Here is a 56956-nt window from a genome sequence, read left to right on the forward strand (position 1 = left end):
CGCCAGGACCCATTGACGGTGCCAGGAGGCGCCCTCGCCGGGCGTACCGAGGGGGAAGGTGACGCATCCGACCCAATGCCCGGTGACCGTGACCGCCCACGTGCTCAGCGCCCCAGGCACGGTCCCGGTCAGATCGAGCCCGTCAGGGAGCGATCCGCGCGGGGCATCGACCGGGAAGACGCGACGAAGGTCGACCCACACGAGCTTGGGTGGCTCCACCGCGCGCACGTACGGTGCGCCGTCGTCACCAGACCTTGCCGAGTCGGACATGTGTTCGATTATGCATCCCGCGCCCCGGCGGCGAACTCCAGGCTGGTCTACCCGGGGACGACACCCCTGCAAACGCTGACAGGAAGGGGGGTCGTACTGAGCGTCACCAACGCGCATGCTGAAACGAAGCGCCAGCACGTGCTGACGACGAGACCCCTAGGAAACCCGGGAAACCGAACCTCCCGGCCGGGCCGTTTCCGCAGGTAAACGGCCTGCCCGGGAGGTGTCACGGGAGTGCACAAAACCTCGCACAGAACTTCTGTGCGCACACAAAACCTCGGTCGCCGCCTCACGGCCGAACTCGACCAGGCGTCACCGACAGTCACCAGACCGTCCCCGGGCTGAGTCCGACGACGCGGTCTCGGGGGTTCTGTGCGCACACACAAGTTCTGTGCACGGTTTTGTGTACGCGCCCAACTCACACCAGAAACACCCGATGACCTGCGTAGACCCGCCACCCCCGGAGGTTCTGAGGGTTTTGTGGGTTCTGTGCGCACCCCCGCCCAGTAACTCCCGCCATCGAACACACAAAGTCACGCCGTACCGGCCGCCGGACTACCGCTGGCGGGCCGGTTCGGCGTGCCTGAACGAAAGGCCATTTCGATGTCTCGGACACGCGATTCGAAACGCGCTGAGTGGCTCACCATCGCCGAAGTGCTCGACGAGCTAGGCGGCAATCTGGCCCGCTCCACGTTCAACGACTGGCGCGCAAAGAAGGTAGCGCCTAAGTGCATCAGGCTTCCCAACAACCAGATTCGCATTCGGCGTTCCGATTTTGAGAGCTGGATTGAGAGCCGCATCGAGGAGGCCGCATGAGCGAAACCAGTTACGACGTCAAGATCTGGAATATCGAGACGCGGCGTGGGAAGACGAAGACCTCCTATCGCGTGGTGTGGTTCGTCGCCGGGCAACGCTTCGACGAGAAGCTGGACACCTACGCACACGCCGAAAGCGTCCGCTCGGATCTCGTGGCCGCCGCTCGACGCGGTGAAGCGTTCCATTGCACACGAGGTCTGCCCGTGTCGATGCTGCGCAATGAGGCGGACATGCCGTTCTTCGCGTTCGCGTGCAAGTACATCGACATGAAGTGGCCGCGCGCGGCGGCGAAGTCACGTGCGGGTAATGCCGATGCGCTGGCGTCGGCATTACCCGCCATGCTCCGGACCACACGGGGGAAGCCCGATGACAAGGTGCTCCGCCGCGCGCTCACCGGATGGGCGTTCAACGTGAAAAGGCGTGATGACGTCAAGCCACCGGAGATTGAGGACGCGCTCAAGTGGGTGGCCGTGAACACGCTGCCGACGTCACGGCTGAGTGATCTGGCGAAGCTGCGCGAAGTCCTGGACCAAATTTCGTTGAAGCTCGACGGGAAGCAGGCCGCGGCCAAGACTGTGGGCCGGAAACGCGCGGTCATTCACAACATGCTGGAGTACGCGGACGAGTTGAAACTGGTGACGGCGAACCGTCTGTCCGAGGTCAAATGGAAAGCCCCGAAGACCGTGCGGGCGATCGACAAGCGCGTGGTCATCAATCCCGGCCAGGCGCGGAAGCTGCTGGCGGCGGTCGCGGCACAGAAGGTCGACACAGCACCGCGGCGCTCGTCCGGCCCGATGCTCAAGGCGTTCTTCGCGGTCATGTACTACGCGGCGCTCCGGCCGGAAGAGGCCGCCATGCTGTCCAAACAGGATCTCCAGCTTCCAGAGCGCGGATGGGGCGAACTCCTCCTGTCCGAGACGGCGCCGATCGCCGGTGCCGCGTGGACCGACTCCGGTGGCCGGCGTGACCGTCGGCAGCTCAAGCAACGTGCGCGAGGCGAGGTTCGCACCGTGCCGTCACCTCCGCCGCTCACCGCGATCCTCCACGCGCACCTGACGGAGCACGGAGTCGCGGCCGACGGACGGCTGTTCCGGAACCTCGTCGGCGGCGAGCTCGCTGAGTCGACGATCGCGAGGGTCTGGGACAACGCCCGCCGCGCGGTGCTCACCAAGGCCGAATACGCCTCGCCGCTGGGCAGGCGGCCATACGACCTCCGGCACGCCTGCGTCTCCACGTGGCTGGCGGGCGGCGTCCCATCCACCCAGTGCGCCGAATGGGCCGGGCACTCGGTCGCGGTGCTGCACCAGATCTACGCCGCGGTGATCGCCGGGCTGGAATCCGCCGCCCACCAGCGGATCGAGCAAGCCCTGGGCTGGACGGAGGGCATGGACGAGGACCAGTGACGCCGCCTGATGCCGCGTACCGCGAAATTTGGGGGCGTAATGGGGGTGGCCACCCGTAGGACACCGGTTTCAACCGGCCGCAGCCGGACAACACGACACCGGCCCCTCACCTGATTTTGCCTGGTGAGGGGCCGGTTTCCGCTGGTCGCTCTGCGTGCCCCCGGTGAGATTCGAACTCACACTGGACGGGTTTTGAATCCGTTGCCTCTGCCAGTTGGGCTACGGGGGCCGTGCCCGGTGAACTTTACGGGATCACGGGTGCGCGCTTTCCGCCGGGCCCGGGAGTGTGACGACCGTCTGACGTGGTGAACGCCATCTAGCCGTCTGGATCGTTCCCGGTAGGCTTCAGGTTCGCGGACAGACCGCGAGCCGAATGCCCGACGACCTTCAGGAGGACCCCGGTGACCGAGCAGGCTGCCGAGGCCAATGGTGCCGTCGCCGCACCCCAGCGGCGGGTGCTCGTGGCCGAAGACGAGGCCCTCATCCGTCTGGACCTCGTCGAGATGCTCCGCGAAGAGGGCTACGAGGTGGTCGGTGAGGCCGGGGATGGCGAGCAGGCCATCAACCTGGCCACCGAATTGAAGCCCGATCTGGTGATCCTCGACGTCAAGATGCCGAAGCTCGACGGTATCGAGGCCGCTTCCAAGATCACCGGCGACCGGATCGCGCCGGTCGTCATCCTGACCGCATTCAGCCAGCGCGACCTCGTCGAGCGGGCCAGGGACGCGGGCACGATGGCGTATCTGGTCAAGCCGTTCGCCAAGCGCGACCTGGTGCCCGCCATCGAGCTGGCCGTGAGCCGGTTCGCCGAGCTGCAGGCGCTCGAATCCGAGGTCGCGGGCCTCACGGACCGGCTCGAGACGCGCAAGGTCATCGACCGCGCGAAGGGTCTGTTGATGAGCCGTCAGGGGCTTACCGAGCCGGACGCGTTCCGGTGGATACAGCGCACCGCGATGGACCGCCGGACCACGATGAAGGCGGTCGCCGAGGCCGTCGTCGAGAGCATCGGCTGACGAACCCGCGAAAAGGGCCACTCCCGCTTCGACTCAGGGCGGCGTCGGGAGGTCCAGTGCGCGGGCCAGGGCCGCGACAGTCGCGACGGCATGCCGGTGCAGGTTCTTCTCGGCCCAAGCGGCCGCCAGCGCGAGGAAGCCGGCGAGGTCGTGCTCGGCTCCCGCAAGGAGCTGCCGGAGATCGGCGGCAGGCAACTCGATCACCGGGCAGGCGCTTTGTTCGGCGTCGACGGTCAGCCGTACGACATCACCGTGACGTTCGGCGAGGGGATCGGGATCGTGTCCGAAGCCGACCTGGCCATCGCCCTCGATGACCTGGTGCCACTCGCGCCAGTCCTCCAGACCGTTGCAACAACCCGGCATGAACACCACGCCGGTGGAGCTGTCTGTCACGCGAAACCCGCCGGCCGCGAAAAGGGTGTCAAGCATGAGTAGGCCGTGCAGGAACGACCCCAGCGGGTCGGCGGGGCGGACGCCGTCCGCTGGGTCGAGGTCGTTGCAGGCGACGATGTTCATCACCGCTGTACCAACTTCAAGAGGCGTGAGTTCGCCGTTGAGCGGCATATACCCGAACGATTCGGTCTCGGCGACAGGCCAAAGGGCGAAGCCGTTGGTCGCGCGGACCTCCAGAACGGGCTGCATGGTGATCACCCAGGGAGTATCGCGCATGTTCGGCCGGGCTACGCGTCGTCGTCCGGCCGGTCTTCGAGAATCCGATCGTCCTGGTGCGCGCCGTGGAACCGGGTCTGACGCGCCATGACCTCGCGCATCGTGGTCTCCCTCGGGACGCCGTAGACGACCTCCGGGAATTCCAAGGTGCGTTGTCGTTCCCAGAGTTCGTCGTGCCGGTCCGGCGAGAACAGCGACGCGCCTGTCGCCACGAACACCTCGTCCTCGATGGTGGCACCGTTGACATGCGAGTGCGGACCGAACAGCACCGCGGACGGGGTGGGAACCCCGACACCTCCCGTCGAGGCGTGAGTTCCCCGGACCTGGCCCGGCTCGAACGGGCTGCCACCCCCACCATGCGACGGGCAGGACGCACCCTTACCGGGTAGATGCGCCTTGGGCAGGCTCATCGTGATGGTAGGCCGGAGCCACCTGCCGCAGCGACGGATTTTCCCGTGAGCCGAGGGAATCCTCCGCTGCGGTGCGTTCCGCTCGCGAGGCGGATCGGCTATTCTCCGGGGTAGGAGAGCCGGGAAGACTGGTCGGCACATTTTTCGTCGACCGCAAGGAAGTTCCCATGGCCGCTCAACCTTCACTGCCGATGCTCCTGGACCGGCGACGGATGTCCTACCTGGCGACCATGAGTGGGGCCGTGCTTTCCTTTGCCGCCGGCGTCATGCTTCACGTCGTGGTCATGGCGGTCGCGCTCCTCGCGGCCGGGATCGCGTTCGTCATCGCTCTCCGGTACGGCAGCAAAGTCCGCAGGTTCCCGGTCGAAACCTGGCTTCCCACGGAAACGGGCGTTGCACAGGAGCCCGGGCTCGAGGTGCAGCCGCAGCGCTTTCGCACCATGAGCCTCCTCGCCATCCCGCTGTCCGGCTTCTGTGTCGTGACGTTCGGTCTCGTGGTTTGGCTTTCGATGGCGACCCGTTCACCGGCACCAGCGATCATCCTCGGCATCCCGCTCGCCTTCGGGAGCGTGGGCGGTTCGACCGCCTTGGTCGGCTGGAACAGACGAGCCAGATCGGTGCGGAAAACCGGCTGGCACAAAGCGAAAGTCGTCGACATCGAAGTCTTCGAAGGACGTGCGGCGCCACTGCCGGTGATCTCGATCGGCTTCGAAGACGGCAGCACGATCCGCCTCCGTACCATCATGTCGACCTACGGCGCCGCGTATCAGGCGGGCCGCCGCAACGTCGAGGCGTGGGTCGGCGGCGAAGACACCGCCATGGTGGTCTTGTTCGAACACGGCCGCTTCCGAAAAGGCCTCTATCCGGTACCGGTGAAGGCCATCGGTCCGCGTACAACGTCGCAGAGTTCGGCGCCCGTCTTCATGTGAACGAACCACTCCGGGTGGCAGAGCGGGAGTCGATCATCGGGGCGGCGGCGGGGTCGGGGACGGTCCCAGCGGTGGAACGGGGGCGCGTTTCGGAGGCGGTGTGGTGGACGGGACGGAGGCGACGGTGGGCAGGGGCACAGGAGCCGGGGCGGGTGATGCGGGAGCCGGCAGGGCGGGAGCGGAGACAGTGGTCGGGGTGAGTACCGGCAGGGGCGGTTCGGCCGGTTGGCCGGCCGCGCTGAGTGCCACGACGACGGCGATCCCCACCACCGTGGCGGATCCGGCGGCGGTTCGGAACTGGCGGGAAATCCCGGCCGGGTCCGCCATGCTCGCGGCCGAACCGGCGGTGCCGGCCGCCGCTGTGGCGCCGGCGGCGGTGGCGGCCGTAGCCGCCTTGGCGCTCGCCGTCGCGAGGTATCCGAGTGCCGCGCCGCCCAGGACGATCGGTGCGATGATCCCGCGCAGCCCCGTGTTGACGTCGCTGAGTTCGGCCGCGAGAGTGCGGCACGCTTCGCATTCGTCGAGATGATGTTCGACCTGAACGCGGGCTTTCTTGGCCAGCCCGTCACGGGCCCAGGCACCGAGCAAACCGGCCGTGGTCTGGCATGCGGGGGCCAGGTTCTCCTGCAAATGGACCTCGAGAAAAGCCTGGCGCAGCCCTTCGCGCGCCCGGTAGGCCATCGCCGAGACGCCGTTCGGGGTGAGTCCCAGCAGGGGGGCGACCTCGGCGGGAGTCTGTCCCTCGATCTCGATGTGCCACAGCACGTCCTGCCATCGCTCCGGCAGGCGGGCGAACGCCCGGGCGGCGAGTGTGCGTTCGAGTCCGGCGACGGCGGCGTCGGCGAGGGGGACCGCGAGCGTGTCGACGGCGACGGATTCCATGTCTTCGGTAGGCGTGACCCGCCGATTCCGGCGTGTGTGGTCGTAGGCGGTGTGACGCAGAGCAGTCAGCAGATAGGCCCGGAAGGCGGCATCCGGGCCCTTGCCCTGCCGGAGGGTGTCCAGCACCTTCGCGAAGGCGTCGGAGACGAGGTCTTCGGCCTCGGAATCGGACCGCGCGAGCTGGCGGGCGAGGTTGCTCGCCGCGCCGGAATGCCGCTCGTACAGTTGCCCGTAGTCTTCGATTCGCCCGGCGCGGACCGCTTTGATGAGTTCGGTGTCGCTGCGCACGGCGTCCTCCGTCGACATGCGATGCCGACGTCCGTGCGGGCCGGTCATGACGGACTCCGGTCGAGACTTCCCCGATCGGATGCGGCACGACGGCGGCGCACCGCCCGGACGCCCACCAATGCCATCCCGATCCAGGGTGCGATGCCCGCGGCGATCCGCAGCGGCGAAGCCGACTTCGGCACCTGGCCGAACAGCACGACGCAGGCCGCGGTCAGCACGGCGACGAGGCACAGGCCGATGAGCGCCAAGCACCGGATAAGGCGGATGAGCCGGGCCACGCCGTCGTCGGTACTGGCGTCGGCGCCGAAGATCCGCGCGAACACGCTGTCCGCCATCGGCAGTTCCTCCCAAGCACTGCGGAGCCCGAGTCGGCTCCGCTCACCCGAAGAGAGGACTGACCGCCGGAAAAGCGTCATGGTTTATTGACACGATGAACCCGGCGCCGACGTGGCCGTGGCCGTCACCGGCCCTGCCGATGTGGGAGGTCGGCGGCAGCTGGCCGAAGCTGAGGGCGACCGTGACGTGGATGTGGGCGTCGTCGGCCGAGCCCGCCGGCGCGCGGGTACTCGAGACGTTGTTCCACCTCGATGTCCTGAGCGACGCGTTCCACCTGCACCGGTGTGAACAGGTCGCCGAAGAGCGTTCGCTGGGACGCAGCTGGGGAGAGATCACCGAGAGCCTGAACCGGCTCAACTCCAGCGACCTCTGGCCCCGGCTCTCCCGTCAGGCCACCCACCAGTTCTTCCACCACAGTCCGCGGCGCCTTCGGCCGGACGCGGCGTCGGTGCTCTCCGGGCCCTTGCGCGAACAGCTGATCTCCACGTGCGGTTCGTTGTGCATTCCCGGAGCCAGGCAGATCCTGTCGGAGGAGAAGACGATCCTGGTCTCCGAAGCCCGGGTCCGAGGCTGCACCTGGGAGCAGATCGGAGAGGCGCTCGCGTGCACCAGGCAATGCGCTCAGCGGACCTACCGTGATCGACGGCCCGACCCGTTCCTGCTCCGCGCCGACGTCGACACCATCGTCGAGCGCGCGCTGGTCCTTCATCGAGCGGGCTCCGGATTCTCCGGAGAGCCTTCCCGGGCATTGGCGCATTTCGCGAAGCACTTGCTCGAGTAGCCCGACGGCCGGTTCTCCTCGGTCAGCCGAAGCGGACTTCGGGGATCGCCGTCATCAGCCGTTCCCACTCGGGATATTCGGCGAGTTTGCCTTGATAGACGGCGGTGATCTTCGCGGCCAGCTCCGGATCGGGGTCGTCGGAAACGGCGAGCCCGACGTGCAGTTTGGCGTAGTGCGGGAGGATCTCCGGGTCTCCGGCCAGATGGACGGGGTCGTACATGTAGCGCTCGAACGCGCCGAGGTCGGCCAGGCCGAAGGAATAGCCGTGGGTGTAGCCCTCGGCCGGATCGCCGAGAAGCCTGCCGACCGTGGAGAACGCCACCGACTCCACCGCCGCGGTCCGGCGGATCAACGCCAAGGCGCGGGTCTTCTGTTCCTCTGTGCTGTCTTCGCGGAACGCGAAGCGCATGAACTGGACGATCAAGACTGCCTCCCGTAGATTGAACCAATGAGTTCAACGTAGTGAACTGACAGGTTCATGCGCAACGCAGGATGCCGAAGGCCCGGTGGATAGGATCGTGTCGTGACGAAGGCGACGGTCGGCAAACGCCAAGCGATCTTGGACGCGGCCTTCACGGTCTTCGCGCGCCACGGGTACGCCCGGGCATCCGTCCAGGAGATCGCGGACGAGGCGAAGGCCGCGAAACCCACTGTCTACAACCATTTCGGCGACAAGGAAGCGTTGTTCCGCGGTGCCATGGCGGCGACGGCCGACAGCGTCGCCGCCGACACGCTCGACGCCATCGAGCCGCTCCGCGACGCGGGGGCCGATGTTCGCGCGACACTGCGGACCGCGGCTTCCCGGCTGCTGCGGATCTGCTCCGGCGAGCGTTCGCACGCGCTCCGGTCGCTGGCGTACGCCGAGCTCGCCGCGTTTCCCGAGCTGGCGGTCACCATGCAGGAGCGCACGTCGGTGCACCTGACGGAGGCCTTGGCCGACCGGTTCGCCCGCCTCGCCCTTTCCGGCGCTCTTCGCTCCTGCGACCCGGCCAGGGCCGCCGAGCAGTTCCTCGCTCTGCTGATCGGGCCGCTGGAGTCCCGTTCGCGGCTGGGCGCTCGCGCTCTCCCGGCGGCTGAACTCGAAGGTATAGCGGAGTCGGCCGTCGATACCTTCGTGCGCGCGTACGGTCCGTAGCGCCGGGGAGTTTCAGGTGCGGTCCGGGGCGAATCTGCCGTCCTCCCGGTAAAGCCAGTACCGGCGCAGCATGCGCAACACCACGGAGACCTGCAGCGCGGTGATCCCGGGCAAGGGCGCGAGATCCCTGGTGAGGAAGTCGGCCATCTCGTCCTCGTTGCGGAACACGCCCTGGTGGATGACCGAAGCGGTGCCGGCGACGATCGACACGTACCGCGCCGACGGATGCCGCGCCAGTTCCCCGGCCACGGCCTGGATGGCGCCCGGCGTGATGGTCAGCGCGATGACCGCCTCCAGTTCGTAGCCGAGCTGCGCGGGTTCCACCTCGACGCGGGGCCGGACGACGCCGCGCCGCAACGTCGATTGGATCAGCCGGTAGGCGGTGGACTGGCTGAGGCCGAGGCTCCGGCCCGCTTCGGCCGCGGTGATCCGCCCGTTCCCGGCCAGCAGCCCGATGAGCCGTCGCTCGTCCGGGCCCACGTCGCCGGCGTCGAAGCCGTCCGGGACGACCTGTTCGCGGGACAAGATCTTCTGCTGGTCTTCGCTCAGCCGGTGCAGACGCCAGGAGTCGGCCCTCGTCAGTGCCCGCAGCACCAGCTCCGAATGGGTTCCCGCCACGCCCGGCACACCGGGGATGCGCTCGGCGAGCAGTTCGCGCGCCTCGGCCCGGTCCGGAACGTGCACGGCCAGGTAGACGTCCGACCGGCCCGCCGTCTCCGCCGCCAGCTGGACCTCGGGAAACCGGGCGAGCGCCTTCGCCGCCGAACCGGACGCTCCCGGTTCGGTCGTGACCCAGACGTGGCGCGGGTTCCCGCGAGCCCTCGCCGTCCACTCGACCTGGCCGATCACCCGGAGGATCCGCTGTTCCTCGAGGCGGACCAGCCGCCGTCCCACCGTGCTGGCGGAGACGTCGAGCGCCTCGGCGAGCGTGGCGACCGAGGCGCGCGGGGCGATCTGCAGCGCCGCGATCAGGTCGAGGTCGGGTTCGGTCAGCACGTAGTGAATGTATCAGTCACTCAAGCATCATGCGTGACTGATCCGTGCATAATTCGATTCGAGGTTGCACTATTCGTTCGCTTGAGTTTGTAATGGGCCTCCGATCAGGAAGGAGCCGCGCCGGTGAGTTCCAGCCAGGCCAGAACGACCTCACGTCCGATGAATCTCCTGTTGCGCGCGCTCGACGGCGTCGAGCGGCTCGGCAACAAGCTGCCGCATCCGTTCTGGCTCTTCGTCATCTTGAGCGCGGTGCTGGCACTGGCCAGCTGGGCGCTCAGCGCGGCCGGCGTGTCGGCGGTGAACCCGGCGACGGGCAAGACGGTCGAGGCGAAGAACCTGTTGTCCGCCGACGGTGTGCGGATGATGGTGACCGACGCGGTCAAGAGCTACACGTCGTTCCCGCCGCTGGGCACGATCCTCGTGGTGATGCTCGGCGTGGCGGTCGCCGAGCGGTCCGGTCTGCTCGCGGCCGTGCTCCGGTCCGGCGTTTCGAAGGTCTCACCGCGGTGGGTGACCTTCGCGCTGGCGTTCACCGGAATGGTGTCCCACGTCGCGTCCGACGCCGCCTACGTGGTGCTGATCCCGTTGGGGGCCTTGGCTTTCCGTGCGGTGGGGCGGAGCCCGATCCTGGGTATCGTGGTCGCGTTCGTGTCCATCTCCGCCGGGTACGACGCGAGCCCGCTGATCACGCCGACCGACGCCATCCTGTCCGGGCTGACCACGGCGGCGGCGCAGACGATCGATCCGGCCTACTCGGTCACTCCGCTGGCCAACTACTTCTTCTCGCTCGCCTCGTCGGTCGTGCTGGCCGCCGTGATCACGCTCGTGACGGAGAAGGTCCTCGCGCGGCGCGCCGAAGCGATGCCCGTCGACGACGACGCGGAAGAGGACGATCTCGGCTCGCTCCGGCTCAGCCGCCAGGAACGACGGGGCCTGCTCGCCGCGCTCATCGCGCTGGGCGTCTTCGTGGTCGCACTGGTGCTGGCGGTGCTGCCCGCGTCGTCGCCCTTGCGCGGCAAGGGCGGAAGCATCATCGAGTCACCGTTGCTGACGTCCATCTCGATCTTCCTCGCGCTCGGCTTCCTGGCCGCGGGCTGGGCCTACGGCAAGGTCGCCGGGACCGTGACCAGCAGCCGCGACATCCCCGGGTTCATGGCCCACGGCTTCCGTGAGATGGCACCGATCCTGGTGCTGTTCTTCGCCATCTCCCAGTTCCTGGCCTACTTCAAATGGACCGGCATCGGCGAGATCACCGCGATCAACGGCGCCGGCCTGCTCAAAACCGCCGGGGTCTCCGGACCGGTCGTCATGCTGGGCATCCTCGTCGTGGTGACCCTGGTGAACCTGATCGTCACCAGCGGCTCCGCCCAGTGGGCGCTGATCGGCCCGGTGTTCGTGCCGATGCTGATGCTGCTGGACATCCCGCCGGAGACCACGCAGGCGCTGTACCGCATCGCGGATTCGTGCACGAACGCGATCACCCCGATGAGCCCGTACTTCGTGATGGCACTGGGTTTCCTGCAGCGTTACCGGCGTTCGGCGGGGATCGGCACGCTGTTCTCGATGACGGTCCCGCTCTCGTTCGCCCTGCTGGTGGTGTGGACGTTGCTGTTCTTCGTGTTCTGGGTGTTCGGCATCCCGCTCGGCCCCGGCGCCCCCGTTCGCTAGGAAGGGATTCTCTTGTCATATAAGGATTGGTCCCGGCAGGCACTGCCCGCCATGCTCGACGATCTCCGGAGCATCGTCGAACTGGAGACGCACAGCTACGACAAACCGATGCTGGACGAAGGCCTCGACACCATCCGGGCGTGGGTCTTCGACCGTCTCGGCGCACCCGGCACCGAGGCCCGCCACACCGACACGGTCCGGGGCGACGTGCTCGAACTGGGCTATGCGGGGACGGCGCCGGGAACGGTACTGCTGCTGAGTCATTACGACACCGTCTGGCCGACGGGCACGCTCGCCGGATGGCCGTACACCGACGAGGACGGCCGCGTCACCGGGCCGGGCGCGTTCGACATGAAACTCGGCCTGGTGCAATCGGTCTGGGCCCTGCGAGGGCTCCGTGAACTCGGCCTTCCGCATCCGTCGGTCAAGTTCCTCTTCAACGGCGACGAGGAGATCGGCAGCCCCCACTCGCGGCCGTACATCGAAGCGGCCAGTGAAGGCGCGCTGGCCACCCTCGTCTTCGAGGCGTCGCTGGACGGCAAGCTGAAGACCGCGCGCAAGGGGGTCGGCCTGTTCGACGTGACCGCCACCGGCGTCGAAGCGCACGCGGGCCTGGACCCGTACGCGGGAGCGAGCGCGATCCACGCCCTCGCCGGGATCGTCGGACAGCTGGCGTCCGCGGGCTCGCGCGAACTCGGGACCACCGTCAACGTCGGCACCATTTCCGGTGGTACCGGTCGGAACGTCACCGCGGGCGGCGCCGGCTGCGGCGTCGACGTCCGTGTCGCCGAACCGTCCGAAATGGACCGGATCGACAAGGTGTTCGCCGGCCTGGAAGCCGCCGATCCCCGCGTGGGCATCTCGGTCGAAGGGGAGTGGAACCGGCCGCCGATGACCCCGAACGACCCGTCGCGGGCGCTGTTCGCGACCGCGCGGAAGGTGGCCGCCGACGAAGGCTGGGAGCTGGAGGAGACCGCGGTGGGAGGGGCGAGCGACGGCAACTTCGTGTCGGCGCTGGGCCGCCCGGTGCTCGACGGTCTCGGCGCCGTCGGCGGCGGTGCCCACGCACGCGACGAGCACATCCTCGTGAAGCACATCCCGGAGCGGACGGCGCTGGTGATCGGCCTGATCGCGGCACTCGTCTGACGAGCGGGGCGATTCGACGTTTCGACGACCGCCGGACGTGGTAGCCCATCTGGTGTCAAGGCCCGCGCGGTTGGGGAGGGACGCCATGTCGTCCACGGAATCCACAATGGACAAAGGAGCCGTCGTCGCAGGCTATGACGGCTCCGAAGAAGCGCGGAAGGCCGTGCGCTGGGCCGCGGGGGAGGCAGCCGCCCGCGGTCGCGGATTGGTCGTCGCCCATGTCGTCGGATTCCCGCCCGTGCCCGAAGCCGTCCCGGGTGGTGGGGCTTGGCCGCGGCCGGGATTCCTCGAAGCAGGGCAGGAAACAGCGCAGCGGCACGCCGAGGCCATGCTCGGCGACATCGCGCAGGAATGTCGCCGAGCCTGGCCGGAGCTGACCGTTTCGACGCGGTTGCTGTCCGGCCGCGCGCCCGACGAGCTGGCCCACGCCGCGGAGAACGCGGATCTGCTGGTCATCGGTTCGTCGGGGCTCACCGCGCTGCCCAGGCTCCTGGTCGGCTCGACGGCCAACGAACTCCTGCACGACTACCACCGGCCCATCGTGGTCGTGCGCACCGGCGAGGAACCGTCGTCGGAGGGTGACGGGAAGGTCGTGGTGGGCGTCGACGGATCCGAGACCAGCAGGGAAGCCATCGGATTCGCCTACGACTTCGCCGCCCGGCACGGCCGCGCGCTGGTGGCCTTGCACGTGTGGTCCGATCTGCCGCTCGAAGCGATGGCGGTGACTCCCACCGAGCACGACAGGGAGCTCATCGAGGAACGGGGAAAACCCCTGCTCGACGAAGCGCTGGCCGGATATCGGGAACGGTATCCGGACATCCCCGTCCAGCGCGTGATCGCGGTCGACCGGCCCGCCCACGCATTGGCGGAGCAAGCCGAGGGCGCCGCGCTGCTCGTCGTCGGCAGTCATGGACGTGGGCCGTTACGCCGAGCTCTTCTGGGCTCGGTCAGCCGCGCCATGGTGCACCACGCGCCCTGTCCGGTCGCCGTGGTCCGGCACCACAAGGAGCGCGACTACCCGAAGTCTCGCGGTTGAATCCCGCAGGACCGGGTGAACGGCCAAATCCACGCTTCCCGGTGGCAAGGCCCGCGTTACGCTGCCGACCGCGTCGTCCCGTCCACAGAATCGGTCATGAAGTTCCTGCGCCGGCTCGTGATCCTCGCCGTGGCCCTGACACTCGTCTCCTCGCCGCCCGCCTTCGCGATCGGCACGCCGAAGCTGCTCATCGGACAGGATTTCCCGGACCCCGACATCGTCAAGACCGACTCCGGCTTCTTCGCCTTCTCCACGAGCACCGGTGCGGTGAAGGTGCCCTACGCGCACGCTCCGGCGGCGGAAGGGCCCTGGCGGGTGGCCGGTGACGCTCTCGCGGCCGTGCCGAAATGGGCGAAACCCGACGGCGGGTTCTGGGCTCCCGACGTGGCCCGCCTTTCCGACGGCACGTTCGTGCTCTACTTCTCCGCGGCGGTGGCTCCCGGAGGGGAGATGTGCATCGGCGTCGCGACCGCCGCGAAGGCCGAAGGGCCGTACACACCCGCCGGAGACGGGCCACTGATCTGTGTTCCCGGCGACGGCGGTGACATCGACCCGCAGACCTTCGTGGACTCGGACGGCTCGCGATACCTGCTCTACAAGAGCGACGGCGCGGCGGTCGGGCCTCCGGCGGCGATCTGGTCCCAGAAACTGCGCGCCGACGGACGGACACCCGACGGCCCGCGGATCGAGCTCCTGCGCGCCGATCTCGCGTCGGAGAACGCGGTCGTCGAGGCGCCGGCGGTGGTGAAGACGCCGAGCCGGTACCTGTTGTTCTACTCCGCCGACACGTTCCAGAGTTCCGGCTATCACACGGGATACGCCTCCGCGCCCTCGTTGAGCGGGCCGTTCGTGAAGGCGGGTACGCCGTTCCTGTCCACCGATCTGCTCGGCGGCAAGGTCGACGCGCCGGGAGGCGCCGACGTCGTCGACGGCCGCATCCACTTCCACGGCTGGCTCGGAGGCGGCCGCACCGCCCGCGGGATGTACCAGCTGCCCATCGGCTTCCCGGGCGATGTACCCCAGCTCGGCTGACAGGGTTTCGTCGCCGTCGTTCGGGTATCCGGTGGGGAAGACCGACCGAAGGAGTACCGGCGATGACAGCCCAGCCGCCCGACCCGGAACCCGAGAAGACCCGCCGCGAACCAGGTGGTGGCGTCCGGCCGGGTGACACACCGCCCGACTCCGCTCAGACGTCCGGGCTCTCGCATCCGCAGCCGATGCCGTCCAAGGCGATGCCTGTCGCGTGGCTGATCCTCATCGGCGTGATCGTCGTCCTGGCGAGCGGGTTCGTGGTCGCGCTGGCGCTGGGGTGGCTCAAACTGGGCTGATCACTGGGATCAGCGCGCGGCGGCCAACACCAAGTCGAGATAGTTGCGCGAAGCCCGCCGCCACGATTCCAGTTCCAGCTTCTCGTTCGCCGCGTGCATCTCCCCGGGATCGCCAGGGCCCCAGATCACGATCGGCGCGCCGCCCACGGATCCGGCCAAAGCCGACGCGTCCGTGAAGTAAGTGGCCGCGGGCGCGGGCGTCTGGCCGGAGAGAAGCTCCGGCAGCCGCGCCGTCCGGACGGCGGGCAGATCGAGATCCACCTCCGCGGTGATGGCCGGATCGAGCGCGGAAGCCCAAGCGATCGACGGCGCTCCACCGTCCACAGTGCGCACATCCAGCGTCAGAACCGCCGACGCGGGCACGATGTTCGGCGCGGTCCCGCCTTCGAAGGTGCCGACGTTGACGGTTTCCTCGCCCAGGTAGTCGTCGGCGGCCAACGGGAGGGAATCGAGCGTGCCGAGGGCCCGGTCGGCGAGCAACCGGATCGCGTTGCGGCCCAGTTGCGGCGTGGAGCCGTGGGCCGCCTTCCCCCGCGCGGCGAGCCGCAGCCAGGTGGCGCCGCGGTGGCCGAGCGAGACGCGGTTCCGGGTCGCCTCCGGCACCACGACGATCCGCGGCGTCAGCTCCAGCGAAGCCGAGGCCTCGGTCGCGCCCCGGCAGCCGATCTCTTCGTCGCTGGTGATGAGGACCTGCGCGTGGGCACCGGCTTCCGCGGCGTTGCGCAACGCGGCCAGAGCGGCGACCAGCCCGCCCTTCATGTCGACGCTGCCGCGGCCGTGCAGGAACTCCTCGTCGACGTCCGCGGAGAACGGGGCGCGGTCCCACAGCGCGGGGGAGCCGACGGGGACGGTGTCGATATGGCACACGAACAACGGCCCGTCGCCGGATCCGGTGCCGACCAGTACCCACGGCCGCCCGGCGGTCGAGCGTCGCAGCACGCGTACGCCCGGAGCGGCGGTGGCGTAGGAGACGGCCAGTTCCTGCGCGGCGGCCTGTGCGGCGCTGTCGCCGGAGGTGGTGTCCTGGCGCACCAGATCGCGCAGCAACGCGAGGGTTTCGTCGGTCATGCGGGGTACTCCTGGGTCGATTCGCGGACGACGAGCCGCATGGAGAGCACGTGGTCGGCGGGCTCGCGGCCGGCCGCGAGACGGGTGATCTCGTCGACCGCCTTGCGGGCCATCTGCTCCGTCGGCTGCGCGACGGTGGTCAGGCGCGGCGACGTCCATTCGCCGAGGGTGATCCCGTCGCAGCCGATCACCGAAAGGTCTTCCGGCACCGAGACCCCGGCGCGGCGGGCCGCTTCGAGCAGGCCGACCGCGGCGATGTCGCTGGCGGTGAACACGGCCGTCGGCGCCGCGCCGGTCCGCGCCATATGCGCGAAGAAGTTCATGCCGAACGCCGAGCTGAACGCGCCGCGCACGATCATCGCTTCGTCAGCCTCGACCCCGTGCGACTTCAGCGCGGCCCGGTAACCCGCCTCGCGCTGGTCGGCCGTGCGCAGCCCGGCCGGTCCGCCGACATGGGCGATCCGCCGGTGGCCCTGGGAGAGCAGGTGGGTGGTCGCCTGGTAGGCGCCGCCGAAACTGTTCGCGGTGACATGCGCGATCCGCGGACCGGCCGCCTCGACGTACTCGTCGAGGAAGACCACCGGGAAATCGCCTGCCAGGCGGCTGGTGAAGGCTTCGTTGGTGGTGTTCATCCCCAGGTAGATCAGCCCGCCCACGTCCGGCACCCGTATCAGGCGCTCGACGGCGGCGCGTTCCCGTGACGGCGAGGACCCGGTGAGCGCGGTGAGCACGTCGACGCCGTCTGTCGCGGCGGCGTCGACCACCGCGTCCGCCAGCGTGGAGAAGTACGGGTTGTCCAGCGACGGGACCACCAGGCCGAGGCTGAGGCCGGTCACTTGTTTCCGTACGGGCGGATGCCCTTCGGCCGCCAGCGCGGCGTCGATGCGCCGGGCCGTCTCGGAGGCGACGTTGAGCTCCCCCTTGACGTACCTCGACACCGTCGACACGGCCACTCCGGCCTCTCGGGCCACCTTCGCCAGCGACATCCGGCTCCTCCCCGTTGAGCGTTGACGGCGACTGCGAACGCATCTTATATTGACGGCGTTGCGCTACGTTGCGCAAACTACGCTAAGGCTTTTCGCTCGAAGGAGTCGTCGATGGTCAAGGTCCTGCTAGCCGGGGAGTCGTGGGTCAGTGCGACGATCGACCACAAGGGATACGACCCGTTCGCGCACACCCAGGTGGAGATCGGGTGCGAGCGGCTGCTGGCGGCGCTGGCGGCGGAAGGGGTCGAGGTGACTCACCTGCGTTCGCACGACGTGGCCGAGAAATTCCCGCAGACGCTGGAGGAACTCGACGCCTACGACGTCGTCCTGCTCTCCGACATCGGCTCCAACACGCTGCTGCTGCACCCGGACACGTTCACTCGCGGCCGTCCGACGCCCAACCGGCTCAAACTGCTGCGCGAGTGGGTCACGAACGGCGGCGGCCTGATGATGGCCGGCGGTTACCTGAGCTTCCAGGGCTTCGAGGGCAAGGCGAACTACCACCGGACGCCGATCGAGGAGATCCTCCCGGTCGACATCGACCCGTACGACGACCGCGTCGAGACGCCGGAGGGCGTGCGTGCCCAGGTCGTCCAGCCCGGGCACCCGGTGGTCTCCGGTCTCGACCAGGAGTGGCCGATCCTGCTGGGCTACCAGCACACCACGCTGAAGCCGGACGCGGAGCTGCTCGCCACCGTCGAGGGCGACGTCATGCTGGCCGCGCGCCGGGTCGGCCGCGGCCGCACCCTCGCGTTCACCTCGGACATCTCCCCGCACTGGGCTCCCGAGGAGTTCATGAGCTGGGACGGCTACGGCAGGCTCTTCGCGCAGGCGACGACCTGGCTCGCCGGTCGCGAAAACTGAGCCGCGCGCACTCGGGATCAAGGAGGATTCGATGAGTACGTCACCCACCGGCCGCGCGGCTTCGGTCGTCGTCTTGACGATCGCGACCGTCTTCGCCGGAATGCTCGGCCCGTTGCAGTCGCTCGTCAACGGGCATCTCGGCACCGCGCTCGCCGACGGGCACGCCGCCGCGCTGGTGTCCTTCGGCACCGGCCTGGTGCTGATGCTGATCATCGTGCTGGCGCGCACCCGGACGCGTGACGCGTTCTTCCGGCTGCCCGGTCAGCTGGTGCGCGGGGAGATCCCGCGGTGGAACTTCTTCGCCGGTCTGTGCGGCGCGGTGATCGTGCTCTCCGAGGGGGTCACGGTGGGTTTCCTCGGGGTGGCGATCTTCCAGACCTCGCTGATCTCCGGCATGGTCATCTCCGGCGTGGTGTGCGACCGCCTCGGCATCGGCGTGCCGTTCAAACAGGCGATGAGCGCGCCGCGCGTGGCCGGGGCGATCCTCGCCATCTGCGCCACCGTGCTGGTGGTGTCCCCGAACTGGTCGGCCCCGCACATGATCGCGCTGGCGATCATGCCGTTCGTCGGTGGCCTGCTCGCCGGCTGGCAGCCCGCCGGCAACTCCGAGGTCGGCCTGCTGTCCGGCTCGATGTTCGTCTCCATCACCTGGAACTTCCTCATCGGCTTCGTGGCACTGGGCCTCGTGTACGTGGTTCGGATGGCGGTCTCGGGCGCGCACTTCGCGTTGCCGGGCACCTGGTGGATGTACTTCGGCGGACCTCTCGGCCTCCTGTCGATCGCGTTGATGGCCTTGCTGGTGCGCGGTCTCGGGCTCCTGCTGCTGGGGCTGGCCTCCACGGCCGGTCAGCTCATCGGATCCCTGCTGCTCGAACTCGTCGCCCCCGCCGCGGGGTCCAGCCTCCACCTGGTCACCGTCATCGGCGCGTTCGTGGCCCTGGCGGCCGCGGCGATCGCGATGATCCCGTCCCGGCACACGGTCGAACCGGCGGTCCTCGCCCAGCCCGCCGAGGTGCGCCGTGGCTGAGGTGCGCGGCGTTCTCGGGCCGGTCGACGCGGCGGACCTCGGGCTGGTGCTGCCGCACGAGCACCTCTTCAACGACCTGTCCTCCGCGGTCGCCGAACCCTCGTACGCCTCCACGCGGCCGCTCGCCGAGGCGGAAGTGGGGCCGGGATGGCAGTTCCTGCTCCGCCAGGATCCCTACTGCTGCGCCGACAACGTGGCGGCGAAGGACCGGGCGAGTGTCGTGCGCGAGGTGACCGCGTTCGCCGCGGCGGGCGGCGGCACGCTGGTCGACGCGACGGGAAGCGCCGCGATCGGCCGGGATCCGCTCGCCCTGGCGGCGGTGGCCGAGACCACCGGGGTCACCATCGTCATGGGCACCGGTGCGTACCTGGAGAAGTTCGAGGGGGAGCGCATCACCGCGGTCGCCGTCGACGCGCAGACCGAGCGCATCCTCGCCGAGCTGGACGAGGGTGTCGGCGAGACGGGGATCCGGGCCGGTGTCATCGGTGAGGTCGGGGTTTCGCCGTTCTTCACCGACGGGGAGCGGGCTTCCTTGCGGGCGGCGGCGCTCGCGCAGGCGGAGCGGCCCTCCGTGGGGCTGAACATCCACATGCCGGGCTGGCAGCGCCGCGGGCACGAGGTGCTGGACCTCGTGCTGGAGGAATGCGGTGCGCTGCCGGGCAAGGTCGCGCTCGCGCACAGCGATCCGTCCGGGGAAGACCCGGGATATCAACGCGAGCTGCTCGAACGCGGCGTACTGCTGGAGTTCGACATGATCGGCCTCGACATCTCGTTCCCCGGCGAAGGTGTCGCCCCGACGGTCTCCCAGACCGCTCGCGCCGTGGCGAGGTGGGTGCGCGAGGGCTTCGGTGACCAGATCATGCTGTCGCACGATCTGTTCCTGAAGCAGATGTGGACGCACAACGGCGGGAACGGGCTCGTGTTCGTGCCGACGATCTTCGCCGACCTGCTCGAAGCCGAAGGCGTGCCGGCCGAAGCCGTGGCCCGGCTGATGCGTGATGTCCCGGCCCGGTGGCTGACCGCATGAGCCGCGCGATAGCGGTGGTCGCGTCGCTCAACGTCGATCACATCGTCCACGCGCCGCGCATCCCGGAGCCGGGGGAGACCCTGATGGGCTTTTCGGCGAGCCGGGAGCTGGGCGGGAAGGGCGGCAACCAAGCGGTCGCCGCCGCCCGGCTCGGCGCGGAAGTGGCCGTGATCGGCTGCGTCGGACAGGACGAAGACGGCGACGAATACCTGGAAGCCTTGCTCGCCGAGGGCGCCGACGTGACCCACGTGCGCCGTTCCGCGTCGCCGACCGGCCGGGCGGCGATCACCGTCGACGCGGAGGGCGTCAATTCGATCGTCGTCGTGTCCGGGGCGAACGCCGACATCCCGGCGGCCGCGGCCGAAGCGGCGATCAATGAACTGCCGGGGCTTCGCGTCGTCGCGGGCCAGTTGGAGGCGGCTCCCGAAGCGACGGAACGCGCTTTCGCGGCCGCTCGCTCCCGTGGCGTGCTGACCGTGCTCAACACCGCGCCCGCCGACGACGTGGCCCGGAAGCTGTTGCCGGTCAGCGATGTGGTGGTGGCGAACGAAATCGAGTTCCGGCAGCTCACCGGTCAGGATCCGTTCGACGGCCACGGTTTGCGGCGCGGCGGTGCCGAGCTGTTCGCGGCGGGATGCCGGTGGGTGATCGTGACGCTGGGCGCCGCGGGCTGTGCCGTCCTCGACGCGTCGTCGTCCACGCACGTCCCGGCCGTCGCGGTACGGGCGGTGGACACCACCGCCGCGGGGGATTCGTTCGTCGGAGCGCTCGCCGCCCGGCTCGCGGAAATCCCCTGTGAGCCGACGACCGCGGAGGTGGTGGCTGCTTGCGGCTTCGCGGCGAAAGTGGCCGCTGTCGTCGTGACGCGGCATGGAGCACATCCTTCTCTGCCGACTTCGGCCGAGGTCGCCGACAGTGGCGTTTCGGATTTTCTTCAGGGGTAAGGCCGCTGACGTTGCGAAAGCCACTTTCCCAACCTTCAACGTTGCGAAAGTGGCTTTCGCAACGCGTCACGTTTGACATACCCCATCAACGCGCGCGAGGCGGAGTAGTCCCCGTTCGTCCGGACGACCACCGCGCCACTCCTTCATGTGAACCGCCCGTTCCCGAACATCACACAGGGAGCGCTTGACGCCACCATCCGGATGACCCTGTCCGAGCGGCCGCAACCTGCGCGCGTGAAGATCCGCCGTGAGCAAAAGTTTGACACGGAGTGACTGTTAGCGTGCGGAGAGAAGTCGTGATCTTGGATGTGGGAGGCATGCGATGAACCGTCTTGTCGCCGCGGTGTCGAGCGCGGCATCCGTGGGAGCACTGCTGATCGTGCCGAGCCCGCCCGCTCAGGCGGCGGCGGGCGAAGTGGTGGTCTTTTCCACCGAATTCCAGCGCCTGGACAACTACCGGAACCCCGAAGGCTGTAACAAACTTCCCATCGCCGCACACGTTCTGCTCAACCTGAGCTCGTCGGAAGTGGTCGTTCACGGGGATCCGTTCTGCCTGACACCGGGCGTTCCGGTCAATCAAGGGTTCGGCTCCCATGTGCCGGCGGGTAGCGGCTCCTTCTCGGTCAGCCGTTGACTGAGAACGCTCACGTGGCTGTCGACGTTGTCGTGGTGGGAGTCGGCTACGTCGGGCTACCGCTGGCGGAAGCCGTTGCCGGGGCGGGATTGTCGGTGATCGGATACGACACCTCGCCCCGGGTGGCGGCCGAGATCGCCGCGGGCAGGCCACATGTGCCCGACGTGTCCGTGAGCCGGTTACGGGCCATGCGAGAGAACGGCTTCGCGGTGACGACCGACCCCGACGTCCTCGGTGGCGCGGAGACGATCGTGCTGTGCGTGCCGACCGGGTTGACCACGGCGGGCGGACCGGATCTGGCCGCCGTGCGCCGCGCGGTGGAGACGGTCGCCGAACGCCTGTCGCCGGGCATGATGGTGATCATCGAGTCGACGAGCTTTCCGGGCACCACCGACGAGATCGTCCGGCCGATCCTCGAAAAACGCGGTCTGACAGCGGGAACCGACTTCTCGCTCGCCTATTCACCCGAGCGGGTCGACCCCGGGAACAGACGGTTCGGCATCGGGAACACGCCGAAGGTGATCAGCGGGCACACCCCGTCCTGCGCGAAACGTTGTGCCGAGTTCTACGAGCGTTTCGTCGACACGGTGGTGATCGCGCGGGGCACCAGGGAAGCGGAGATGGCCAAACTGCTGGAGAACACCTACCGGTACGTGAACATCGCGCTGGTCAACGAGATCGCCATCTTCTGCGACCAGATCGGCGTCGACGTCTGGGACGTGATGCATTGCGCGGCGACCAAACCGTTCGGTTTCACGTCGTTCGCGCCGGGGCCGGGCGTCGGCGGCCATTGCATCCCGGTCGATCCCAAATACCTGCTGGACAAGGCCGAGCGGGAAGGCGCCCTGCTCGGTGTGGTGCACGCCGCCCGGCTCGTGGACGACCGGATGCCGGAGCACGTGGTCGAACGCGTGACCCGGTTGCTCGCCGAGCACGGAAAGCCGTTGCGAGACGCGAAAGTACTGCTGCTCGGTGTCTCGTACAAGGCGGACGTGCCGGACACCCGTGAGTCCGCCGCCATCCGGATCGCCCTCCGGTTGCGGGCGCTCGGGGCGGAGCTGTCCTACCACGATCCGGTGGCGGAGACCGTGCCCGAACTGGGCCCGCCGGTGGCCGATCTCGACGCGACGCTGCGCACCGCGGATGTCGCCGTCCTGCTGGTGGCGCATCGCGCCTACGACCACGGCCGTCTGGCCTCGACGGCCAGGTTGCTGTTCGACGTGACGGGACGGGTTCCCGGGAAGGAGGTCGTCCGGCTCTGAACGTTCTGCCTGGTCGAGAGCAGGGCAGGCACGCGTACCGCAATTCTTCCGATCTTTCGCGAAAAGGAGAGTGCACGAATGACCACGGCGATCAAGAACGACCGGCTCCAGAAGCGTTTCCAGAAGTGGGACGTCAACGGCAACGGCAGGATCGAGAAGTCCGACTTCGAAGCCGAGGCCAAGCGGATCATCAGTGCGTTCGGTGAGGACCAGACCTCGCCACAGGCGCGCGCGGTGCAGGACTCGTTCAAGACGATGTTCGAGTTCCTTGCCGACAAGGCGGGCGTCGGCCCGAACGGCTCGTTGAACGAGCGGCAGTTCACCGAGGTGATCGAAGCGCAGATCTTCCAGGAAGGCGACGCGGGATTCGCCAGGGTGGTCCGCCCGACCATTTCCGCGATCGTCGGCCTGTGCGACACCGACGGCGATGGCGAGGTCGACCAGCGGGAGTTCGCGAAGTGGCTGGACGCCATCGGGGTCGAAGCCTCCGCCGTGGCCCCGGCGTTCCGGGCCATCGACGTGAACGGCAACGGGAAACTGACCGTCGACGAACTCGTGCACGCGGTACGCGATTACCACCTCGGCAAGAGCGACGTGCCGCTGCTGGGCAAGTGACCGCGCGGTGGTGAGTGGCTCCCCGGCGCGGGCGAGTCACTCACCACCGCCCCCGGAAGCAGACCTCCCGCTCCGGTTTCAAACCGATCCCTTCACCGGTGACCGGCAGCGCGGTGTGGATGAGGATGTTGTAGTGGTTGGGGAAATGGCAGCCGTCGAAGCCGAGCACGGTGCCGACGAGTTCGCCACCGATCCACACTTCGTCGCCTCTGTCGATCACGCCGGCACGGTCGATCTCGGCGAACCCGAGGAAGCCGACGTGGTCGATACGGGCGCCCGGCGCCGTGTCGTCGTGGCTGGTCGTCACGAGTTCGTGGACCTCGCCGGCGCGGACGCACCGGCTGGCGAACGGTTCGAGACTCATGCCCCGGTCGTCACGCCGATGCACCAGCACCTTCACCACCGTGCCGATGATCTCCCGCTTCGGCCCGTCTTCCCGCATCGTTCTCCCTCCGGTAACAATCGTCCACTATGGACAGTGTGACCAGGCCGTTGTCGTGCCAGGAAGCGCCCTTGCGCACGGCGTCCTCGAACTCGCGCAGCAATCCCTCGTATTCGTGCCACAGCGATCCCTTGAACTCCGGGTAGCCGTCGAGCAGGTCGGCGCGCAGGATCGTGCCGTCCGCCAGCCGGACCTCGACGTCCTTGACCTCCCCGGGGAACGACCAGTCGAGTTCGACGACCGCGCCTTCGAGTGTCAGCGTCGCCTGCCGGTCGATGCCGTCGGCGTCACGGCTGATCCGGGCGTCTCGCAACCTCAGGGTGCCGAGGAACAACTGGACGAGGTCGAGGGCGTTCGGTCCGTTGTCCGCCACGCATCCGCCACCGCATCGTGTCGCGTCGAGGTACCAGCGATCACCGCCGACGTGCTCTTCGATCCGTTCCAGGTAGCGCACGGTCAGGGAGGCGATCGGCGGCCCGCCCGCGATCCTCTCGCGTAACGCGCGCACGTTGCCGTTGTACCGCCGGTGGAAAGCCGTGAACAGCGCGACATTCCGCCGCGCGGCTCTTTCCACGAGGTCCTCGCCATCGAGGAGGCTCGTGGCGATCGGCTTTTCCACGCATACGGGCAGACCCGCGTCCAGAACGTCCCGGCACACGGCGGCGTGCACGTCGTTCGGCGCCGTGACGATCACCGCGTCGAGTCCTCCGGCGGCGAGCATCTCGCGATGGTCGCGGTAGCCGGGCACGGGCATTTTCGCGAGTACCGCCGGATCGAGATCGCAGACCGCCGCGAGGGCGAAAGCCGGCGACCGTTCCACCGCGGAAAGGTAGAACCGCGAGATGACACCGAGCCCCACGACACCGACGCGGATCACCTCGTGGTCCTCTCCGCCGCCGTGCGGAGTTCGCGGTAGACCGCGTCGGCCACCGGCACGCCGTGCGCACGGTGGCGGGCCGCGCGCTCACCCTCGTGCCAGCCGGGATAGACGACCGGGACCGCGGGATCGCGGGCGGGCCACTCCCGCACCGCGGTGAAGAGCGCGGACGCGTCGGCGGCGAATCCGGTGCGCAGGACGTCCGGAGCGATCGCGAGCGCGAGCACCCCGATGTCGTCGTCGCGGTTCCCGTCGGCCGACGTCGCGCCGAGCATGGCGCCGGGCACCAGGGCCCCGAGCACCTCGACGAGCAGACCGAGCCCGAATCCCTTGTAGGCGCCCGTTTCGGGACCACCGCCCAGCCATTGCAGATGAGCCTCGCCCCGGTCGAACGCGGCGGGATCGGTCACCGGTGCACCGTCGCCGTCGGCGAGCCAGCCCGGCGGGATCTCCCTGCCTTCCCGCGCCGCGGCACGAATCCGGCCGGTCGGCACCACGGTGGTGCTCATGTCGAGGACGAACGGATGCGCGCCGCCGGCGGGACAGGCCAGCGCGAGCGGGTTCGTGCCGAGCATCGCGGCCGTGCCGCCGGGCGGCGGGGCGATACGCTGCCCGCCGCAGTTCGAAGCGACGAGGCCGATCATGCCGTGCGTGACGGCCCGCGCGGCGTGGTGCCCGGCGCAGCCGATATGGGTCGCCCCGCGCAGCGAGACCATACCGATTCCGTGCCGCGAAGCCCTGGCGCACGCCAATTCCATCGCCTGCGAAGCCGACCACAACCCGAGTGTGCGCCGGGCGTCGGCGAGGACGCACGCGCCGAGATCGGTCTCGACGGTCATGTCCGCCTTCGGTTCGGCGCGCCCTTGATCGAGCAGTGGCAGGTACAGCCTGGTCAGGTTCACGAGGCCGTGCGAGGTCACCCCGGTCAGGTCGCCGTGGCACAACGCGGTCGCGGCGATCGCCGCCCGGTCCTCGGGCATCCCGCGGTCCACGAAGACACCGGCCACCAAGGAAAGAAGAACGGGATAGGGCACCAGCACGGTCATGCTCCTCCGTCGCGGGCGAACCGCACGACGATCTCGCGGACGAGATCGCCGAACCGGTCGAGGTCTCCGACATCGGCGTATTCCCCGCGCGAGTGCGCGTTGTTCGCTCCCAAGGAACCGGGACCGAGAACCGCCGTCTTCGTGCCGGGGACGTCGGCGAGCCACAAGGCGTCGCACGTGAAGGCGGGCTCGTCGTCCGGCCAGCGGGCAACGAACGCGTCCAGCAGCGGGATGTCCTGCGCCGGTAGCGCGGGGAGGTCGCGTTTCAGCCAGCGCAGGCCGGTGATCCTCGCCGCGTCCGTCGCGGTGCGGGCGAAGACCGGGGACCGCCGGAACCGGTCCTCGAACGCGGCGATGCCGCTCCTGAGGCCGTCCTCCAGTGCCGCGGTCATCTTCGCCGCCGCTTCTCCCGAGTCATAGGGAATGTTGAGCAGAAGTTCGCCGCGGCCGTACACCCGGTTGTGCATCCGGCCCGTGTGCAGGCCCGCGACGCAGACCTGACCGTGCTTCGGCAGGTCGTCCGCGAGGTGCTGGGCGAGGAACCCGAGCAGGACCGTCGCGTTGTGTCCTCGATGCGGCTCGTCGTCGATGGCGTCTTCGCCGTCCACGTGTACGCACGCGGTCATCGACGCCGAGCACCGGGGGAGGTACCACAGTCCGGTCGGCTCGCAGAAGATGTTGAGTTCGCCGTGGAATCCCGCTTCGACGAGCGGCCGTGTCCCGAAGACCCCCATCGCCCCGCCCTCCTCGCCGGAGACCGCCTGGATGAGGACACCGATGTCCCGGCCGACCGCCTGCTCCGTCGCCAAGGCGGCCCGGACTCCGGCCAGCAGGGCCACCGCCGGCCCCTTGGCGTCGATCGCGCCGCGGCCGACGAATCTGGTCCCGTCGAAACCCGCCGGTTCGAACGGGGCCACCGTGTCGAGGTGCACGTTGAACATGACGGCGGGAGCGGCGGGGCCGATCCGCAGCACGAGACTCGGCTGGCAGGTGAGGAATCCGGGCCCGGTGTCGCGGAGCAGGAGGGGAACACCCGGACGGTCCAGTACCGACGGATCCGGGGCGGCGAACCGCAGGACGTCGAAACCGATGTCGACGGCCGCGTCGGCGTACGCACGCATCGCTTCCCACAGGCGGACTTCACCCGTCGTTTCGAGCGGCCCGGCCGTCGGGAGGTCGAGCAGCTCCATCAGCAGGCTTCGATCCCCGGGCCTCATCGGAGGAGCTCGGCCATCGCCCGGCCCGCGGCGACGAACGCGGACGCCGCGCCCTCGGCCAGTACCCCTTGTTCGTGCGGTACGAACGCGAGATGCGGCTCCAGCGACCAGGCTCCCTGATATCCGTTGGCCCGCAAGAGTTTCACGCAGTCGGCGACCCGCGCGGAGCCCTGGCCGGGGAGCGTGAAGCCGCGTTCGTCGGCGTCCTTGACGTGCACGTGCTCGACGTGACCGACGATGTCGGCGAGCAGGTCGAACCCGTCGTAACCGTGGGCGACGCCGTTCCCGGTGTCGAACAGCAGCTTCAGTGCCGGGCTCGCGACTTCGTCCAGCAGGTCGAGCATGCGCTCGGCCCGCGTGCCCGCCCAGCCCGAACAGTTCTCGTGAAGCAGCGTGACTCCCTGCTTCTCGGCCCGCTCGGCGAGCACGGTGATCCGCTCGATGGCCAGCGCGCGCCAGGAGGCATCACTCAGTCCGTCGTGGGGATAGGACATGATCCTCACGTAGCCGGTGCCGATCGCCCGCGCCCGCCGGGCGAGCACGTCGAGTTCTTCGAGGTCGCGCCGGAAATCGGTACCGGCCGGACGGGACCAGCCACCGATCCGGGACGCCAGGCAGACCACGCGCACGCCGTTGTCGGACAAGGCGGCCGCGACGGCGCCGAACCGTGCGTCGGTGAGGTCGGCGACGGCCTCCCGGTCGACCGTGCGCAGTTCGATCGCCTTCCAGCCCAGCGTGTCGAGCACCGAGAGCTGGCCACCGATGTCGTACGCAGCCTCGTCCGTGATGCCGGCGAGCACCGGGTCATCCGGCATGGGACGCCACCGCGTCGGGTTCGGGGCTGGTGACCGGTTCCGCGCAGATGTTCTTGGCCACCGACAGCAGCCGGACCACCTCGGTGGCGAAGGTGAAGCCCTGCGTCTGCTCTCCGTCCAGCTGGAATTTCCGGTAGGCCTCGAACATCCATTCCGTCATCGCGTCGTCCCGCAGGACGACGTGTTCGGACCGGCCGTTCGAACACAGCGTCAGCTGCGAGTGATGGTCGTCGCCGCTCACCGCGAAATGCCCGACCGCGCTGCCCTGCTCGAACTCGACGGTGACCCGCCGCTCGCGGACCGGGGAGGTGAGATCCGAGCGGATCTCCGTGTGGACACCCGAGTTGTGCCGGAGGCCGACGGCCGCCCCACCCATCCGCGGGCCGACGTTGCCCTCGACCTCGAGATCGGTTCCGGACGCGTGGGTGACCCGGGCGGCACCCGCGAGCCGCAGCGCGAGCGCGACACCGTGCGGCAGTTCGACGTCGAAGGCGGTCGGGTGCCCGGGCCGCACGAGCGACCGGCGGAATCGCGGCTTGTTCTGCACGATGTCGATCGACTTCGCGGCGCCGAACCGGCCACCGCGGAGGAGCTCGACCAGCCGCTTCGTGAGGCTGCTGGCGAGCCAGGGTTCGACGACCTCGATATGCAGTTTGTACTTGCGGCGCAAGCGGACGATCCGGGCGAGGTCGTCGATGTCGGTCGTGAGGGGCTTCTCCACGATCATCTTGCGAAAGCCCAGTGCGGCGAGATCGGAGAGCACCGCCAGGCGCTGGGTCGGTGGCGTGCAGATGTGCACGATCGTGTCGGCGGGGCAGAGCCCGTCGGCCGCCTCGTGGAGGGTCGGTGTGATCACGAGACCCGGCCGGGAGACGACGGTCTCTCTCGGTTCGCAGGCAACGACGGGATGGTCGTCGAAGAGCTTCGGGGTCCGTTCACGGAGTTTGGCCAAGACGGGGAGATGCAGACCCGCGCCTGCCCGGCCGAGTCCCACGACGAATGATCGCACTGGCGAGCCCGCTCCTCGAGTTTCGCAATCAGAAATCCATTTCGAAACTGACATCGCCAAGATCAACTGTCAACAGTTCGGCCACGGGTTGACCAGGAAGTGCGAACGTGGGCGGACGCGCGGATTGCCTGTCCTACGCTCGGAAACGGTTCCTACACCACCGGAGGTGGGTACGCTGTCGGTGTCTTTCTTCAATCAATCGGCCACATTCGAGCGAACGTGGGCCGGCACCAGGCGACATATTCTCGAAGTCGTCGAAAATGGCAAGTATTCACACGGTGCCAAGGTGGCCGAACTCGAGTCCGCGCTGGCCGCGTACACCGGCGCGAGATTCGTCGTCGGGGTGAACAGCGGAACGGACGCGCTCGTCCTCCTGCTGCGGGCGGTGGGCCTGAAGCCCGGCGAGGAGGTGGTCGTCCCCGCTTTCTCCTTCGGGGCGTCGGCGACCTCGGTCGTGCTCGCGGGTGGCACGCCGGTCTTCGCCGACATCGAGGCGGACGGATACGGCATCGACCCCGCCGCGGTGGCGGACGCCGCCGGGGAGCACACCCGGTTCGTCATGCCGACGCATTTGTTCTCCCGGCTCGCGGACATCGACGGTGTGCTTCGCGTCGCGCGACGCCTCGACCTCACGGTGGTCGAGGACAGCGCGGAGGCCATCGGCATGCGTCACCGCGGCACGCACGCCGGCCTGTTCGGCGCGGGCGGGGTGCTGTCGTTCTTCCCGACGAAGACACTGGGCGCGCTCGGTGACGCAGGCGCCGTGCTCACCGACGACGCCCGGATCGCCGCGACCGCCGACGCGCTCCGCCACCACGGCCGCTTCGGCGCCACGATCGCCGACTTCCCCGCGATCTCGACGGCGACCGGCCTTCCCGGCGTGAACAGCAAGATGGACGACATCCAGGCCGCCGTCCTCCTCTCGAAGCTCACCACGCTCGACAGCGACATCGCCCGGCGCGCGGAACTGGCGTCCCGGTACAGCGAAGCGCTCGCGGGAGTGGCGGGTGTGCGCAAGCTGCCGGAGCGCCGGGCGGACAGCGTGTTCTACGTCTACGTGGTCGAGGTCGACGCGAGGGACGACCTGGCGGCGTATCTGTCGGCGGTGGGTGTGGAGACCGAGATCTACTACCCGACCCCTCTTCATCTGCAACCCTGCTTCGACGGCCTCGGCTATCGGAAGGGTGAATTCCCGAACGCCGAGCGCGCCTGCCGCCACACGCTCGCGCTACCGCTGTATCCGGACATGCCCGCCGGGGACTGCTACCGGGTCTGCGACGCGATCCGCGACTTCTACCACGGGCGGCGAGGATGACCCTCCCGTTCTTCCCGACGGATCTCTTCGACGACGACCGTGCCGAACTGCTGGACATCGTCCATCGGGTCGGTCTCGCCCCCGAGCAGAAATTCATCCTCGGCGAGCGCACGGCCCGCTTCGAGGCGGCCATCCGTGACTCGGTCGGCGCCGCGGACGCGGTCGCTTGCGGCAGCGGAACCTCGGCGCTGACGCTGGTCCTGCGCGCGATGGACGTCGGCCCCGGGGACGAGGTGATCGTGCCCGCCTTCGGCTGCGCTCCGCTCGCGGCCGCGCCGGCCCTGCTCGGCGCGACGCCGGTGTTCGCCGACATCGACCCGTGGACGATGGTCGTCGATCCCGCCGCGGTCGCCCGGCTGGTCACGCCGCGCACCAAGGTGATCATGCCGGCGCACATGTTCTCGGTCATGGCGGACATGCCGGAGTTGCGCCGCATCGCCACCGGCGCGGGCGTGCGGTTGCTGGAGGATTCCGCGGTCGCCCAGGGCGGGACGCTCGCGGGTACCCCCGCCGGGATGTGGGGCGACGCCGGTGTCTACTCGTTCGTGCAGGTCAAGACGTTCGGCATGCCGGGCGAAGGGGGAATGGTCGTCACCCGCGACGCCGGGCTCGGCGCGGCGGTGCGGATGCTGCGCAACCACGGCCAGGACGGCAAGTCCAGGTTCGTGTATCACCGGATCGGCTACAACAGCCGGTTCGACGAGATCATGGCGGAGTTCCAGCTGTACCGGCTCCCGACGTTGCCCCGGCGGCTGAGGCGCCGGGCACGGATCGGCGAGTACTACACCGGACGTTTCGCCGAACTGGCGGGCTGCGGTGTGCTCGCGCCGCCTCCCGCCCGTGATGGACGGTGCTACTACGTCTATTCGCTCCTCTGCGAGCGCAGGGACGAACTCCGTGAGTACCTCGCGGCGCGAGGCATCGGCTCGCACGTCTACTACCCGGCGCCGTTGCCGAGGCAACCCGCGTTCGCTCCCTACACCCGGCCGGGCGATGCCTGGCCCGCGGCGGAACTGGCCGCGCGGCGGACGCTGGCCATCCCGATCTACCCGCATTTGACGGACGCGCAGGTGGAACGCATCGCGGACGCGGTGTGCCGATTCGCGAAGGAGTCGTGATGCAGCAGGTTACCCGCACCCCCGCGCCGAGCGAGGTCGCCGACGAATGGCGCAAACGCGCGGAGCGGGCCGGGCTGACCCGGGTCATGCGCGCCTCCCAGCCCGCCGAACTCGCGGCGGGGACGACCGCCCGCACCATCCGGCTCGTCACGGGGTTCCTGGACTCGCTCGGCGAGGTGGGATCCGCGCTGGAGATCGGCTGCGGGATGGGCAGGCTCACGCCGTCGATCGCGGCGCACGCGCGTGCGGTGACGGCGATCGACATGACCCCGCGTATGCTCACGCTGGCCAGGGAGAACTGCGCACATCTGTCCACAGTGGACTTCGTGCGCACGACCGTCCAGCGGCTTCCCTGGCAGGACAAGCGGTTCGACGTCGCCGTTTGCGTGTGGGTGCTGATGCACGTCCTGGACGACGACGAGATCGCCGACGCGTGCCGGGCGATCGCCGCGGCGGCAAGGCATCTCGTCCTCGTCGAGTACGAGGACGCGGAAATCCCGGTCGGCCGGTTCTCGAGATTGCGGACCGTGGAGGAGTACTTGGCCCTCCTTCCCGGCGCCCGCCTGCTCGACCGACGTGAGCTGGACTACGGCGGCGACCGGTCGTTCGTCGCGTTGATCGCCTTGGACGACCCGCGATGACCACCCTCGCCGTCACTCGTGGCAAAGCGTATTTCAGGCTCGCGAAGCTCGACATCGTCGACTACTACCTCGGCGTGGTCGTGGTGTGGACGTTGCTGGCGCCGATGTCGAGGTTCGATCCGGGGGTCTTGGCGACCGTCGGGGTGTTCCTGCTCGGCGAGGTGTTCGTGATCGCCGCGATGGTCGCGCTGGACGATCTCACGGGTTACCGGGACGGCAGCGACATCACGAACTACTCACCGGACGACGCGCGCCGCAAGCGATACCGGAAGCCGCTGGTCGCGGGAACGCTGAACGAGGACCAGGTGCTGCGGTTCGCGTGGGCGACCGGTGTCGTCGGTGCGGCACTGTGGCTCACGGCCATCGCGATCGCGCCATATCGTCCTCTGTGGACGGTCGTCCTGATCGTGGTCACCTACTTCTTCTCGTTGCAGTACTCCTGGGGAGTGAAGCTCAGCTATCACGGCTTCCAGGAGTTCTTCATCGCGGCGCTAGGCTGGGCGCTGGTCCTCGCGCCGTACGGCCTCGCGACCGGCGAGTTCACCGGGTTCGCACTCGCCCAGGCGCTGCTCTTCGGCCTGGGGCCGTTGCTGTTCGGCGTCTACTCCAATACCAACGACGTCGACGGCGATCGCCGGGTCGGCAGGCCGACGGTGGCCGCCTTGACCTCGGTGCGGGGCAACATGTTCTTCGTGATCGGCGTGTCGGCGGCCGAACTCGCGCTGATCCTCGCCGTCCCCGCCCTCGGCGGCCCGTGGTGGTTCCCGCTCGCGCTCGTACCCACGATCGTGTCCCGCGGCTGGCAGCTGTGGCTCGGTTTCGCTCTGGGGGACATCCTGCGGGCGCGGATGCTGGGCATCCGGATCCACCGGCTCACCGTGCTGACGCTCGTCCTGGTGAACCTGGTGGTGATCACGTGACCGACGTCGACGTGGCGGTGGTGGGCGCGGGTGTCGCCGGGCTCACCACCGCGTACCAGCTGGGCAAGGCGGGGCGTGAGGCGCGGGTTTTCGAGGCGGCCGATGTGGTCGGCGGCCGGATGACGACCCTGCGCGAGGACGGCTACCTGATCGACACCTGCGCCGAGCAGATGGCCGAGCGGGGTTACGACGAGACCTGGCGGCTGCTGGCGGAACTGGGCGTCGGGCCGGCCGCGGCGCCCCCGATCGGACGGGGGATCGCGATGTGGCGCGGCAAGGCCCGGTCCGGCGTCGCGCAGACGCGGGGATTGGTCACCGGAGCAGGGTTGTCCCTCCGGGCGCGGTGGGACGCGGCGCGGCTGATCAGGGGCACGTTCGACACCGAACGTCCGGAGAGTTCGAGGCTGGGCGGGGCGACCGTCGCGGAGTTCGCCGCACCGCATCACCCGGACCTGATGCGGTACCTGCTTCAGCCCATCGTCTCCGGTTTCTTCGGCTGGGATCCGGCCCGGTCCGCTGCGGCGCCCTTGCTCGCGCTGTTCACGGCGGTGGGGCCACCGCCGACCTGGCGGGCGTATCGCGACGGCATGGACACCTTCGCCCGTGCCCTCGCCGCGAAAACGGACGTCACCACGGGGTTCCGCGTCGACGAGGTCGTGGACGACGGTTCCTCGGCACGCCTTTTCAGCGGTACGCGGGAGATCAGCGCGCGGGCGGTCGTGCTGGCCGTCCCCGCCCCGGTGGCGGCCAGGCTCCACCCCGGGCACGGCTCGGCCTTTCTCCGCGAGTGTTCGTTCACGCCGGTGGTCAAGGCGCACCTGCTTCTCGAGCGCCCGCTCGGTGGCCCCGACTACGCCTTGGTGGTGCCGACCGCCGAGAACGGCACGGTGTCCACGGTCATCTTCGACCATTTGAAACATCCCGGCCGCGCGCCGGAGGGCCGCGGGCTGGTCACGCTCATGGCCCATCCGGCCGTGGTGCCGGACCTGCTGGACGCCTCCGACGAGGACGTGGCGAGCCGGCTGACCGGCGCCGCCGAACCGCTCGTCCCCGGTCTGCGGTCGGCGACCCGCCGTGCGATCGTCCGGCGGGTGCGCCACGCGGCGCCCGAAGCGACACCTCGGGCGCTGGCCTTGCGTGCCGGGTTCGAGGCGGGGCTCGGTCGTGGTGTCGTCGACTACGCGGGGGACTGGGTGTTCCTGAGCCCGTGCAGCGAGTCGGCCGTCCGCTCCGGTCTGCGGGCGGCGCGACGGCTGGCCGCTCGCCCGGCGAAGGAACGGACCCGATGAAGCCCCACGACATGGGCACCTTGTTCGACGAGTGCGAGAGCGCCCGGACGTGGGTGTATCTCGACCGGCCGTTCGACATCGCCCCGGAGCGCGGGACGGCGTACCCGGTCGCCGGGCTCGCCGGGCTGGTGCGGGACGCCGCGGGATGGTTGTCCGAATCCGGGGTGAAGCCGGGGGACCGGGTGGCCATCGTCAAACGCGGCCACTGGGATTACGACCTGCTCGCCTGCGCCGCGGTACGGATCGGGGCCGTTCCGGCGAAGCTGTCCGGCCTGCTGCCGGACGACACCGTGCAGCTCCTGCTGCGCCGTCTCGGCCCGGCGGTGCTGGTCACCGACCGGCCTTCCCTGCGGGCGGACCGGATCCTGCGCGTCGAAGACTTCGCCGCCGCGCCGCCGCCCGCGGTGCACCGGAGGCACCCCGACGATCCGCTGCTCATCTGCCACACCTCGGGCACGACCGGGACGCCGAAGCTGGTGGTCCACACGACCCGGACGATCATCGACCGGCTGGCGCGCCCGGAGGCGATCCGCTGGCCCGTCCTCGGTCTCCGGCGCGACGACGTGCTGGCCAACGCCAGCGCGTACGCGCACGGCCGGACCTTCTGCTGGACGGCGTCGGCGTTGTGCCTCGCGCCACGGGAGATCGTGATCCTGAGCGATCCCACTTCGGCTCCGTCGATGTTCGGGCGTCATCGGCCGACCGTCATCGAAGCCCTCCCGTCGGCGTACGCGCGCTGGCGGCCGCTCGCGAACTCGCCGGAGAACCCGTTCCTCCGGGTGCGGAGGTTCGTCAGCACCTACGACGCCGTGCATCCCCCGGTGATCCGGACGATGCTCCACGCCAGCGGCCGGAGGTGTCCACTGTGGATGCAGGGCTGGGGTCAATCGGAGACGGGGCCGCTGTCGTTCCGGTTCTTCACGAGACGTACCGCGCACACCACCCGTGATCTCGGCAGGCCGTTGCCGGGTCTCGCCCGGCTGCGGGCCGTCGACCCGGAGACCGCCGAACCGGTGCCGCGGGGCACCGCCGGGCTGTTGCTGGCCCGCACGCGCGCGCGATGCGTGGCGTACGTGGGGGAACAGGACCGGTGGGAGGCCAAGGTGTACGGGAAGTGGTGGAACACCGGTGATCTCGGTGTGGTGGACCGCGGTGGCGCGGTGACGCTGCTCGATCGCGAGGTCGACAGCGTGCCGGGGATGAGCTGCCTCGCGGTGGAGGACGCGATCGAGGACCGCCTTCCCTCCATCGCCGAATGCGTGGTGCTCTCCGCGGCCGGGCGCGCGCCGATCCCGGTCGTCGTGACCGACGACGGGCTGGACGCGGCGGAATGGCGGAAAGCGGTGCTCGACCTGCCGCCGCTGGGAGAGCCCGTGGTGCTCTCGTGGGACGAAGTGCCGAGAACCGGGACGGGGAAGGTACGGCGCCTGGAACTGCTGGCACGGCTGACCGGCACGGCCGCGACGCACGGTTCGGGAAGGTGGACGTGAGCACGGCCTACGCGTTCGACAACGACAGCGGGCACGCCGTCGAGCAGCATCGCTGTCTCTCCGCGGCGTACGACCCGGTCACCTTCACGCGGCTGGCGGGGACCGGTGTCGGGGCGGGCTGGTCCTGTCTCGAGGTCGGCGCGGGCGGCAGCGGTGTGGCCCAGTGGCTCGCCGCCAGGGTCGCGCCGACCGGCACGGTGCTGGCGACCGACATCAAACCCCACCACATCGCGCCCGCGCCGGGACTGACCGTGCTTCGGCACGACGTCGTCCACGATCCCTTGCCCCAGGCGGAGTTCGACCTCGTCCACACCCGGTTGGTGTTGCAGCATCTGCCCGAGCGGGAGGCCGTGCTCCGTAAACTCGTCCGCGCGCTGAAACCGGGTGGGTGGATGCAGATCGACGAGTTCGACATCTCCTACGGCCCGGTCCTGCTGGCGCCCGACGCGATGGCCGCGAACCTTTACGAGACTTTCCTGTCGGCCAAGGAAAAAGCGTTCTCCATGGCGGGCGGGGACGGCACGTGGGGCCGTCGCGCGGCCGCGTCCATGGTCGCCGCCGGGCTGGTCGACGTCGATCCGGTGCCGTCGGTCTTCCCGTGGCGCGCCGGATCGCCCGGTCTGGAGTTGCTGATCCACCACACACATCACCTGCGGGACCGGTTGGTCGCCGCGGGGATGACCGACGCCGAGCTCGCCGAAGTGCGTGCGGTCATGCGGGATCCGGGGTTCCGGGCGTCGTCGTGTGTCGTGTACTCGGTGCGGGGCAGGCGGCCCGCATGATCACCGCGCTGGACACCGTGACGGTGGCCGGGCCGATCGATCTGCCGCTGGCCGGCGAGCTCGACGTCCAAGCCGCCTGCGGCATCATGCATGTGCACGGCCGGAGCCTCGGCGAACCGACCCGGCTCGGCCTCGACTACGCGTCCATCCTCGCGGCCGAGCTCTCCGCACTGGGCGCTGTGTCGCTGAAGCTCGCGCGTGGCCGGGGCATCCCGCTGCGCGGTGTGTCGACTTCCTTGGCACAGGCGGCGTTGCTGGCGATCTCGCAATATCTCGCGGCGGCGACGACCGAGGACGGGCATCAGGAGCCGTTCGTCCCCGGCGGGCCGCCCTTCCACTCGGCCGACGGTGTCCCGTTCGAGATCGAGACCCTCGAACCGGCGGTCTGGCAACGGTTCTGGACGACGCTCGAAGTCGATACGCGGGCGATTTCGAGTGGCTGGCATCCGTTCCTGCACCGCTTCGCGACCGCGACCTGTCCGCTGCCGCCGCAGCTGGGGGAAGCCCTTGCCACACGGCCGATCGGAGAGCTCGAACAGGTCGCCCTTCTGACGGGCATGACGCTGGTGCGGACGGCGGAGGGGCCGCTCGATCGGGCTCCCGCGTTCGTCGTCAGCGGGGAGGGCCGCGGATACCGTCCGGCGCGGGCGGTGGAGCCGCTTCCGTTGTCCGGCTTGGTCGTACTCGAATCCTGCCGCCGGGTCCAGGGCCCGCTCACGGGTCACCTGTTGCGCCTCCTCGGCGCGACGGTGTTGAGGATCGAGCCGCCGGGCGGCGATCCGCTGCGGTGGGTTCCGCCGATCGCCGGCCACACCTCGGCCAGGTTCCGCGCGCTCAACGACGGCAAGGAGGTCGTCGAAATCGACTTGAACACCCCGGACGGCAGGCGGCATCTGCTCGAACTCGCCGCCGGGGCCGACGTGTTCCTGCACAACTGGGCGCCGGGCAAGGCGGAGCGGTGGTCGTTGAGCGCGCTCGATCTCGCGCGGGCCCGGCCGGGGATCCTATACGCGCACGCGTCGGGCTGGGGGACGGAACTGGGGCCGGAACCACCGGTGGGCACGGATTTCGTCGTCCAGGCGTATGCGGGGGTCCCGTCGTCGCTGATGACGATCGTCGACGTCTTCGGCGGAATCGTGTGCGCGCACGGGATCGTGACGGGCCTGGCCCACGGCGCCACGCGGGCCGCGTCGTCACTCCTGTCCGCGGCGTACCGGCTCAACGCGGGCGCCGGCCGTCGATGCGATCGGCCGCTGTCGGTTCCGGTGTGCGACGACCTCGCCGCGCTCGGCGCGGATCCGCGCTTCTCCCGCGCCCTCATCCAGACCGATTGCGCGCTGGTCGGGTCGCCGTGGGAATTCACGTCATGATCTGGGTGTCGGAGACCGGGGTCGTCCTGCGTGACCTCGTGCCCGCCGGGGTACGTCGCGAATGGGTCCGATGTGGACACTGCCCGGACCGTGATCTGTACTCGTTGTTCCGTGACCGGGTGCGCGAACGTCCACTTCGGACGGCCGTGATCGACGACGAGGGCACGCTCGATTACATGACGCTGGACGTCGCGGTGCGGGCGATGGCCGCCCGCTTGGCGGCCGCCGGATGCGGCTCGGCGGACATCGCCGGAGTGCGGGAACCCGACGGGCGGGCCGCGGTGATAGCGGAACTGGCGATCCTCGCGCTCGGCGCCGTGGTCTTGCCCCTGCCACGCGGGGCGGACGGCTTGCTCGAACGTGCGGGCGTCCGCTTCGTCATCGAGGGCGGAAAGGTCTCGGGTTCGTCGAAGCCGAGCCGCGTCGCCGACGTCCACCCCGATGCTCCGGCCCGGATCCTGGTGTCGTCCGGCTCGGAATCGGAACCGAAAATGATCGCGTACTCGCACAACGCCTTCGCCGGCGGCCGGGCCAACTACGTCCGCGCCGTCCACGGTGAGACCGCGGTGCCGCGAGACCTGGTCCTCGTCTCCCTGACTTCGGGGTTCGGCTCGTTCGGTGTCGCGGTGACCCTTTGCCGCCTCGGCGGCACGCTGATCTCGACCCGCCGGTTCGACGCCGGAGCGGCCCTCCGGCTGATCACCGAGCACCGGCCGACCCACGTTTTCGGTGTGCCCGCGATGTGGCGGCGCATGGTCGAACACCCCACCGCCGTGGACACCTCGGGGCTCGTGGCCATCGTGTCGAGCGGCGACACCCTGCCACCTTCGACGCGCGCCGCCTGTCGCCGGCGGTTCGGCGTGGAGATGATCGACATCTACGGCTCGTCGGACGGGGTCAACTGCCATACGACGATGCCGGAAAACGGTGTCGGGGTCCCGGATCCGGCGGTATGCGAAATACGCCTCGTCGACGGCGAGATCTGCGCGCGGGGCCCCATGACACCGCTGTGTTACGTGGGCGCGCCCGAACTGGACGCGGCGTACCGGCTCGACGGGGGCTGGGTGCGGACGGGGGACAACGGCCGGTTCGACGACCAGGGCAGGCTCCACGTCACCGGCAGGCGGAAACGGGTGGTGATCCGTGGCGGGTACACCATCAGCCCGGCCGAGGTGGAACTCGCGCTGGGGGAGCATCCCGCGATCAGCGAGGTCGCTTGTGTTCCGGTGCCGGACAGCGTTCTGGGGGAACGGCTTTGCGCGTGCGCGTCTGTCCGGAATGGACACTCGTTGGGGTTGGCCGAGGTGAAGGCGTTTCTTGCCACCAGGGGGCTCGCCGGTGCGAAGATGCCGGAGCTGTTGATCGCGCTTCCTGAGTTGCCGTTGGGGCGTACAGGGAAGGTTTGTCATCGCACGTTGACGGAGATCGCGGTGAGGCGAAGGTGAATGGGGAGGATTGGGGACGCTCAACGTCCTGAATCCTCCCCACTCAGCCCACCATCGGACTGACAACGAAAGATCAGCGCTGCCCGTGAATGGTCCGGTGGATCCACCCGGCGTAGGCGGGCACGCTGGTGTAGAGACCGGGGCCGTTGGCGCACGGCACGTCGTCGTCACCGGGGCCGGACGTGACGCCGATCAGCTCCCATCGGCCGCCCCAGCCGCGCTGGACCTGCGGTCCGCCGGAGTCGCCCATGCACGCCATCGCGCCGCGCTTGCGGCTCACCGTGCACAGCCGGGTCGAGTCCGCGTAGCCGGGCGAGCATTCGGACACGGCGCCGATGCGGGTGTCGAGTTGCTGGAGCCGTTCGGGGAACACGACCTTGTTTAAGTCGGCGGTGTCGACCGTGGTGCCGAAGCCCATCAAGCGGGTCGGCGTGCCGGGGCGGCCGGGACGGTCGGCGATGCGGATGGGCCGTTCGGAGACCGGACGGTCGAGGCGCACCAGCGCGATGTCGTTCTTGTTCGGCGCGCCCGGCTGATAGCCCGGGTGGCGGACCCAGCGGTCGATCGTGCGGACGGTGCCGCCGGACGTCCGCCGTTCGCTGCCGATGCGCACGGTGCCCTCCGGCCTGGCCGGGTTGTTCTCCGGGTCGACGCAGTGTGCCGCGGTCACCACCCACTGTGGATGCACCAGCACGGCCCCGCAGACGCCCTTGGCGTTGTTCATTTCGGGCACGACCTCCGGGATCGAGGCCATGAATTCGTAGCGCTCGGTGGAGTTCTTGCCGTTCACCACGGCGTCGGCGCTGCCGGGCACCGCGATCGCGCAGAACACTCCCGCCAGCGTGACAGCGGCGGCACGGACCAGGTTGCGGCGTAGGGTCGCCACCTTCGACATGCTTTTCCTTTGTTCGAGGACTTCGGATCGATCAAGTCCAGCCTTGTCGTCGGTCGCGCCGATGACCATCGGGTCAGCCCCCCGAACCGCGGTGGCGGTTGCCCGACGCCGGCCGGTAGCGCTGGTACCACCTTTGGACCGGTGCCGGTGCTAGCTTCTTGCCGTGAGCCTTGATGGCGTCGAGCAGCGACCGTCCGATTCTCCCTACGTGGAGCGGATTTACCGTGCCGGTCAGGCCGCCGTGACGCCGTCGCGGATGCGGTCCATCGCGAACTCGAACTGGGAGCTCGTGGTGTGGCGCGACCGGGGCGAGACGCATGTGGCGGTGCGCGGCCCCGAGACGAGTCCCACGGTGCTGGACCTGGGCCCGGGCGAGGGCGAAACACTCGGGATCATCTTCCGCCACGGTGCGTACCTGGCGCCGATGCCGGTTTCGGGACTGGTCGACACCGCCGTGACGAGCCCGCACACCACGGCCCGTTCGTTCGTCCTGCAGGGCGAGGAGTGGGAAACCCCGGGCTACGACAACGCCGACGTCTTCGTCGATCGCCTGGTCCGTGCCGGATTGCTGATCCGCGACCCGCTGGTCACCGACGTGCTCCGCGGCGAAGTGCCCACTTTGGTCACCCCGCGGTCGGTGCAGCGGCGGGTGGCCGCGGCGACCGGGCTGACCCAGGGCGCGATCCGGCAGATCGAGCGGGCGAGGCAGGCCGTGATGCTGCTGGGGCAGGGGATGGCCGCGATCGAGGTCGTGCAGCGGGTCGGGTATCACGACCAGCCGCATCTGGCCCGCTCGCTGACGCGGTTCACCGGACGCACGGCCACTCAGCTCAGGCGCGCGAGCGAGGACGAGGTGCTGTCGCTTCTGTACAAGACCGAGGTCGCGGTGCACCCGTAGGTTTCGTGGTGACACACCGACCTACTGGAGGACAAGACATGGCCATCACACAGATCTACGTCAACCTGCCGGTCGCCGACATCGAGGCGAGCACGAAGATGTACACGGCGATGGGCGGCACGGTGAACCCCGATTTCAGCGGTGACACCTCGGTCCAGGTGGTGCTCGCCGACACGATCCTGGTGCAGCTGATGACGCGCGAAACGTTCGCGTCGTTCACCAAGCGACCCATGACGGACGGTCCGATCGAGGTGATCAACGCGTTGGCCGCCGGGTCGCGCGAAGAGGTCGACGGCCTGGTCGAGGCGGCACTGGCCGCGGGCGCCACCGAGCCGCGCGCGGCCCAGGACATGGGCTGGCTGTACAACCGGGCCATCGACGACCTGGACGGCCACAGCTGGGAACTGCTGGCCTACGACCCGGCCGCCATGGGCGACGGGCAGAATTGACGACCATGACCGACGCCAGGTCGCCCGGCGCGGACGCGGCCACGTTCCTCGAGGTGGTCCGCTCCGGCGATCCCGCGCGGTTCGCGCTCGTCACGGAGCGCCACCGGCGTGAGCTGCAGGTGCACTGCTACCGGATGCTCGCGAACTATGAGGACGCCCAGGACCTGACGCAGGAGACGTTCCTGCGGGCGTGGCACAAGCGGGAGTCGTTCAAGGGCAACGCGGCGCTGCGGACCTGGCTCTACCGGATCGCGACGAACGCCTGCCTCGATTTCCTGGAGAAGCGCAAGGACCGCACCTTGGAGGATTCCGAGGTGCTGTACCTGCAGCCGTATCCCGACCGGATGCTCCCCGAGGATCCGCAGGAATCGGTGGTGGCGCGGGAGACGATCGAGCTGGCGTTCATCGTCGCGGTCCAGCACATGCCGCCTCGGCAACGGGCGGTGTTCGTCCTGCGCGACGTCCTCGGCTGGCCGGCGTCGAAGACGGCCGACGCCCTCGAGCTGACCGTCGCGTCGGTGACGAGCGCCTTGCAACGGGCGCGCGTGACGATGCGCGGGCGGCTGCCCGACCGTCGTCTCGACTGGCGGGGCGCGGAGCTGTCGAAGGACGAACGTGGCGTGGTGAAGGCGTACATCGAGGCTCATGAGCGCAACGACCTCGACGGGCTGGCGGCCTTGCTGCGCGAAGACCTGCGCTTCGCGATGCTGCCCGAGGCGGGCACCACGACCACGACGGCCAAGGACGCGGTGGACGGCTGGGTCTCCGGCGGGCTCTTCCAGCGCGGCCACGACGACTGGCGCGGTATCGCCACGACGGTCAACCGCATGCCGGCCGCCGCGCTGTACCTGCGCACCCCCGAAGACCCGGAGTACCGGCTGTTCGCCATCGCGGTTCTGCGCGTCGCCGACGGGAAGATCGCCGAGCTCACCGGCTTCGACGCCACCGGCAAGCCGTGGCTGGGCCTGCCCGCGACCCTGTGAGCACGTCAGCGCCTCGTCTCGTAGCGGGTCAGCACCACGCCGCCGGGAAACGTCCGGGTCTCCGCCAGGGACAGGTTCACCCAGCCGTCCAGCGCGGTGAAGAACGGCGTGCCGCCGCCGACCAGGACCGGCACGGTGACCAGCACGTACTCGTCGATCAGCCCGGCCCGCATGGCCGCCCCGGCGAGGGTCGCGCCGCCGATGTCCATCGGGCCGCCGTCCTCGGCCTTGAGCCGGGTGATCTCGGCGACCGCGTCGCCGGTGACCAGGCGGGTGTTCCAGTCGACCGCGGCGGTCGTCGAGGAGAACACCACCTTGGGCATGTCCCGCCAGCGGCAGGCGTACTCGATCGCCGCCGGCGTGGCGCCGGGCTGCCGGTCGGCGGTCGGCCAGTGGGAACTCATCGCGTCCCACAGCTTGCGCCCGTACAGCGCCAGGCCCGTCGCGGCGACCCGGTCGGACCACCACTGGAACAGCTCGTCGCCCGGCGACGAATCCGGTCCGTCACCCCCGCTCCAGCCGAGGTCGTCGCCGGGCGCGGCGATGTAGCCGTCCAGGGTCACGTTCATGCCAAAGGTCAGTTTCCGCACGTCAGCCTCCAGTGAGTTGATCTCACCCGTACAGACGGTCGCGGCGCGGGAAACTGATCGGTCCGGTCGCGCTGAGCCGCGTTGTACCGCTGAGGTACATGAAGGCCCCCTTCCTGTACCTAGGCGCAAGGAAGGGGGCCTTCATGTACTTGGCAGGGGCGAGGCCATCGAGGAGGCCGCCTCCGGCACGCCCATCTCGGTGAACGCGGCGTGCGCGGTCTGCCAGTGTTTCCGCGCGGCGACCGGATCACCGACGGCGAACAGTGCGTCGGCGAGTCCACTTTGGGCTCTGGCCAGTTCGTAGCGGCTGTCCGCCGCGTTCGCCGAGTCGATCGCCTGCTGCAGGCAGCGCACGGCTTCGGCCGCCCGCCCGGCGGCGAGCAGGGTGGCCGCCAGGTCGGTGCTCGCGGCCAGCGCTCCTTCCCGGCTGCCGATCTCCTTGGCCAGATCGATGGCCTGCCGGTGATGCGTCAACGCCTCGTCGAACCGCCCCGCGGTGACGAGCAGGACACCGAGATGGTTGAGCACCTTGCCCTCGTCGGCCCGGTTGTGCGTCTGCCTTGCCACGTCGAGCGCCTGTTCGTAACAGGCCCAGGCTTCGGTGTCGTTTCCCATACGCCGGAACGTGGTGCCGAGACCGTCGAGCGTCCGGCATTCACAGAGTCGGTCACCGCTCGCCCTGGTCGCGTCCAGGGCCTGGGACAGATGATCGACGGCGGCGGAATGATTTCCCAGTCGCATCTCGGCGACGCCGATATTGCACAACTGCCGTGCCCGGAACGACTCGTTGTTCCGGGCGACGGCGAATTCCAGTGCCCGCCGGAAACAGGGTAACGCGGCGCGATAATCACCGAGACCGGCCAGCAACAGGCCCACGTTCCCCGACAGGTTGAGGACGTAATCGGATTCACCGGCGGCGTCGAACTCCTTGATCGCGTCCTGCAGGACGGCGAGTGAGTCGGCCGCGTTCCCCCGCTGCCAATGGGTCATGGCGAGCCCGTTCAGCACGTGCCCTCGGGTGACACCGGACGCGACCCGGACGGCGTTGCCGAACAGGGCGAGTGCGTCACTCACGTGCACGCGGGCCTCGAAATAGCTCGTCATCACGCACGCGAGCCGCGTGACGTGCTCGTCACGTCCTTCGCTCAACGCCCAGCCGGACGCGACGACGAGGTTGACCCGTTCGGCGTCCAGCCACGCCATCGCCTCGTCCGCCCCGTCGAACACGAGAGCCCGCGCGGCGGGTGTGGGCAGGTCCTCCCACCGCTCCGCCTCATGCGGATAACAGGTGACGAGCGCGGTGCGGGTGGTGGCCAGCTGGAAGTCGAGCAGCCGTCCCACCGCGGTCCGGCGAACGCGGGCTTGGACGCTTTCCCGGACGCGTTTCTCGGCGAACACCCGGACCAGGTCGTGCAGTTCGAACCGGGACGCGCGCGCGGTGACCATGTTGGCCGCCACCAGGTCGCCGAGTTGACGGCGGACGACGCCGACCTCGACGCCGGCCAGCGCCGCCGCCGCGTGGTCGTCGAAGTCGCGTCCTGGATACGTGGCGAGCAAGCCGAGCAGGATCCGGTCCGGTTCGGTCAGCTCGTCGTACGACGTGCGCAACGCGACTTCGACCCCGTCGTCCAGCCGCAGCATGGTCCGCAGGTCGGCGAGACGGTCCCGGTGGTCGGCCATCGTCCATTCGTCCGAGGCGGCCAGCCTCCGGGTCACCAGTGCGAGGGCCAGCGGCAACCGGCCGACCAGTTCGACGATGTCGGCCGCTTCGCCCCGCTCGGCGTCGACGCGTTCATCGCCGATCCCGTCGCGGAGCAGCTCGACCGACTCTTCCGGTGTGAACACGTCGAGCGCCACGTGCCGGGCATCGGTCAACTCGGCAAGGCGGCGCCTGCTGGTGACCAGCACCAGGCAGGTCGGAAGGGCGGGCAGCAACGGCAGCACCTGGTCGGCCGACGCCGCGTTGTCCAGCAGGATCAGCGCGCGCAGTCCGTCCAGCAGCCGCCGGAACAGCGCGCTGCGGTCGGCGAGGGTGAGGCAGCCGATCTCGCCACCGGACGCCCCGAGCCGGCGCAGGAAGCCTTCGAGCACAGCGGCCGGGTCGGCGGCAGGGAGATCCGCGTCGAAGCCGCGTAGATTCACCACCAGCCGCACGTCGGCGAAGCGGTCCCGCTCGGCCAGCAGCCGCGCGACCTCGGCGGCGAACCGGGTCTTGCCGACCCCGGCCATTCCGGAGATCGCCCACACACCGGCGTCCTCCGGCTCGGCCTCCAACACCTGGCGCAGCTGTGCTTGCCTGCCGACGAACCTGCCGGTCCCGCCGGGGAGGTGATCGGCCACGCTGATCACGGCCGCCTCGATGGCGTCTCCGGTGATCACGCGGTGCGCCTGCCGCCATTCCGCCGCGACGTCCATGCCGAGCAGCACGGCCGCGATGTCGACGACCAGCTCGACGTCCAGCCGCTTGCGCCCGGGCAACAGGCAGCGATACACGGTGTTGTAGGCGGGGAGATCGGCCGTCCCGCGGGCCGTGCGCAGGCGCCGCACCCGCCGGTGCAGTTCCCGGTGGGACAACCCCGCCCACGCCAACGCCTGCCTCAGCCGCTGCGAGAGCTCATCGTACGACCGGGCTCCGATCGGGCTCGGCGGCTGCTCCTCCGTCACGGGAACCCCCTGGACACGCGAACCGAATGCCGGTCGACCTTAGTCGAGAGCAACGACCGATGGGCCGGATCGGCGAACTCGATGGTCGGCGATCTCTTCCATTCGGACAGTGCCGATCGACCATACGGACTACCCTTCCCGATCGTGAATCCCGACCGAACGGACGTGGGCGACGTGCCGCCGGAGCCGCTGGGCGCCGGTTCGTTCGACGAGCTGGCGGCCCGGCTGAACACGCTGCGCGGCTGGTACGGCGTGTCCTACCGGGAGCTGCACCGGCGGGTCGTGCGAGGGCGGCGGGCGGCGGGAAACCCCGATCTGCCGGTGTTCAACACGGTCTACCGCTGCCTGCGGCCGGGGCGAAGGCGGGTCGACGCGGACCTCGTCGCGGACATCGTGCGCGCGCTCACCGCCGACGAGGCGGTGGTGGCCCGGTGGCGGCAGGTGTGTCAGGTGATCGCGGGGCTCACCGCGGACTCGTCATGGGTGACCGTGTCAGGTGAGCTGCCGGCCGACAGCACCGAGTTCGTCGGCAGGCACGCCGAGCTGGCCGCGATCACCGATCCCGGCGGCGACGAGCGGTGGACGCCGATGGTGATCGACGGTATGGCCGGTGTCGGCAAGACCAGCCTCGCCGTCCGTGCCGCACACCGGCTGGCACACCGGGACGGTGTCGCGGTCCGGTTGTGGGCGGACCTGCGTGGCTACGACGCCGACCGCGCTCCCGCCGATCCGCTCGCGGTGCTGGACGAGTTCCTGCGGCGGCTCGGGGTGCCGGGCGGGGAGATCCACCGTCTCGGTCCGGCGGACCGGCAGGCGACCTACCGGCGGCTGCTCGCGGACCGGCACCCGGTCGTGGTGCTGGACAACGCGGCGGACGCCGACCAGGTGCGCCCACTGCTGCCGGACCGGCCGGGCGGCGTCGTGCTGATCACCAGCAGAAGGCGGTTGACCGGGTTGGCCGGTGCGCGGTCCGTGCACTTGGAAGCGTTGCCGGGGACCGAGTCGCTCGACGTGTTGCGCAGGCTGGTCGGCGCGGCCGAGGTCGCCGAGGACACCGAAGCCGCCGCGCGGATCGCCGAACTGGTCGGCCATCTGCCGCTCGCGTTGACGGTGGTGGCGGGCCGGATCCGGAACCGCCGCGACTGGACGTTGCGCGACCACGCCGCCCGGCTCGCGGAACGCCGGGACAGCCTGCGGGTCGAGGACGAGCTGGAGAACGCCATCGGTCTGTCCTATGCGGACCTGCCCGCCGAGGCCGCGCTGCTGCTGCGGCTCCTCGCGATCCATCCCGGCCGCGACGTCGACACGCGCGCGGCGGCCGCGCTCGCCGGGGTGGACCTGGGTACGGCGGAAGAACTTCTGGGCGAACTCGTCGCCAGCAGCCTGGTGCAGCGGCAAGTCCAGGATCGGTTCGGCCTGCACGACGTGGTCCGTCTCTACGCGGCGGGGCTGGCGCGGGACGTGGACGCCGCTTCCGCGCGGCAGGCCGCGCTCGGGCGGTTGTTCGGCTACTACCGGCACACCGCCAGCCGTGCCATGGACCGCTACGCCCCGCATGAACGCGACCGCAGACCCGCGGTGTCCACTTCGGACGTTCCGGCACCGGACTTCGCCGACCTCGCGGCGGCGACCGAGTGGCTGGACGCCGAGCGGCACAACCTGGTGGGCATCACCGCGCTGGCCGAGGAACAGGGCCGAAGTGAGGACGCGGCCATGATGTCGCCGATCCTGAACCGGTACCTGTACAACGCGTTGCTGTTCGCCGACGCGGAGATCGTGCACGGCATCGCGATCCGCGCCGCCGACCCGCTGATCCAGGCGAGCGCGCATATGAGCCTCGGTGCGGTCTACCTGCGTTCCAACCGCTACCAGGAGAGCATCGACCAGCTCAAGCAGGCGCTCGAGCGATACGACGCGGCCGGTGACCGGACCAGTTGGGCGCGGGCACTGAACAATCTCGGCAACGCGTTCGACCGGCTCAGTGACTTCGCGGCGGCCGAGGACTGCTACCGGCAGGCGTTGCTCGTGCACCGGGCGACCGGCAACCGCACCAGCGAGAGCCGCGCGCTGGGCAATCTCGGGAACAGCGCTATGCGCGTCGGCGACTGGGACAAGGCGGCGACGTACCTCGACGAAGCACTGGCGATCATGCTGGAGGTCGAGGACCGGGTCGGGGAATGCCTGACCTACGGCAACCTCGGCACGGTGCGCGAGCAGCAGGGTCACTCCGCCGAGGCGCTCGGCCACTACCGGCGGGCGCTCGTCACCGCACGCGAATTCGGCTACCGGTTCCCGGAAACCGAGGCCTTGCTCCACATCGGAGTGTTGCTCGCGCGGCTGGGCGAACACGACGACGCCTTGACGCAGCTGAGCGAGGCTTTGGACCTCGCACGCCGGAACAGCTTGGGCGAGTTCGAGGTCAAGGCACTCAACGGAATCGGCATCGCGCTCGGCGGCAAGGGAGACGCCGCGGGCTCGATCGCCAGGCACCGCGAAGCGCTCGCGGTCGCCGAGAAACTGGGCGATCGCTATGAGCAGGCACAGGCGCACAAGGGGATCGAACGCGGCGCGGCCGTCACCGGCGACACCGGCACGGCCGACGATCACGGGGAGAAGGCGCGGGCCCTGCTCACCGAGATCGGCCTGCGCTAGCCGGTGCCGCAGTGACGGTTGCGAGTGGGCCGAAGGCTCCCTTCGCCGCGTCTGATGCGACGAAGGGAGCCTTCACCACGCCTCCGGCGTGGCCTTGGTGCCATACCGACGCGAGCCGATTTACTTCCAGCTGTACGCGGCGCCGCCGAAGCCCGGCTGGACCTTCGCCCGCACCTTGGGGTAGCCGGCGTGGCCGTAGTAGCCACCGTTCTTCTTCGGGATACCGGACCAGCGCACGACAACGGTGCCGCTCGTGCCGCATCCCGCCGTGGTCCACTTCGTGACCATCTTCTTCTTGGAAGTGCTGTAGTAGTGGCCCTGCGCGTGGACACAGACCCGGGTGTTGCTGCCCGGCGGGATCTGCCACTTGTAGCGCCGGTGCTGCGGGTTCTTCTTCGAATCCAAGGAGATCCACGCACAGTCCGATTTGGACACCCTCCACTTGCCGTAGCCGGCGAAATCGCCACGCCAGCCGCCGCAGGCCGCGGAGACGTCGCCTGCCGGGACCTCTTCGGTCAGTTCGACCTCGACCCCGGTGTCGTCGGCCTCCGATTCGGCGACCGTGGTGGTGTCCGCCTGCTGCTCAGCCATCGCCGGCGCGGCCTGTGCGGCGATGACCATGCCCGCGGCCACCAGGCCGGTCGTGACCCGTGTCGTCCATTTCTTCAAAATGCTTCTCTTTCTCGATTTCGCGCGCTCGGATATTTTCCATCAGCCGGTAATTCGGCTACGTCAAACATTAACGGCGGCGCGGGGAACCGGACAATGATCTTGAGCGACGACCTTGATCGAGGTTGTTCGAAAACCGGGTCACCGCACCAGGTCCCGGTCGGCGAGCGCCTGTACGCGGTCGAGGTCGGCGTCGATCTCCGCGGGTGGCGCCGCGTCCGGCAGCAGTTCCTCGATGTCGTGCAGCGGCCGGTACCGCAGGCCGAGCACGCCCCACACCACCAGCACGGCACCGGAGACCACCATCAGCGTGGCGAAACCGCCGAGCAGGTCGGCGAGCGGTCCCGCGGTCAGGAACCCGAGCGGTTGCATGGCGGTCGCCAGCATGACGTTGATCGCCAGCACCCGGCCCTGCAGATGCTGGCCGACCTTCGTCTGGATGATCGACAGCCAGTGCGCGTTGCCGATGCTCATGCACGCCAGTCGCACGAACAGGCCGATCGCGATCACGAACACCGAAGGCCACGCACCCATCAGCGCCACGCCGATCCCGGAGCCGACGACGAACGCGATCATGCCGGTGGCCCGGCGCGCGGTGCCGCCCCAGGTGATCACGACGAGCGCGCCGACCGCGGCGCCGATCCCGCCGACGGCACTGACCACACCCAGTTCGCCCGTCGAGCCGATCGACAGGACCAGCGGGGTGAGGCCGACCCACATCACGGCGGTGAAGTAGTTGACCACCGCGAAATAACCGATCATCACCAGCAGCGGTTTGCGGCGCAGCACGAACTTCCACCCGCCGGTGACCGCCCTCGTGAACGGTTCGACCCGGGTGAAGGACATCCGGTCCGGGAACCGCACCAGCACCAGGGTGGTCACGCCGATCGCGAACGTGGCGACGTCGACCACGACGACCCCGGTCAGCCCGGACAGTCCCATGAGGACACCGCCGAGGACGGGGCCGAGTACGGTGCCGAGCCCGGCGCCCATGTCGGCGAGCGCGTTGGCCTGCGGCAGATACGGCTTCGGCACCAGCTGGGCGATCGCCGCCAGGTAGGCGGGCCGGTGGAACGCCGACGCCACCGACATGACGCCGACGATCGCGCAGACCGTCACGAGATCCAGCCGTCCCAAGGCGAACAGCACGGCGAGCACGGCCATCGCCGCACCGCTCGTCAGGTCGCAGCACAGCATGATCCGCCTGCGGTCCACCCGGTCGGCGAGCGCGCCGCCGACCGGCGTCAGCAGCATGCTCGGCACGCGGGCGAGCAACACCACCAGCGCGAGGTCGATGACGCGTCCGCTCAGCTGGTACGCCCACACACCGAGCGCGAACGCGCTCAGTTCGTTGCCGATCATCGACACGGCTTGGCCACCCGCCACGGTGTAGAACGCGCGCAGCCCACGCCGGGTCGCGGCCGCGGCGACCGGGACGTCGTCGACTTCCGGCGGCAGATCACCGGTGGCCCAGCGGGACAGCCGGTCCCGCAGCAGTGCGGCGACCTCGGCGGCCTGGTGGCGCAGGAAGTAGTGCCCGGCCTTGGGCAGCACGGCCAGTTCGACGCGGTCGGCGAACACACCCCACTCCCGGTACCGCTCCTGGTACAGCTCGGTCGCCGGGTCGCTCGCCCCGGCCACGCACAGGACCGGCGCGACGAGCCGGGGCTGTGGCCCGGCGTCCGGGTCGAGCGCGCGGCCGAACCAGGACTGCGCCTGCCCGGCGTCGTGCCGCAGCGCGTGCAGCATCGCCGCGCTCGCGGCCTCGTCCATGTCGTCCAGCAGTCCGCCGGTGGCCCGCAGGGTGTCCCGGTAGAGCCGGTCCGCGACCCAGCGTTCGCGCGGGAAGCGGCGTTGCAGCCAAGCCGACAGCTTCCCGGGCAGGCGTGCGGCGGGGAAGCTGCCCGCCACGACCACCCCGGCGACGGTGCGGCCGTCGGCCTCGAGCCGGGCGGCGAGCGCGGTGGCCACCGCCGAACCGACGCAGTGCCCGTACACGGCGACCGGACCCGTGACGGTCCGGCCGATCTCGTCGGCCAGCAGGTCGACCACCTCGTCGACGGTGCGGAACGCCTCGTCGGGCCGCGCCACGTCGTGGCCCGGCAGCTCGACGGCGAGCAGGTCGATCTCCGGTGCGGCGACGGCGAGTTCGGTGGCCAGCGGCTGGAACACCGCGGCCGAGCCGCCGCCGTAGGGCACGCAGACGAGCGTCACGTCCGGCGTGCCCGTGCGGGCGGGGGAGAGGCGATGCAGCAGGCGCCCGTCGTCGGTGTCCCGTCCGGCGTCGAGATGGGCGGCCAGTTCGCGGACGGTCGGATGCAGGAACAGGTCGATGACGCGCAATCGCTCGTCGATCAGCCGGACCGCGCGGACCGCGGTGAACGAATGGCCGCCGAGGGCGAAGAAGTCGTCGTCGGCGTGGATCTCGGACACGTCGAGCACCTGTGCCCACGCCTGTGCGACGCGGTGCTCTGTAGGAGTTTCCAGCGACCGCGAACCCGTCACCGGCTCGGGGCTGGGCACGGTGACCGGGCGGGACCCGGCGCGGGCCGGACCGACCGCGGCGACTCGATTGTCCACATCGGACATCAGTCCGGTCAGGAGCGCCTGGAAGTCGGCGACGATCTCTTCGGCGGTGGCGGCGTCGAACAGGTCGGCCCGGTAGGCGAGGCCGCCGAGATAGGTGTCGCCGTCGTTGACCAGCACCAGGCTGAGGTCGAACTTCACCTGCTCGCCCGCGTCGCGGACGGCCGTCACCTCGACACCCGGGATGGCGGGTGGTGTCGCCGGCTGGTCGAGGACGTTCAGCAATACCTGGAAGATCGGCGTCGCCGCCACGGATCGCTCCGGTCGCAGCCGCTCGATGATCCGTTCGAGCGGCGTCTCGGCGTGCGCGAAAGCGCCGAGCACGGTCTCGCGGGACCGGCCGAGCAACTCCCGTACGGTCGGATCGCCGCCGAGATCCGTGCGCAGCACGAGCGTGTTCACGAAACAGCCCACCGTCGACTCGACGTCCGGGTGATGCCGTCCGGACTCGGGCACGCCGACCGCGACGTCTTCGGTACCGGCGCGGCGGCCGAGCAGTTCCTGCCAGCAGGCCAGCAGCACCATGAACGGCGTCACACCCGTCTCGGCCGCGACCCGCCGAACGCGTGCGGTGAGCGCGGCGGGGAGGGCGAACCGGACGTGCCCGCCCGACCACCCGGCCACCGCCGGACGGGGCCGGTCGGTCGGCAACGTGAGCAGCGGTGGCAGCCCGGAAAGCCGGTCACACCACCAGTCCAGGTCTTCGGCGCGTGCACGGGCGGCCAGCCAGGCGGCGTAATCCGCGTACTGGACGGGCAAGGCCGCGTCCGGTGCGGATCCCGCGAGCCGGGCGGCGTACGCGTCGGCGAGGTCCGTCCCGATCACGCCGCGAGACCAGTTGTCGGTCGCGATGTGGTGCACGGTGAGCGCGAGGACGTGCTCGTCGTCGGCGATCCGGAACAGCGACGCCCGCAGCGGCGGCTCCCGGTCGAGCGCGAACGGCCGGGCCAGTTCCGTCCGGCACGCCGCGTCGACCCGATCGGCGGCTATGTCCACAATAGACATAGGGACGCGGTCGGCCGGCACCGGCACGGCCACCGGCGTCCCGTCCCGCTCCTCGATGACGGTGCGCAAGACGGTGTGCCGTGCGGCGACGTCCCGCACCGCGAGCGCCATCGCCGCCGAGTCCAGCGGCCCACGCAGCCGCAGCACGAGATCGGCGTGATAGGCCGAGCCCGGGCCGAGCAGTTCGAGGAACCACAGCCGCGCCTGCGCGGACGACAGCGGCGCGGGTGCTTCGGGATCCGGCCGCACGGGGATGGGTGCGCCGCCGGACACGCCGTCCGGGTCGGCGGCCAGCACGACGGCGAGGTCGGCCAGCACGGGGTGCTCGAACACCGTGCGCACGGCGACATCGCGGTGCAGCGCCTCACCCAGCCGTCCCGCCACGCGCACCGCGGCGAAGGAATGCCCGCCCACGGCGAAGAAGTCGTCGTCCGCGGAGCTGCCGTCGATCCCGAGCACGTCGCTCCAGATCCGCGCCACGAGCCGTTCGGCCGGGGTCGCCACCGGCCGCCGCGTCGCGGGCACACGCTCGGCGGCGTCGGGCAGAGCCGCCCGGTCGATCTTGCCGTTCGCGTTGAGCGGCAAGCGGTCCAGCACGGTCAGCGAGGCGGGCACCATGTAGTCCGGCAGGCGTTCGCGCAGTGTCCGGCGCACGGTCGCCACGTCGAGTCCCGGCCCGACGAGCCACGCGGCCAGGCGCCGGTCGAGGCCGTCACCGACCGGCAGCACGACGGCCTCGGCCACGCCGTCGACGTCGCGCAGTGCGGCGGTGACCTCGCCCAGTTCGACCCGGTGGCCGCGGACCTTCACCTGGTCGTCGGCGCGGCCGAGGAACTGCACGGTGCCGTCGGCGCGGATCCGCAACAGGTCTCCGCTGCGGAAGCATCGCACGCCGGTGCCCAGCGGGTCGGGCACGAACCGGGCCGCCGTCTGCGTGTCGTCGCCGAGATAGCCGCGGGTGATCTGTGGTCCGCCGATCACCAGTTCGCCGGTCATGCCACCGGGAACGACCGCGCCGCGCGCGTCGACGAGATGACCGGCGACCCCGGGCAGCGGGATGCCGAGCGGTACGTATCCGGTGCGTTCGTGCGGCGGGACGGTCGCCACGTCGCAGGTCATCGAGATCATCGTGCTTTCGGTGTGCCCGTAGTGGCTCTGCACCCGCAGCCCGGGCCGGGCCGCCTCGACGCGCTCGACCAGTGACCACGGGCAGGCCTCGCCCGCCAGGATGAGCAACGCGCGCGGCAGCACCGAGGCCAGATCTCCGTGGCGCGCCAGGAGTTCGAGGTGGCTGGGCACGCATTTGAGCACGTCGACCGGGTGCCCGGCCAGGTACCCGGCGAACGCCTGCGGATCCATCGCGGTGTCCCGCTCGACCAGATGCACCGTGCCGCCGGTGGTGAGGGCGCCGTACACGCAGGTGAGGCCGAAGTCGGCGGCCGGGGTGGAGACGACCGCGAACGACGCGCCCGCCACCTCGCCGAGCCGGGGCAGCATCCCGGCGAGGTAGTGCGCGACGTTGCGGTGCTCGACCGCGACACCCTTGGGAGCGCCGGTCGAACCGGACGTGAAGATGACGTGGATCAGGTCGTGCCCCGCGACCGGGACGCCCGGCCTGCTGCTGGGCTGCCCCGCGACGGCGTCGTCGACGGTCAGGACGGTGACGTCGGGAACGGTGATGTCGAGGCCGGGTTCGGCGAGCAGGATCCGGGCCTTCGCGGTGGCGAGGATGGCGGCCACGCGCGACGGCGGGTAGGTGGTGTCCATCGGCAGATACGCGCCACCGGACTTCATGATGCCCAGCACCGCGACCGCGACGTCGGTGCCCTGCTCCAGCAACAGCCCGACCGGCTCGTCCGCGGTCACGCCCAGTTCACGCAGCCGATGCGCGAGCCGGTTGGCCCGCTCGTCGAGCCGCCGGTAGGTCAGCGAACCGGTCCCGCCGACCACGGCGACAGCGTCCGGGACGCGGTCGGCGGTGTCTTCGATCAGGGTGTGCACCGGGCGGAGTCCGGTCCGATCCTGGGCAGGCCCCGCCAGCACCGGCGAGGTGACGACCTCGACGGGTACCTCGGCCACCGGCCGGTCGAGGTCCGCGGTGATCCCGTCCACGAGCGTGACGAACCAGCGGGCGATCCGTTCCGCGGTGCCCCGGTCGAACAGGTCGGTGCGGTAGGCGAGCCCGCCCGAATAGCCGTCACCGGACCGGGACAGTGCGAGGCTCAGGTCGAACTTGACGCCCCGTACCGGCGGTTCGGTGACCCGGGTGGTCACGCCGGGCAACTCGGGCGTCCGCGACGGTTCGTCGAGGACGTTGAGCATGACCTGGAAGATCGGCGACGCGTCGAGCCCGCGCCGGGGCGCGACCCGTTCCACGATCCGCTCGAACGCCACGCCCGTGTGCGCGAACGCGTCGAGCACCGTGTCGCGTGCGGTGGCGAGCAGATCGCGGCCGGTGGTCGCCCCGGCCAGGTCGGTGCGCAGCACCAGCGTGTCGACGAAGCAGCCGACGACCCGTTCGGCGTCCGGGTGGCGCCGTCCGGACTCGGGCACCCCCACCGGAACGTCGGTCGTCCCGGCCAGCCTGGCGAGCAGGGTCTGCCAGCACGCCAGGAACACCATGAACGGGGTGGCGCCGGTGGTGCGGGCGATCTCCCGCAGCCGCGCGGTGAGGGCGGCAGGCACCTCGACGACGACTTCGGCGCCCTCGTCACCGGCCACGGCCGGCCGGGGCCGGTCGGTCGGCAGCGCCAGCACCGGGGGCAGTCCGGCGAGCCGCTCGTGCCACCAGTCCAGATCGGCCTCGGCGGTGTCCGGCCTGGAATCGTTCCATGCCACCAGATCCGCGTACTGGAGCGCCGGTGGTGGCGGTACGTCGCGGACGCCGAGGCGGGCCGCGTAACAGGCGGCGAGATCGTCGAGCACGACCGCGGCCGACGGGGCGTCCATCGCGATGTGGTGGAACGTCAACGCGAGCACACGCCGGTCGGCGGCGACGCGGAACAGCACCGCCCGCATCGGCGGCAGGTCGCCGAGCGCGAACGGACGGACGGCCTCGGCGGCCACGGCGGCGTCCAGTTCCTCCGCCGTCAAGTCCACAGTGGACACCGGAACGCCGGGTCCTGCGCACCGCATCGGTTCGCCGTCGATCTCCCGGTACACGCCGCGGAGCACGTCGTGGCGGTCGGCGACGTCACGGACCGCGGCGAGGAGCGCGGTCTCGTCGGCCGGTCCGGTCAGGTCGAGCACGAGCGGCAGGTTGTAGGTGTGGCCGCCGGGTTCGAAGCGGGCCAGGAACCACAACCTGGCCTGCGCGGACGACAGCGGCACCGGTGATCCGTCGCGAGGGAGGCGGGGGATGGAGGGCCCCGCGGCGAGGCCGCCGCTCAGTGCGGCGGCGGCGCGGCCCGCGAGCAGTTCGCGCATCCGTCGCTGCGCGGGGGTGATCAGTGAGTCGGTCATGCCGTGCTTCCCGCCTGGACATCGATGGCGCCGTCGTCCGCCAGTACGGTCATCGCGATCCGTTCCAGTTCGACCGCGAACTCCCGCAGCATGGGCCGGTCGAACAGACAGCGCACCGGGACGGGGAACCCGAGCGCCTCGCCGAGACGGCCGACGACCTTGGTCGCGGCGAGGGAATGTCCGCCGAGGCCGAAGAAGTCGTCCAGCGCGCCGACCTGCTCTCGGCCGAGCACCTCGGCCCAGATCATCGCGACGAGTTCTTCGACCGCCGATTCCGGCCGGCTGTCGGGCCGCGTCTGCGCGACGGGGGCGGGTAGCGCGGTGCGGTCCACCTTCCCGGTCGCGGTGACGGGGAACGCGTCGAGCGGCACCCAACGGTGAGGCACCGCGTAGTCGGGTAGCCGTCCGCGCAGCACGGCCGCCACCACATCCGTGTCCACAGTGGACGGAGTGAGATAGCCGACGAGATGGGGTTCGCCCTCCCCGGAGCGCACCACGACCACCGCGTCGGTCACTCCGGCGACCGCGCGCAGCACATGCTCCACCTCGCCGAGTTCGACCCGGTTGCCGCGGATCTTCACCTGGTGGTCGGCGCGGCCGTGGAACTCCAGCGCGCCGTCGGCACGCCAGCGGACCAGGTCGCCGGTGCGGTAGGAACGGACCCCGTGCAACGGGTCGGTACCGAAGGCGGACGCGGTCCGCTCCGGACGGTCGCGGTAGCCCGGTGTCACGCCGGCACCGCCGATGGACAACTCGCCGACGGCGCCGGGAAGCGCGGTCCGGCCGAACGGGTC

At 69.9% G+C, this 56956-nt stretch carries 52 protein-coding genes and 1 tRNA gene (2 of these 53 running past the window's edge); 31 read left to right on the forward strand and 22 right to left on the reverse strand.

Annotation, left to right across the window (positions count from 1 at the left end; all coding sequences use genetic code 11):
- Positions 1 to 270, reverse strand: partial view of a hypothetical protein gene (locus AMK34_RS38190; protein ID WP_073848611.1) — the 5' portion only. Its footprint begins 27 nt before the window's first position; the window shows 270 of its 297 coding nt (coding positions 1-270); the start codon lies at positions 268 to 270; its stop codon lies off the left edge, out of view.
- Between the two features lie 603 nt (positions 271 to 873).
- On the opposite strand from AMK34_RS38190, the gene AMK34_RS38195 reads away from it, so the two are divergent.
- Together AMK34_RS38195 and AMK34_RS38200 are read left to right on the forward strand one after the other, a co-directional pair.
- A complete protein-coding gene (locus AMK34_RS38195) occupies positions 874 to 1086 on the forward strand; it encodes a helix-turn-helix transcriptional regulator (protein WP_073848613.1) in 213 nt (70 codons plus the stop codon).
- A complete protein-coding gene (locus AMK34_RS38200) occupies positions 1083 to 2489 on the forward strand; it encodes a tyrosine-type recombinase/integrase (RefSeq protein ID WP_073848615.1) in 1407 nt (468 codons plus the stop codon). The genes AMK34_RS38195 and AMK34_RS38200 overlap by 4 nt, the downstream gene beginning before the upstream one ends.
- Before the next feature lie 155 nt (positions 2490 to 2644).
- On the opposite strand, the gene AMK34_RS38205 is transcribed toward AMK34_RS38200, so the two are convergent.
- A tRNA-Leu gene (locus AMK34_RS38205) sits at positions 2645 to 2718 on the reverse strand.
- 172 nt (positions 2719 to 2890) lie between these two features.
- Here AMK34_RS38205 and AMK34_RS38210 point away from each other — a divergent pair.
- Positions 2891 to 3502, forward strand: a complete 612-nt coding sequence (locus AMK34_RS38210) for an ANTAR domain-containing response regulator (RefSeq protein ID WP_005157321.1) — start codon at positions 2891 to 2893, stop codon at positions 3500 to 3502.
- Between the two features lie 33 nt (positions 3503 to 3535).
- Here the strand turns inward: AMK34_RS38210 and AMK34_RS38215 are convergent, their stop codons facing one another.
- A complete protein-coding gene (locus AMK34_RS38215; RefSeq protein ID WP_228695002.1) occupies positions 3536 to 4144 on the reverse strand; it encodes a hypothetical protein in 609 nt (202 codons plus the stop codon).
- A 38-nt stretch (positions 4145 to 4182) separates the two neighbouring features.
- The gene (locus AMK34_RS38220; protein WP_241832954.1) at positions 4183 to 4581 is read right to left on the reverse strand and encodes a hypothetical protein; all 399 of its coding nucleotides are present in this window, start codon (positions 4579 to 4581) and stop codon (positions 4183 to 4185) included.
- A 71-nt stretch (positions 4582 to 4652) separates the two neighbouring features.
- Between AMK34_RS38220 and AMK34_RS38225 the strand changes: the two genes are divergently transcribed.
- Positions 4653 to 5510 carry a hypothetical protein gene (locus AMK34_RS38225; RefSeq protein ID WP_143202747.1) on the forward strand — a complete coding sequence of 286 codons (858 nt, stop codon included), beginning with the start codon at positions 4653 to 4655 and terminating at the stop codon, positions 5508 to 5510.
- Between the two features lie 33 nt (positions 5511 to 5543).
- On the opposite strand, the gene AMK34_RS38230 is transcribed toward AMK34_RS38225, so the two are convergent.
- Together AMK34_RS38230 and AMK34_RS38235 are read right to left on the reverse strand one after the other, a co-directional pair.
- Positions 5544 to 6728 carry a sigma-70 family RNA polymerase sigma factor gene (locus AMK34_RS38230; protein ID WP_338020572.1) on the reverse strand — a complete coding sequence of 395 codons (1185 nt, stop codon included), beginning with the start codon at positions 6726 to 6728 and terminating at the stop codon, positions 5544 to 5546.
- Positions 6725 to 7015: a hypothetical protein gene (locus tag AMK34_RS38235; RefSeq protein WP_073848621.1), complete on the reverse strand. Its 291-nt coding sequence runs from the start codon at positions 7013 to 7015 to the stop codon at positions 6725 to 6727. Before AMK34_RS38235 ends, AMK34_RS38230 begins: the two co-directional genes overlap by 4 nt.
- 95 nt (positions 7016 to 7110) lie before the next feature.
- Between AMK34_RS38235 and AMK34_RS38240 the strand changes: the two genes are divergently transcribed.
- The gene (locus AMK34_RS38240; RefSeq protein WP_073848623.1) at positions 7111 to 7797 is read left to right on the forward strand and encodes a hypothetical protein; all 687 of its coding nucleotides are present in this window, start codon (positions 7111 to 7113) and stop codon (positions 7795 to 7797) included.
- A 22-nt stretch (positions 7798 to 7819) separates the two neighbouring features.
- Here AMK34_RS38240 and AMK34_RS38245 read toward each other — a convergent pair whose 3' ends face one another.
- Entirely contained in the window at positions 7820 to 8206 is a 387-nt protein-coding gene (locus AMK34_RS38245) for a Dabb family protein (protein WP_198941830.1), read from the reverse strand.
- 114 nt (positions 8207 to 8320) lie between these two features.
- Between AMK34_RS38245 and AMK34_RS38250 the strand changes: the two genes are divergently transcribed.
- Positions 8321 to 8932, forward strand: a complete 612-nt coding sequence (locus AMK34_RS38250) for a TetR/AcrR family transcriptional regulator (RefSeq protein ID WP_073848627.1) — start codon at positions 8321 to 8323, stop codon at positions 8930 to 8932.
- Positions 8933 to 8944: 12 nt separating this feature from the next.
- On the opposite strand, the gene AMK34_RS38255 is transcribed toward AMK34_RS38250, so the two are convergent.
- The gene (locus AMK34_RS38255) at positions 8945 to 9928 is read right to left on the reverse strand and encodes an Lrp/AsnC family transcriptional regulator (RefSeq protein ID WP_073848630.1); all 984 of its coding nucleotides are present in this window, start codon (positions 9926 to 9928) and stop codon (positions 8945 to 8947) included.
- A 159-nt stretch (positions 9929 to 10087) separates the two neighbouring features.
- Between AMK34_RS38255 and AMK34_RS38260 the strand changes: the two genes are divergently transcribed.
- From AMK34_RS38260 to AMK34_RS38280, 5 genes are all read left to right on the forward strand, one after another.
- Positions 10088 to 11596: an AbgT family transporter gene (locus AMK34_RS38260; RefSeq protein ID WP_143202762.1), complete on the forward strand. Its 1509-nt coding sequence runs from the start codon at positions 10088 to 10090 to the stop codon at positions 11594 to 11596.
- Positions 11597 to 11647: 51 nt separating this feature from the next.
- Positions 11648 to 12742, forward strand: a complete 1095-nt coding sequence (locus tag AMK34_RS38265) for a M20 family metallopeptidase (protein WP_073848632.1) — start codon at positions 11648 to 11650, stop codon at positions 12740 to 12742.
- A gap of 85 nt (positions 12743 to 12827) precedes the next feature.
- The gene (locus AMK34_RS38270; protein WP_241832955.1) at positions 12828 to 13778 is read left to right on the forward strand and encodes a universal stress protein; all 951 of its coding nucleotides are present in this window, start codon (positions 12828 to 12830) and stop codon (positions 13776 to 13778) included.
- A 96-nt stretch (positions 13779 to 13874) separates the two neighbouring features.
- Positions 13875 to 14810 (forward strand): glycoside hydrolase family 43 protein, encoded by a 936-nt coding sequence (locus AMK34_RS38275; RefSeq protein ID WP_073848635.1) that lies wholly within the window; start codon positions 13875 to 13877, stop codon positions 14808 to 14810.
- Positions 14811 to 14872: 62 nt separating this feature from the next.
- A complete protein-coding gene (locus AMK34_RS38280) occupies positions 14873 to 15106 on the forward strand; it encodes a DUF6480 family protein (protein ID WP_037345055.1) in 234 nt (77 codons plus the stop codon).
- Between the two features lie 9 nt (positions 15107 to 15115).
- Here AMK34_RS38280 and AMK34_RS38285 read toward each other — a convergent pair whose 3' ends face one another.
- Both AMK34_RS38285 and AMK34_RS38290 read right to left on the reverse strand, forming a co-directional pair.
- Positions 15116 to 16174, reverse strand: a complete 1059-nt coding sequence (locus AMK34_RS38285) for a M20 family metallopeptidase (RefSeq protein ID WP_073848637.1) — start codon at positions 16172 to 16174, stop codon at positions 15116 to 15118.
- On the reverse strand, positions 16171 to 17160 hold the full coding sequence (locus tag AMK34_RS38290) for a LacI family DNA-binding transcriptional regulator (protein WP_073848639.1): 990 nt from the start codon (positions 17158 to 17160) through the stop codon (positions 16171 to 16173). The genes AMK34_RS38285 and AMK34_RS38290 overlap by 4 nt, the downstream gene beginning before the upstream one ends.
- 111 nt (positions 17161 to 17271) lie before the next feature.
- Here AMK34_RS38290 and AMK34_RS38295 point away from each other — a divergent pair, with 111 nt between their 5' ends.
- The 7 genes from AMK34_RS38295 (at position 17272) to AMK34_RS38325 (ending at position 23533) form a co-directional block, all read left to right on the forward strand.
- Complete coding sequence (locus tag AMK34_RS38295; protein WP_073848641.1) at positions 17272 to 18024, forward strand: glutamine amidotransferase; 753 nt, start codon at positions 17272 to 17274, stop codon at positions 18022 to 18024.
- Positions 18025 to 18055: 31 nt separating this feature from the next.
- Positions 18056 to 19051: a DMT family transporter gene (locus AMK34_RS38300; RefSeq protein ID WP_073848643.1), complete on the forward strand. Its 996-nt coding sequence runs from the start codon at positions 18056 to 18058 to the stop codon at positions 19049 to 19051.
- Positions 19044 to 20078 (forward strand): phosphotriesterase family protein, encoded by a 1035-nt coding sequence (locus AMK34_RS38305; protein WP_143202748.1) that lies wholly within the window; start codon positions 19044 to 19046, stop codon positions 20076 to 20078. Before AMK34_RS38300 ends, AMK34_RS38305 begins: the two co-directional genes overlap by 8 nt.
- Positions 20075 to 21022: a ribokinase gene (locus AMK34_RS38310; protein WP_073848644.1), complete on the forward strand. Its 948-nt coding sequence runs from the start codon at positions 20075 to 20077 to the stop codon at positions 21020 to 21022. The genes AMK34_RS38305 and AMK34_RS38310 overlap by 4 nt, the downstream gene beginning before the upstream one ends.
- A 322-nt stretch (positions 21023 to 21344) precedes the next feature.
- Complete coding sequence (locus tag AMK34_RS38315; protein ID WP_038510728.1) at positions 21345 to 21656, forward strand: hypothetical protein; 312 nt, start codon at positions 21345 to 21347, stop codon at positions 21654 to 21656.
- Between the two features lie 14 nt (positions 21657 to 21670).
- Positions 21671 to 22918: a nucleotide sugar dehydrogenase gene (locus tag AMK34_RS38320; protein ID WP_073848645.1), complete on the forward strand. Its 1248-nt coding sequence runs from the start codon at positions 21671 to 21673 to the stop codon at positions 22916 to 22918.
- A 78-nt stretch (positions 22919 to 22996) separates the two neighbouring features.
- Positions 22997 to 23533: an EF-hand domain-containing protein gene (locus AMK34_RS38325; protein WP_038510731.1), complete on the forward strand. Its 537-nt coding sequence runs from the start codon at positions 22997 to 22999 to the stop codon at positions 23531 to 23533.
- Between the two features lie 40 nt (positions 23534 to 23573).
- Here the strand turns inward: AMK34_RS38325 and AMK34_RS38330 are convergent, their stop codons facing one another.
- The 6 genes from AMK34_RS38330 to AMK34_RS38355 are packed head-to-tail and all read right to left on the reverse strand — an operon-like array spanning position 23574 to position 28939.
- Complete coding sequence (locus AMK34_RS38330) at positions 23574 to 23975, reverse strand: DUF6917 domain-containing protein (protein ID WP_073848647.1); 402 nt, start codon at positions 23973 to 23975, stop codon at positions 23574 to 23576.
- Positions 23908 to 24852: a Gfo/Idh/MocA family protein gene (locus AMK34_RS38335; protein WP_073848649.1), complete on the reverse strand. Its 945-nt coding sequence runs from the start codon at positions 24850 to 24852 to the stop codon at positions 23908 to 23910. The genes AMK34_RS38330 and AMK34_RS38335 overlap by 68 nt, the downstream gene beginning before the upstream one ends.
- Complete coding sequence (locus AMK34_RS38340) at positions 24849 to 25898, reverse strand: Ldh family oxidoreductase (protein WP_143202749.1); 1050 nt, start codon at positions 25896 to 25898, stop codon at positions 24849 to 24851. Before AMK34_RS38340 ends, AMK34_RS38335 begins: the two co-directional genes overlap by 4 nt.
- The gene (locus tag AMK34_RS38345; protein WP_073848651.1) at positions 25895 to 27115 is read right to left on the reverse strand and encodes a M20/M25/M40 family metallo-hydrolase; all 1221 of its coding nucleotides are present in this window, start codon (positions 27113 to 27115) and stop codon (positions 25895 to 25897) included. Before AMK34_RS38345 ends, AMK34_RS38340 begins: the two co-directional genes overlap by 4 nt.
- Complete coding sequence (locus AMK34_RS38350) at positions 27112 to 27930, reverse strand: sugar phosphate isomerase/epimerase family protein (protein ID WP_073848652.1); 819 nt, start codon at positions 27928 to 27930, stop codon at positions 27112 to 27114. Before AMK34_RS38350 ends, AMK34_RS38345 begins: the two co-directional genes overlap by 4 nt.
- A complete protein-coding gene (locus tag AMK34_RS38355) occupies positions 27920 to 28939 on the reverse strand; it encodes a Gfo/Idh/MocA family oxidoreductase (RefSeq protein ID WP_083650112.1) in 1020 nt (339 codons plus the stop codon). Before AMK34_RS38355 ends, AMK34_RS38350 begins: the two co-directional genes overlap by 11 nt.
- A gap of 181 nt (positions 28940 to 29120) precedes the next feature.
- Between AMK34_RS38355 and AMK34_RS38360 the strand changes: the two genes are divergently transcribed.
- From AMK34_RS38360 to AMK34_RS38400, 9 genes are read left to right on the forward strand one after another with little or no spacing between them, the layout of a single operon-like run.
- Positions 29121 to 30254: a DegT/DnrJ/EryC1/StrS family aminotransferase gene (locus AMK34_RS38360; protein ID WP_073848975.1), complete on the forward strand. Its 1134-nt coding sequence runs from the start codon at positions 29121 to 29123 to the stop codon at positions 30252 to 30254.
- The gene (locus tag AMK34_RS38365) at positions 30251 to 31372 is read left to right on the forward strand and encodes a DegT/DnrJ/EryC1/StrS family aminotransferase (RefSeq protein WP_073848653.1); all 1122 of its coding nucleotides are present in this window, start codon (positions 30251 to 30253) and stop codon (positions 31370 to 31372) included. The genes AMK34_RS38360 and AMK34_RS38365 overlap by 4 nt, the downstream gene beginning before the upstream one ends.
- A complete protein-coding gene (locus AMK34_RS38370) occupies positions 31372 to 32013 on the forward strand; it encodes a class I SAM-dependent methyltransferase (protein ID WP_073848654.1) in 642 nt (213 codons plus the stop codon). The genes AMK34_RS38365 and AMK34_RS38370 overlap by 1 nt, the downstream gene beginning before the upstream one ends.
- Positions 32010 to 32933 (forward strand): UbiA family prenyltransferase, encoded by a 924-nt coding sequence (locus AMK34_RS38375; protein ID WP_073848656.1) that lies wholly within the window; start codon positions 32010 to 32012, stop codon positions 32931 to 32933. The genes AMK34_RS38370 and AMK34_RS38375 overlap by 4 nt, the downstream gene beginning before the upstream one ends.
- Complete coding sequence (locus tag AMK34_RS38380; protein WP_073848658.1) at positions 32930 to 34222, forward strand: protoporphyrinogen/coproporphyrinogen oxidase; 1293 nt, start codon at positions 32930 to 32932, stop codon at positions 34220 to 34222. The genes AMK34_RS38375 and AMK34_RS38380 overlap by 4 nt, the downstream gene beginning before the upstream one ends.
- Positions 34219 to 35712: a class I adenylate-forming enzyme family protein gene (locus tag AMK34_RS38385; protein WP_198941831.1), complete on the forward strand. Its 1494-nt coding sequence runs from the start codon at positions 34219 to 34221 to the stop codon at positions 35710 to 35712. Before AMK34_RS38380 ends, AMK34_RS38385 begins: the two co-directional genes overlap by 4 nt.
- Complete coding sequence (locus tag AMK34_RS38390) at positions 35703 to 36494, forward strand: class I SAM-dependent methyltransferase (RefSeq protein ID WP_073848662.1); 792 nt, start codon at positions 35703 to 35705, stop codon at positions 36492 to 36494. Before AMK34_RS38385 ends, AMK34_RS38390 begins: the two co-directional genes overlap by 10 nt.
- On the forward strand, positions 36491 to 37864 hold the full coding sequence (locus AMK34_RS38395) for a CoA transferase (protein ID WP_073848664.1): 1374 nt from the start codon (positions 36491 to 36493) through the stop codon (positions 37862 to 37864). Before AMK34_RS38390 ends, AMK34_RS38395 begins: the two co-directional genes overlap by 4 nt.
- Entirely contained in the window at positions 37861 to 39309 is a 1449-nt protein-coding gene (locus AMK34_RS38400) for a class I adenylate-forming enzyme family protein (RefSeq protein WP_073848665.1), read from the forward strand. The genes AMK34_RS38395 and AMK34_RS38400 overlap by 4 nt, the downstream gene beginning before the upstream one ends.
- A 73-nt stretch (positions 39310 to 39382) precedes the next feature.
- Here the strand turns inward: AMK34_RS38400 and AMK34_RS38405 are convergent, their stop codons facing one another.
- Complete coding sequence (locus AMK34_RS38405) at positions 39383 to 40204, reverse strand: S1 family peptidase (protein WP_073848666.1); 822 nt, start codon at positions 40202 to 40204, stop codon at positions 39383 to 39385.
- Positions 40205 to 40367: 163 nt separating this feature from the next.
- Here AMK34_RS38405 and AMK34_RS38410 point away from each other — a divergent pair, with 163 nt between their 5' ends.
- Genes AMK34_RS38410 through AMK34_RS38420 form a run of 3 tightly spaced genes read left to right on the forward strand, consistent with a single transcriptional unit; the run spans position 40368 to position 42534 of the window.
- Positions 40368 to 41102, forward strand: coding sequence for a helix-turn-helix domain-containing protein (locus tag AMK34_RS38410; protein WP_038510760.1), 735 nt, complete (start codon positions 40368 to 40370; stop codon positions 41100 to 41102).
- 38 nt (positions 41103 to 41140) lie between these two features.
- Positions 41141 to 41551, forward strand: coding sequence for a VOC family protein (locus AMK34_RS38415; protein WP_038510762.1), 411 nt, complete (start codon positions 41141 to 41143; stop codon positions 41549 to 41551).
- Positions 41552 to 41556: 5 nt separating this feature from the next.
- Positions 41557 to 42534 carry an RNA polymerase subunit sigma-70 gene (locus AMK34_RS38420; protein ID WP_073848668.1) on the forward strand — a complete coding sequence of 326 codons (978 nt, stop codon included), beginning with the start codon at positions 41557 to 41559 and terminating at the stop codon, positions 42532 to 42534.
- A gap of 5 nt (positions 42535 to 42539) precedes the next feature.
- On the opposite strand, the gene AMK34_RS38425 is transcribed toward AMK34_RS38420, so the two are convergent.
- Together AMK34_RS38425 and AMK34_RS38430 are read right to left on the reverse strand one after the other, a co-directional pair.
- A complete protein-coding gene (locus AMK34_RS38425) occupies positions 42540 to 43124 on the reverse strand; it encodes a dihydrofolate reductase family protein (protein ID WP_073848670.1) in 585 nt (194 codons plus the stop codon).
- Positions 43125 to 43265: 141 nt separating this feature from the next.
- The gene (locus AMK34_RS38430; protein ID WP_073848672.1) at positions 43266 to 45788 is read right to left on the reverse strand and encodes a tetratricopeptide repeat protein; all 2523 of its coding nucleotides are present in this window, start codon (positions 45786 to 45788) and stop codon (positions 43266 to 43268) included.
- 144 nt (positions 45789 to 45932) lie between these two features.
- Between AMK34_RS38430 and AMK34_RS38435 the strand changes: the two genes are divergently transcribed.
- Positions 45933 to 48440: a tetratricopeptide repeat protein gene (locus AMK34_RS38435; RefSeq protein ID WP_158073319.1), complete on the forward strand. Its 2508-nt coding sequence runs from the start codon at positions 45933 to 45935 to the stop codon at positions 48438 to 48440.
- 120 nt (positions 48441 to 48560) lie between these two features.
- Here AMK34_RS38435 and AMK34_RS38440 read toward each other — a convergent pair whose 3' ends face one another.
- From AMK34_RS38440 to AMK34_RS38450, 3 genes are all read right to left on the reverse strand, one after another.
- Complete coding sequence (locus AMK34_RS38440; protein WP_073848673.1) at positions 48561 to 49109, reverse strand: hypothetical protein; 549 nt, start codon at positions 49107 to 49109, stop codon at positions 48561 to 48563.
- A 141-nt stretch (positions 49110 to 49250) separates the two neighbouring features.
- Positions 49251 to 56162 (reverse strand): non-ribosomal peptide synthetase/MFS transporter, encoded by a 6912-nt coding sequence (locus AMK34_RS38445; protein ID WP_073848675.1) that lies wholly within the window; start codon positions 56160 to 56162, stop codon positions 49251 to 49253.
- Positions 56159 to 56956: the final stretch of a non-ribosomal peptide synthetase gene (locus tag AMK34_RS38450; RefSeq protein WP_073848677.1), read on the reverse strand. Its footprint extends 7143 nt past the window's final position; only the last 798 of its 7941 coding nucleotides appear in the window; the start codon falls outside the window, past its right edge; it ends in the stop codon at positions 56159 to 56161. The genes AMK34_RS38445 and AMK34_RS38450 overlap by 4 nt, the downstream gene beginning before the upstream one ends.

The sequence above is a fragment of the Amycolatopsis sp. CB00013 genome (assembly GCF_001905755.1).
Lineage (GTDB): Bacteria > Actinomycetota > Actinomycetes > Mycobacteriales > Pseudonocardiaceae > Amycolatopsis > Amycolatopsis japonica.

Coding starts and splice junctions, on each gene's coding strand:
- AMK34_RS38395 (WP_073848664.1), top strand. CDS start 36,491: ATGATCACCGCGCTGGACACCGTGACGGTGGCCGGGCCGATCGATCTG.
- AMK34_RS38230 (WP_338020572.1), bottom strand. CDS start 6,728: ATGACCGGCCCGCACGGACGTCGGCATCGCATGTCGACGGAGGACGCC.
- AMK34_RS38325 (WP_038510731.1), top strand. CDS start 22,997: ATGACCACGGCGATCAAGAACGACCGGCTCCAGAAGCGTTTCCAGAAG.
- AMK34_RS38235 (WP_073848621.1), bottom strand. CDS start 7,015: ATGGCGGACAGCGTGTTCGCGCGGATCTTCGGCGCCGACGCCAGTACC.
- AMK34_RS38385 (WP_198941831.1), top strand. CDS start 34,219: ATGAAGCCCCACGACATGGGCACCTTGTTCGACGAGTGCGAGAGCGCC.
- AMK34_RS38345 (WP_073848651.1), bottom strand. CDS start 27,115: ATGAGGCCCGGGGATCGAAGCCTGCTGATGGAGCTGCTCGACCTCCCG.
- AMK34_RS38215 (WP_228695002.1), bottom strand. CDS start 4,144: ATGCAGCCCGTTCTGGAGGTCCGCGCGACCAACGGCTTCGCCCTTTGG.
- AMK34_RS38260 (WP_143202762.1), top strand. CDS start 10,088: ATGAATCTCCTGTTGCGCGCGCTCGACGGCGTCGAGCGGCTCGGCAAC.
- AMK34_RS38365 (WP_073848653.1), top strand. CDS start 30,251: ATGACCCTCCCGTTCTTCCCGACGGATCTCTTCGACGACGACCGTGCC.
- AMK34_RS38310 (WP_073848644.1), top strand. CDS start 20,075: ATGAGCCGCGCGATAGCGGTGGTCGCGTCGCTCAACGTCGATCACATC.
- AMK34_RS38405 (WP_073848666.1), bottom strand. CDS start 40,204: ATGTCGAAGGTGGCGACCCTACGCCGCAACCTGGTCCGTGCCGCCGCT.
- AMK34_RS38350 (WP_073848652.1), bottom strand. CDS start 27,930: ATGCCGGATGACCCGGTGCTCGCCGGCATCACGGACGAGGCTGCGTAC.
- AMK34_RS38275 (WP_073848635.1), top strand. CDS start 13,875: ATGAAGTTCCTGCGCCGGCTCGTGATCCTCGCCGTGGCCCTGACACTC.
- AMK34_RS38270 (WP_241832955.1), top strand. CDS start 12,828: ATGTCGTCCACGGAATCCACAATGGACAAAGGAGCCGTCGTCGCAGGC.
- AMK34_RS38340 (WP_143202749.1), bottom strand. CDS start 25,898: ATGACCGTGCTGGTGCCCTATCCCGTTCTTCTTTCCTTGGTGGCCGGT.
- AMK34_RS38370 (WP_073848654.1), top strand. CDS start 31,372: ATGCAGCAGGTTACCCGCACCCCCGCGCCGAGCGAGGTCGCCGACGAA.
- AMK34_RS38400 (WP_073848665.1), top strand. CDS start 37,861: ATGATCTGGGTGTCGGAGACCGGGGTCGTCCTGCGTGACCTCGTGCCC.
- AMK34_RS38220 (WP_241832954.1), bottom strand. CDS start 4,581: ATGAGCCTGCCCAAGGCGCATCTACCCGGTAAGGGTGCGTCCTGCCCG.
- AMK34_RS38265 (WP_073848632.1), top strand. CDS start 11,648: ATGCTCGACGATCTCCGGAGCATCGTCGAACTGGAGACGCACAGCTAC.
- AMK34_RS38200 (WP_073848615.1), top strand. CDS start 1,083: ATGAGCGAAACCAGTTACGACGTCAAGATCTGGAATATCGAGACGCGG.
- AMK34_RS38415 (WP_038510762.1), top strand. CDS start 41,141: ATGGCCATCACACAGATCTACGTCAACCTGCCGGTCGCCGACATCGAG.
- AMK34_RS38420 (WP_073848668.1), top strand. CDS start 41,557: ATGACCGACGCCAGGTCGCCCGGCGCGGACGCGGCCACGTTCCTCGAG.
- AMK34_RS38245 (WP_198941830.1), bottom strand. CDS start 8,206: ATGCGCTTCGCGTTCCGCGAAGACAGCACAGAGGAACAGAAGACCCGC.
- AMK34_RS38300 (WP_073848643.1), top strand. CDS start 18,056: ATGAGTACGTCACCCACCGGCCGCGCGGCTTCGGTCGTCGTCTTGACG.
- AMK34_RS38330 (WP_073848647.1), bottom strand. CDS start 23,975: ATGCGGGAAGACGGGCCGAAGCGGGAGATCATCGGCACGGTGGTGAAG.
- AMK34_RS38445 (WP_073848675.1), bottom strand. CDS start 56,162: ATGACCGACTCACTGATCACCCCCGCGCAGCGACGGATGCGCGAACTG.
- AMK34_RS38195 (WP_073848613.1), top strand. CDS start 874: ATGTCTCGGACACGCGATTCGAAACGCGCTGAGTGGCTCACCATCGCC.
- AMK34_RS38295 (WP_073848641.1), top strand. CDS start 17,272: ATGGTCAAGGTCCTGCTAGCCGGGGAGTCGTGGGTCAGTGCGACGATC.
- AMK34_RS38280 (WP_037345055.1), top strand. CDS start 14,873: ATGACAGCCCAGCCGCCCGACCCGGAACCCGAGAAGACCCGCCGCGAA.
- AMK34_RS38285 (WP_073848637.1), bottom strand. CDS start 16,174: ATGACCGACGAAACCCTCGCGTTGCTGCGCGATCTGGTGCGCCAGGAC.
- AMK34_RS38375 (WP_073848656.1), top strand. CDS start 32,010: ATGACCACCCTCGCCGTCACTCGTGGCAAAGCGTATTTCAGGCTCGCG.
- AMK34_RS38240 (WP_073848623.1), top strand. CDS start 7,111: ATGAACCCGGCGCCGACGTGGCCGTGGCCGTCACCGGCCCTGCCGATG.
- AMK34_RS38315 (WP_038510728.1), top strand. CDS start 21,345: ATGAACCGTCTTGTCGCCGCGGTGTCGAGCGCGGCATCCGTGGGAGCA.
- AMK34_RS38290 (WP_073848639.1), bottom strand. CDS start 17,160: ATGTCGCTGGCGAAGGTGGCCCGAGAGGCCGGAGTGGCCGTGTCGACG.